Below are 56,007 nucleotides of genomic sequence, written 5' to 3' on the forward strand. Positions count from 1 at the left end.
ACCGATTCTGGTTTTATATTTGGTACTTCATTAAATCGCAAGTCCCTAAGTGAATATAGCTATATTTTTTAATTCATTGAAGTGCTGGGAAGTGTTGTCTCACTTCAGTAAACTGGTATTAAGTACCTCAGCATAATTAAAATCCCGATCTAAAGCCTGCGGCGCACGCTGCGCGAGCGCCGCAGGCTTTAGGGTTTTATATTTAATTAAGCCCACTTACTTAGCACAGCACTTTAAATTTAAGGCTTCAACACATTTGCAGGAAACTGCCCCATGACATTTCCCGCAGGACTGTACTGACAAACTACATAAAAGGCGTTATACCTAGTGCCATTAAGTGTTTTCGTTCCCTTAGATGCACCACAGCCTAGTTTGGTGCTGCCCTTCCATACCACCTGCGTAAAGTGACCAGTCGCTGAGGAAAATCCAGGAGCGGCATAGTTATAAAGTTTCACCTCGTTATACCAAGAGTCGATCGCATTCTTCGCAAGGGTATCTGAAGCGATCGAAGGAGCCGTGGTGTAGTAGACATACAGATTTTCCCCAGCCCCATTTCTCTGAGCGGAAGAACTATGGGCAAATGTTCCCGTAGCCGCTAGATTATCTGCCCAAGCTTGTGCTGTGCTGTTCACGGAGCTATTGAGAGACATCGCAGGGCTACGATGGATATTGCGATAGGTATTGTGTTTGGAGAGAGCCGTACTGCGTAAGGTATTTAAATTAACCGTTTGAGCCGATACGGAATCATGGTTAGTACCCAGCCCAATAGTTAAGCTGGTTAATGCTAAACCGATAAATAGCTGCTTGTTGATGAACATTTTATGAAAAACCTAAACCGATCGCTTAATATTTTAGTCTCCCAACGTTAAATCTAACTACTTGTGCAAAATAAATTACCTAAAGTTGTAAAGTTGCACCGAAGGGGGGCAACTTTACAACTTTGGATGTGTAATTAATTATGCTTAGCCACTTAAATGGGTAGGGATGGGCGGCGCGAAGCGCCGCCCATCCCTACCCATTTAGCAATATTCTGCATCAAAACCAGATAATATGTTAGGAGCCTTGCCAAATGAGGCTTTTAATATGTTTGTAATTTTTAATTCTTGTAAAATTCTTATAAATATTATTTGTAATTATTTGTAAATATCATGAGTACAGGGCTCCGAGTGGCTACAAAGTTGGAAGAAAAGGTTGTCTTAGTAGATATTAACGATCGCCAAATTGGGGTTGCAGAAAAATTACAGGCTCATCGTGACGGTTTATTACATCGAGCCTTTTCGGTCTTTGTGTTGAACTCTCAGGGACAACTTTTATTACAAAAACGCGCCCAACATAAATATCACTCAGGGGGACTCTGGACAAATACCTGTTGTAGTCACCCCCGCCATGAAGAGTCAACTTTGCTGGCGGCTCACCGACGCTTGCAAGAAGAAATGGGCTTTGATTGTGAGTTACGGGAAATATTCAGTTTTGTCTATCATGCTCAGCTAGACAATGACCTAATAGAGCATGAATTTGACCATGTGTTGGTCGGCTATAGCGATCGCGCACCAATTCTCAATCCAGAGGAAGCCGAAGACTGGAAATGGATAGATTTAAAAATTTTACAAGCCGATCTTCTCAAAAATCCCCAAGACTATACCTATTGGCTGCGCGACTGCTGCGATCGCTTTATTACTGCCATACAGTAAGCATTGGTGTTGCCAAGCATAGACAGGACAAATCAAAACGCCAAAGATGAGTGGCGGCACTTCGTGCCGCCACTCATCTTTGGCGTTTTATGTCCTAAGTAAACCTTGTTTTCGTTTAGCTACTTCAAGGGTGATTTAACTATAATGCTTAACTAAGTAGCTAGGCATAATTAAACTTAAAACCGAGAAGAGCATACCGCCCGCTGCGCGGGCGGTATGCTCTCTGGTTTTGGTTTTTAATTATGCCGAACTACTTATTAATGCTTAACTAATGTAATGGAGGTAATAGAAGAACCTATGGAAACTTATTCAGAAGAGCAAGTCGATCAGATTCTCCGCTATGCCCTAGCCAAAAGAACTAATGGTCAAAGTCTGACGAAACAGCAGGTATATGAGATTGCTTCTGATATGGGCATTAGTGAAGCCGATTTCTTAGCATCGGTGCAGGAATGGCAATCAACCCAAGTCGTCCGCCAAGAGTATGGAGAGTTTGATAAATATAAAAAGAAATCCTTTCAATCAAACCTCTTAAAATATGCGATCGTGAATTCCTTCTTAGTAGCATTAAATTTTTTCACATCAGGAAAAATTGGCTGGGCAATCTATCCGCTATTGTTTTGGGGCTTAGCGGTGGCATTAGATGCATGGGTAACCTATCAAACTGAAAGTGAAGAATACCAAAAACAATTCCAAAAGTGGCAGCAAAAACAAAAACGCGATCGCCTTACGGCACAAATTACGGGCAAATTAACCAATAGTCTCGAAGAATGGCTCAAGTAGGCTTAAAGAATTAGCACTGAACGCTACTTCTTTAACCGCAAAGTATAGCTGCCGCCAACTGTATCAGGGCATAATACCAATTCACGAAAGTGTTGTCACACTTTCGTGAATTAAAAACTAAACCCAGTAAGGTTTTGAGATTTCCAAAATGGCGTTGCCATTTTAGAAATTGGTATAAAAACCCAAAGAGAGTTGCCGCGCGGAGCGCGGCAACTCTCTTTGGGTTTTTGATCTTTTCCTCACAAAACTGGCGGCAGCTATAGAGCATGGCGGCAGCGCCGCCATGCTCTAGCTATATACAGCGACAGGGACTCGCTTAAAGGCTGGCGTGCCACAGCGCTCATCAATAGGAACGCTAAAAATTGTATTAACTTCGGGATAAAACATCAGTGCCGAGCCTTCACGGATTTGTCCGTAGATGACTTCTACCTGCTCCATTTTGCCAGCATTGCCCTTGACCGTAACTCGTTGATGTTCTTGAAAGCCTGCGCGATCGCCATCCATTGGATTCATCAAAATGCAATTGCGATGAGGCATTCCGCGATAGTAGTCACCATCTTTATAGACAACGGTGTTGTGTTGAGAATAGCTACGCCCCGTGCCGAGGACAAGAACGATCGCTTGAGCCGTATCCGTGGGAAGGTCAAAGCTGGCAATATCAGGTAATTCTAACTGGGGCAAAGGCGTTACAAACATTTTCGCCTTTCCCGATGGGGTCGGAAATTTAGGCGTATGGAAGATGCGATCGGGGATTGTAAATTCTTGATTGGTCGCGTCAATTTCTCCGATTTTTTCGTAGTTGGGAATTGTCTGGGCGATCAGTTGACGCACATATTGGGGATCTTGCAGCGATCGCCAGTTAATTGCATCGTTCCCATGGAGGCGATCGGCGAGTTCCGCCAGAAGCTCGACTTCTGAAATCAATTCGCTTCCTTCCTTTTGGCTGAGGTGGGATGTACCTTCGTCATTGAGCCGCACAAAATTATTTCCTGACTCGGTAGTAGTTTTATGGGGATTTTCAAAGCGAGCAAAGACAGGCAGGATTAACGTATCCTTTTGGGCGAGTCCGTGAAAATGTCCGAGATTGGGCTTGGTGGAGATATAAATAATCGTTTCGATCTTACCGAGGGCGCGTTGGGCTTGGGAGAGATTGGGATTTGCGGCGTAGATATTGCCGCCAAGACAGATCAAGGTGTCAATTTCCGAGCGATCGCTTGCCTCTATCAAAGCGCGAGTGTCGTAGCCCAGTTTTCGACTGAGCGATCGCTGTAGCAACTTCTCTAGGGCTTGCATAATCTCCTCTTTGAGCCGAATCGTTACGCCCATCGAGCCAAAGCCCTGCACGTTAGAATGTCCGCGAATTGGCATCGTCCCCGCCCCTTCTTTACCCACATGGCCTGTTAAAAGCGCCGTATTAGTGATGCTAAAAATATTATCTACGGCATTGGAATGCTGGGTGATTCCCATTGCCCAAGCAAAAACCACCCTTTGCGAAGTGCCAATCATTTCAGCGGCAATTTCCAATTCTTCGCGAGAGACTCCGCAGGTGCGAGTAATGTCCTCCCAAGCCAGCGATCGCACCTGTTCGATGACCTCTTCCCATTGCTCTGTATATTGACGCAGGAAATCATAATCAATCCAATTATTCTCCAGCAGAACCTTCTGAATTCCTAGAAAAACCGCCGTGTCGCTTCCCGATATCGGTTGAATATAATGGGAAGCAATGTCGGAACCCTTGAGCAAAGATTTAATCGGATAGGCGGGCGATGCGAATTTAACTAGCCCAATTTCGATCAGAGGATTGATGATAACGATCTTGCCACCGCGATCGCGGAGTTTAATCAATTCATTCATCAAGCGCGGATGGTTGGCAGGGGCATTGGAGCCAATTAATACAATGCAATCGCTCTGCTTTAAATCCGCAAGACTGACCATGGAAGTGCCAGAGCCAAATACCTGATTTAATCCCACCGTTGAGGGGGCATGACAAAGATCGGAGCAATCCGCAAGGTTATTAGAACCTAGCGATCGCATTAGCAGTTGCAATAGGTAAGCGGCTTCGTTAGACGATCGCCCTGAACTATAGGAAGCGAGACGCTCAGGTGATTTTTGAAAGGCACGGACAACGATCTCATAGACCTCATCCCATGCGATCCTTTCATAGCGATCGCTATGGGCACGTTTAATAACAGGAAAACTCAATCGACCGAGGCGATCGGCTTCCATGGAATTAAGATTTTGTAGTTCCGCTAGGGTAAACCTCTCAAAAAAATGGGGGGGAATGGCTTCCATTAATTCTGAAGCGATCGCTTCAACACTCTTGGCACAGCGCTGTAAATTTTCCTCATCCTCATTCTGAAATCCCCCCTTTTGTCCGCCCGTTCCCCAAGCGCAGGATAGACAAGCACTTTTATGTAACAGGGTTTTCCATAAGAGCCCCCCCTTCAGATCGAGGGTCTTCTCCGCCCAATAGCCAATCACGGGCAAACCGCCGCCCATGTCTGGTTTTGGGCTACCTAGGGAATTGGCGATCGCTGTTTCGGAGGATATCGAGTCAGCCATAATTTTCTATTGTCTAAAACATATTGTCTAAAGCATAACGGTTTGATTGCTTAGGGCGGACTTTTCGGCAGCATTGGCAATAGCCAGCGCATGGAGAATACTGTCATGGCTAGTATATAGCGGTGTCCCATCAAATAGATGGGAAAGAACATTTTCTGTATCTTTTTTAAACAATCCTCTGGTGGAGCCTGCATCAAGTTCCCTTTCTCCTGCCGCCGAAATTAACTTGCCCTTGTCTCCCGAAAAGATAATCGCGCCTTCGCTACCCTGTAATTCCATAATCCGCTCTGGCTGCCAGAAATTTTCGCCTTTGCTATAACTAACATCAGCAAGCACGCCATTCTCAAACTGAAGTTGAGCGTTACAAACACAGGATGTAAAATGATGGGGTAAACGATCGCCACTATAGCGTAACTGACAGGTGACAGCCTTGACCTTGCCAAAGAGAACGATGATTCGATTGAGACGCGATACGGCTGCTGTCAGGGGGAACCCAAACAGGTCGGGTTTATAGGTCCATTTGTCGGGTACGGGGTGCTGCGGGCTTTTGGTGGAATATCGCGCGTAAAAAGGATTGCCAATCTTTGCCAAATGCTCCACTACCAATTGATGTACACCACCCAGCAGCTCTATATGCTCGACATGTAACAACAAATTCTGCTGTTTTGCCAAATTGACTAATTCTTCTGCTTCTGCGAGATGAAAGGATAGAGGATATTCCACAATCACATGTTTGCCTGATCGCAAAGCCTGTCCGACTACAGCCCCATGATCGCGATTGACATTACAGATCACCACTAAGTCAAGATCGGGACGCATGACCAGTTCAGACCAATATTGATATATATGGGGAATCGCCAAATCCTGCGCGATCGCGCCTGCTTTCTCAGGCGTACCCGCGATCGCAGTTAGGGCAATGCGCGAATCTTGACTCAAGATTTCCGCGCGTAACCTAGCCACAAAGCCTGAGCCAACAATGCCCACCCGCAGAGGTTGAGGAATATTCTGATAAATAGAAGAAGAACTGGTCATGATTGAAGATTACACGGTATGGGCAGCTTGGAATTAGCCATCTTGAGCTTATAATGCAGTTTATTTCAGGCGATTGAGCTTAGAAGGAGGCAATAATTTGCGTTCTTGGACGACCTTCTGACGGGGCGATCGCACATAAAAGATTTTGCGTCCTGTGGTTTCATTTACCCATTTTGCAAAGCGGCTCCATACTTTTTCGGAGAGATACTTCTGAGCGACGATCGCTAAACCAATGACGATCGCAATGGGAAATACCGAATCAAAGGGATTGCCATCGCGACTACCTACAAATAACAGGACAACCGAGGTAATGAGCGCCGATATTAGTAAAAATTGAAATTTAGACATAGGTTTCCTACAGTTATGTTTTTTGCAAATAAGTAGCTAAGCATAAGTAAACTTAAAACCTAGAAGAACTTACCGCCCGCTACGCGGGCGGTACGCCCTCTGGTTTTGGTTTTTAATTATGCTTAACTGCTTAGCTAACAGCCAAACATCAATTAACGAGTTTTGAATGTTGTACCATCTTTAGCGATCGCTAGGCATTTAGTTTCGGAACTAACACCCATAGCTAACCATGCTTGTTGCATTGCTTGAGCTACTGACTCTATTGTACCCGTAGGTGCTAAAGAAAGTAGGGTTGGACCTGCGCCACTGATTACCATGCCATAGGCTCCTGCGGCGATCGCTGCGTCCTGTAACTCTGCCATGCCTTTAATTAAGTTTTGGCGATAGGGTTGGTGCAAGCGATCCTGAAGCCCAGCCCTGAGCCAATTATCTTTGCCTGTCTGAATTGCATGGGTCAGTAAGGCTAAGTGGGAGGCGTTAAAAATAGCATCATCCATGGAAAATTGTTTTGGCAACACCTTTCTTGCTTCGGCAGTTGACAACTCAAAGTCAGGTATGGCAACAGCGATCGCAATGTCCTCATGCCATGCGAGATGGCAAAACTCCCAGCCCCCAGCTTGATTGGATGCCATCAGTTGACAGCCGCCCAGCATTGCAGGCGCGACGTTATCAGGATGCCCCTCCATAGAAATCGCGAGATCTAGTAATGCACTGCGATCAAGCGGTGAGCCAGCCAATAGGTTCGCGCCAAATATACCGCCGACGATCGCAGTTGCCGAACTACCTAAGCCTCGCGACAATGGGATTGCGGTATCGGTGTGGAAAGCGATCGCGGGAATGGGGCGATCGATATGTTGATAAAACTTAGCTATGCCCTGATATACGAGGTTTTTCTCGTCCCGTTCTACCTTGTCTGCACCTTCACCTGAGGCTGTAATGGTTAAGCAATCTGCTAGGGAAAATTCAAAGCGGTTATACAGCGAGAGGGCAGCTCCAAGGCAGTCAAAACCTGGCCCCAAATTGCCAGTGGTAGCGGGAACGGAAACTTCAAAAATGGTCATAGGAATCTAAAATATGCTGAAGCTGAGGAATTGTCAGTCACTGCTAACGTAAGACATTATATAAGGTTACTTTGCCGCGCCGCACCTATACATACCAAGAAGAAGCGGCGCTTCTTCTTGGTATGGCGGTTAAGCATAATTAAAAAACAAAACCAGAGAGCGTACCACCCGCTGCGCGGGCGGTACGCTCCTCTAGGTTTTTAGCTACTTAGTAGGTACACAAAAGTAGGTACACAAAGGATTTAAATTTCTTCCAATACCTTAAAGCGAACGTGATTGAGCGCGAGTTCGCCAATGGAATAGGGTTGAGGTTGAATCGTTTCAAAGAAAATCCCTTTGCCAATTTCCACATGATACCAAGGCAAGCCCATAAACCAGCGAGTAGGATAGGGACGATAGCCCGTATCATCGGGATTGGATTCCATTGGCAACCAACCAATACTAGGAATATAGAATTCAATCCAAACGTGGTTGTAATACTGATGGAGAGGGATATTCATCACCTGATCGTTTTCATGGGGACATTTATAACGTCCCACGGTTCGGCAAGCAATTCCATTTAAGCGCGTTAGGGCTAGCAACAGACCCACATACTCCCCACAGGAGCCAGTTCCTCTAACAAGTACTTCTTCAGGTGACGCAATGTAGGGCGTGACGCGATAGGCGAGCTTATCGTAGACATAATCGCGAATCAGCAGCATCTTCCGTAAAATATTAGTTTCATTGCCCACGGCTTCTCTGGCGGCGGCTTGGATGAGCGGGTTATCCATACTCAAGCCATCATCATCGATCAGATACAGCTTCTTCATGTCCTCGGATAGTTCGGGGACAAACTCTACTTCACTATCCTTTAGCTCGTATTTAATTGCCCGTAATTCTAAAGTTGCTTTCCAGCCAAACATTCTCGCTTCCTCTGGCTTGAGGTTACCTAGCTTAAAAGCGGCGACCCGCTGACCATCGACAATTTCTTCTTCAAAAGGAATGCCAATCGGTTCGATCGCTAATAATTTTTGGCGATAGTTATCGGTAGGGTAGGCAACTCTCCATGTGAGGTTATAAACGGAAGTAGGCTCTTCCGAAGACAGCTCTTCAAGGTAGATCATCTCTACTTTGTAGCCATTGGTAAGCGTATAGTTTAGCTTGCCATCTTTGTACTGATTGAATTTGAGACGATGGATAAAGGTTTTTTCGCGGGCTGCCACCGAAAAGGGTTCATCTAGATCGTTGGGATTTTCGCGAATATAGTTTTCATCACCTGAGTAAACTACATATAATTCATTGTCCAAAAAACCTAAGCCTACAGGATTGGGGAAGGGGGTTAAACCTCGATGTAAAATTTCACCTGTTTTGGCATTCATACGATACACAGTTTCTTCCGTGCGATCGCTGACCCATAGTTCTTCGCCCACCAAGGCTAGGGCTTCAAAGCCTGCACCTGGAGCATCCATAATCCTGAGCAGGGTGCGAGTAGCCCGACCAAAGACAAATATTTTGCCAACTTCACTAGAACTTACATACACGCCACCTTCGGATACGGCAATGCCATCGATTTTGTTAGGCAGTTCCATAAATGGTTGCAGCTCGAAATCAACCATGTTGCAATAGTAAATGCCGTTGTTCTTGGTAATCCACAAGGTTTCCCCAGCGATCGCCAAACCCGTCGCATCACGAAACTCCGAGGCGGTGTAATTATTTAGTACCGTTGCGCCTTCTGACCACGGATCGATCTTAAGGAGGTGACCTTGATAGGCATCGACGCAAATTATGTAGGGCTTGTGATTACTGATATCAATGCTTACATCACTTACATCACTTACATTGCTTGGGGTTTGCCACACTAAACCGTGAAGGTTATAAGCGCCAATAGGATAAATCGTGCTTGGTAGGCTAGGCATAGGGTATTAGACAGGTGATTTATGCGGATAATTTAGAAAGATTTTGGACTTTCTGCCAGCTTTGATCTGACTTTAAAAGCAGTATTAGTTCCGTAGCGAAGGCAACAGAAAGAAATCGTTTCAGGGTTGGAGCTGCGCGGATTTATGATATCACCCCAATCTTATAGGTAGCTGGACATAATTAAAACCCAAAAGCATCTGGCGCAAGCCGTGCTTGTGCCAGATGCTTTTAATTATGTCCAGCTAGCAGTTTTCATACTCCCTTCCCAGTGAAAAATTAGATGTTGCGGCGCTTCGCGCCGCAACGCTAATTATTGGTTTTTGATGTCTATTTCTTTGGTGGGAAGGGAGTATGTTACTTTGGTTGATTGGGGCGGTTAATAAATACAGCCACAGCTCATTCGCTAAATTATGTTCTTCACACTCTGGATTGTAAATGAGGCAATATTCTCTACTCACAAGCATTTTGTATCTAATCGGCCCAATGCTGATTATCGTTAGCCATATCGGTTCATTACTTGTATTAGTAACTGGTTTGTCTTGGGGGGCGATCGCATGGATGGTACTGCTATATTTTGTGCGGATGCTGGCGACGACAGGTATTTATCATCGCTTACTCACCCATAAAAGCTATCAAGCCCCTGCCCCTCTCCTATGGGTGGGTTGTCTGATCGCCTCTTCCGCAGGACAGATGGGCCCAAGTTGGTGGAAGGCGCACCATCTGATGCATCATCAACATTCAGATCACGATCGCGATCCCCATTCTCCCTATTATCCCAATGGTGGAGTTAAAGGATTTTATTGGGCTCAGGGTGGATGGCTGCTATCTTCGCAGTTTTTTCCCTCCAAATTGCCCGTTGATGTAGAAAGCGATCGCGTTTTAAGAGCGATCGATCGCTTGCATTTTGTTCCTTTAGTCGCGCTTGGTGCGATTTCTTACTACATTGGCGGACTGGAATATCTGGGAGCATTCTTTTTGAGCACCACCTTGTTATTTCATGGTGTGCAAACTGTAAACTCCCTCAGCCATCTGATCGGCGATCGCCCATTTGTTACCGACGACCATAGTCGCAATAGTGCCTTCGTCGCCTTCTTGACTTTGGGTGAGGGTTGGCATAATCTCCACCATGCTTTCCAATTCTCAAGTCGTCATGGGATCACGATTTGTGATGATCGGGTTAGCTATTTGCCCGATCCGACTTTTAGCTTTATTAAGCTACTAGAGTTTTTTAAATTAGCCTCAAAGCTAAGACTTCCAAGTGAAAAAGAATTGTTAGCAAGATCTAGTCAGCGCAAATCGCAGGATTTAGAATTGGCGATCGCGCTAAAAACAACTGCTGATTCTTAATCGATTCTCTACTGTATCTCTGGAATCAAACCGCAAAAGATAAGTGGCGACGCGAAGCGTCGCCACTTATCTTTTGCGGTTTGATTTGTTTTATCCCAAAGCTCAAAATGGCGTAGCCATTTTGAGCTTTGGTATTAGCTATATTTAGCGAAAGCGTGATCGCCAGATTCTTTGGTATTCGCCATCATTTAACCCTCCCGAAGTATTGAAATTATTGGCTTGAATGGATTGGTTCAGTGCGGCAATGCGATCTTCAGTGGCAGGGTGAGTACTGAGAAAGGCAGGAACGTTACCACCTCCAGCACTAACTAGCTTTTGCATAAAGGCGGGCATGGCTCTCGCGGCGAAACCAGCTCTAGTAATATTTTGTAAGCCTCGGCGATCGGCTTCAAATTCTGCTTCGCGACTGTTGGGTAAACGTAGGGCTAAATCTACGCCAATCCCGACGATGCGATCGTCACCAACTCCCGCGATATTAGCAATACCTTGAGCGATCGCCATTTGCTTCATCTGTTCTAGAGAATGACGGGCTGAAATATGTCCCATTTCATGACCGATTACACTGGCTAGTTGGGCCACGTTATCTGCTGCGGCGATCGTCCCCGTATTAATGTAAACAAAGCCACCCATGGTGGCAAAAGCATTGAGATTTTTGTCATCAACCACACGAAATGTGTAGGGAATATTGGGGCGATCACTAGTGGGAATGAGGATTTGTCCGAGGCGATTCACTAGGGCATTTGCAGCCGGATCGCGACTGATCCTGACTTCTTGTTGGATTTGACCATCAATTTGTTTGCCTAAAGTAACTTCGTCATTATCCCCAATACTAGAAAGTTGAATAACTTGAATAGCCGAGGGCAAAATGCGAAACAAGTCAGAAAAGTCTAAGGCGTTGGCAATAAAAGGATTCAGAGTGACCGCTAACAGGATCGACATCACTAACGCGATCGCCAATTTCCCGTAACGTTGCAATTCTTGGTAAATCGATACTCCAAATTTTTGACTCTTAAATTTTTGACTCAATGAATTTGATAAATTAGCGATCGATCTCTTCATATCTATAATTACCTCAAACTTTCCTATCTTATCTATCTTAATATTTATACTTAAGGTAGCTAGGCATAATTACAATCCAGAAACAAAACCCGTAGCACAAGCGCAGCTTGCGCTACGGGTTTTGTTTTTTATATTTAATTGCACCTAGCTACTTATTCATACTTATCCGTTTTTCCTAAGATCTCAGGATTTATACCAATTCCCAAAAGTGTAGCCACATTTTTGGGAATTGAAAATCAAACCCAGTAAGGGTTTTAAAATCACAAAATGGCGTAGCCATTTTGTGATTTGGTATTACACCCCAGCGCCGTTCCAAAAGAATTAGCCAAAAGAATTAGCCAAAAGAATTAGCCCCAAAAGAATTAGCCTGAGAAATGCCAGACTTAGCCAACTTTGACGAAGAAAGCCTTGCCAAAGTTGCCGAAATTCAATCTCTTGCGCTCGATAGATATATTTTTGGTAATTTCTACTATAATCAAATGTATAGAATGAATTAAAATTAATATTATTTAGTGAGGCAAACTGTGTTTCTCACCGCCCCAAGTCCCGTAGGAATGAATGATCGGACTAGTAATGATGCTATCCCCATTGATCGCTTCCAAGCGATCGCCGATCTCAAAAAAGAACTCAATGCGGTAATTTTAGCCCACTATTACCAAGACCCCGATCTCCAAGATATTGCCGATTACATTGGGGATTCGCTAGGTTTATCGCAAGCAGCAGCCAATTGCCAAGCCGATGTCATCGTATTTCTCGGTGTGCATTTCATGGCTGAGACCGCCAAAATTCTCAACCCCAACAAATTGGTATTGCTTCCCGATCTAGATGCAGGCTGTTCGCTGGCGGATAGTTGTCCGCCCGATCGCTTTGCCGATTTTAAGCTAGCTCATCCAGATCATTTGGTGATTTCCTACATAAATTGCTCGGCAGATATCAAGGCAATGAGCGATATCATCTGTACGAGTGCCAATGCCGTCGCGATCGTCAACCAAATCCCCAAAGATCAGCCAATTATCTTTGCCCCCGATCGCAACCTCGGACGCTATGTGATGGAAAAAACAGGACGAGAGCTATTGCTATGGGATGGAGCTTGTATCGTCCACGAAATCTTTTCCGAGCGCAAATTAATTGAACTTAAGCTGCATCATCCTCAAGCAGCCATCATTGCCCATCCTGAATGCGAAGCGAACGTACTTCGTCATGCTGATTTTATTGGTTCAACGACAGGATTGTTAAAATATGTGCAAAATAGCGATCGCCAAGAATTTATCGTAGTTACGGAGTCTGGGGTAATCCATCAAATGCAAAAGGCGACCCCCTCCAAAAAATTTATACCCGCACCACCTAATAGCAACTGTGCCTGTAACGAATGCCCTTATATGCGCTTAAACACTTTAGATAAGGTGTATCTCGCGATGAAAAATCGCACCCCTGAAATAACGCTCCCTGAATCAACTCGTCTAGCGGCTCTCAAGCCCATGCAAAGAATGCTAGAAATGTCAGTCTAAAAAAATATAAAAGATGAGTGGCGGCGCGAAGCGCCGCCACTCATCTTTTATATTGCTATGTCTTGATGAGATTAGTTAGGATTCCCGATAGAGGCTGATATTTTCCTTGGTGGCAAAATACTTATATTGCTGATGATTGATCATCAATTCATCGAGCATCTTTTGGACTAAATTCCAGTCAGCAAAACCATGCTTAGTCTCAGCAATGATTTGTTGGCGGAGAGTTCTGACTCGTTCGAGGTTAGCGGATGTCATATTTTCGATTCTCGTCGTTTTGTCCCATTGATTATTAATTTACAGCTACTACCACCAAAAGTTCGGTATCACAGAGATCAAAAAACGATATTTAAGTCTTGAGGTTATGATATTTGGATTAAAAAATAATCCTACATCGAAATTACTTGGAAAATATTCTTTTGTTTTTTGTTTTTGGTGATTATTCCTAAATTGGTAAGGTTGAGTGGCGCATCGCGCCACTCAACCTTACCAATTAGGTTCTCTATACGGGATGCTCTACTAAACAAATCTCCCCTTGATTGCCGATGCAATGGCATACTGAGAGTTATAAGCAGGTATGCAAATTACTAAGGGCTCTCACCGAAACTTTTTCGCTAACCTATCTATCTTTATTTCTAGGCAGGACAACTTAATTAATGCTGATGTATACAGTTGAAATCACCCTCAAAAATAATCCGATCGCTTTGTCTGTACAGCGCAAGGAGCAGGAACATGCCGATGCACTTTATCGCGTAATTGCTAATGCGATCGCCGATGGCAATACCAAAATCTTGGAATTAACCTGTGAAAAGCAAGAAGGTAAAAAGATCTCTGTATTAACGAGCGAGATCTCGGCGGTGCAGGTTTCTGAAAAATCAGGAGCCTCGGCAAATATGGGTGCAGGCTTCATTCGTGGCTAACCATTAACCAACGGTGTCGCAAACTAACGGTGTTACTGGCTCTGTGCGCGACACCGTTATTTATATATCCTTCGTATATCTGTCACGCATCTGTCATATATCTGCTATATATCTGTAATTATCTGCAACTAACCTTGCAATTATCTGCAATTACCTGCAATTAATAATGCTAACCGATCGATCTATAACCACCGCCATCAGCGTTCGCGATCTTAACTTTGCATGGGCTTCAGGCGAACCTGTCCTCGATCGCTGTACGCTATCTGTACCCAAAGGGGAGTTTTGGATGCTGTTAGGTACTAATGGCAGCGGTAAATCGACCTTACTGAGGTTGCTAGCAGGCTTGCTGAAGCCTACGTCGGGTGATATTGAGATTGGCGATCGCCTTGGGTTTGTATTTCAGAATCCCGATCATCAGTTGGTAATGCCCACGGTGGGCGCTGATATTGCCTTTGGGCTAGTATCGGAAAATCTTTCCTTTCAAGAAACTCAGCAAAGGGTCGAAGAGTCTCTCAGCGCTGTAAATCTCCTGCAAATGATCCGTCGCCCGATCTATGCCTTAAGCGGAGGACAAAAGCAACGGATCGCGATCGCTGGGGCGATCGCTCGTCATGCTGAAGTTTTGTTACTTGATGAACCCACAGCCTTACTGGATGGCGAAAATCAAACGGAGTTGGTTGCCTCAGTACGAGAATTGGTGAAACAAAAAAATTTAACGGCCCTTTGGGTTACGCATCGGTTAAACGAACTCGATTACGCCGATGGTGCGTTTTTATTGGAACGCGGTAAAGTTGTGGATAAGGGCGATCCGATGCGGTTAAAGCAATTATTGCTAGAGCGCTCCTAAACCGATGGTGATTGATATTTACAGTCATAGAGTTGCGGCGTAATACCAATTCCCAAAAGTGTGGCTACACTTTTGGGAATTGAAAAACAAACCCAGTAAGGGTTTTAAAATCACAAAATGGCGTAGCCATTTTGTGATTTGGTATAACTCTATGACTGTAAATATCACCAATTTTTAACGGACGTGGCAAATGGAGATTATGGAAGAACAGCAAAATTTTCTTTACGAATACACTAAGTTTTGTCTGGAGCAAGCCCAGCATGGTGTTGATACGCTTGGCACCAAATTGGCGGGAGTAATGGAGATCAGCGCTCTCTTGCTGCTTGGGTTGCGAGTTACTTCCACATTTCAGATCTATGTCAAACCCGAACAGGAAAATCTCTATTTTATTTATCTGAGTCTGAAGCTTTCCGCCTGCGTTTCTCTGGCGATCGCGATCGCTTTTGCGGTACTCGGACTATATCCACGTAAGGTGGCGACTACAGGACTTTCGCCCGAAGTCTTGATGCAAAAGGATGGAAGTTTGCAGGCTGCGATCACAACTACATGGATGAAGCAAATTGAGGATTTACAAGCCTATAAAACCGAACGTACTGCTTTTTTGCGTAAGGCTATGATTTCCCTCGCGCTCGGTATTGCGATCGCTTCGCTTGCTACGGCCGATGCTTTTATGATGGCGGTTAGTATTGGGCAATAGGATGCTTTGTTGCTGGACTAAATTTATAGCTACAGTCACTTGAATTAGGACAAATCAAAAACCTAAGAATTAATTGGAGGCGCTTCGCGCATCCAATTAATTCTTAGGTTTTATTTCCTAGTACATTTGGGGACAGCTATATTACCAAATTCCTTATCAAATTCCTTACCAAATTACTTGCGAGATTAGCCAACAAGCCAATTAGCATCATGCGCTACATACTACATGATCGCCATGAGGCTATAAAATGTATTGCGAGTTACCTAAGAAATACAAGATTTTATGCCCCGCCGTAATGACATCCACAAGATTTTGTTGATTGGGGCTGGTCCGATCGTGATCGGGCAAGCCTGCGAATTTGACTATTCGGGAACCCAAGCCTGTAAAGTTTTACGGGACGAGGGCTATTACGTGATCCTAGTTAACTCCAATCCCGCTACGATCATGACCGATCCCGCCACAGCCGATCGCACCTATATCGAACCCATCACCCCTGAGGTTGTTGCTCAAATTATTGAGAAAGAGCGTCCCGATGCAATTTTGCCAACCATGGGTGGACAGACCGCATTAAACACAGCGGTTGCTCTTGCTAAAAGCGGTGTTTTAGAAAAATATGGCGTAGAGCTAATTGGGGCGAAACTGGATGCGATCGAGATGGCGGAGGATCGCAAACTGTTTAAAGAAGCGATGGAGCGGATTGGCGTTGCCATGTGTCCGTCGGGCTTGGGTACGACGATGGAAGAGTCCCGCGCGATCGCCCAAGAGATTGGTTCCTATCCGCTCATTATCCGTCCTGCCTTCACTATGGGCGGTACTGGTGGTGGGATCGCCTACAACCAAGAGGAATTTGAAGAAATTTGTGCCTCTGGCTTAGAAGCTAGTCCCGTATCGCAAATTCTGATCGAGCGATCGCTGATCGGCTGGAAAGAATACGAGCTAGAGGTAATGCGCGATCTTGCCGACAACGTGGTAATTATTTGCAGTATCGAAAATATCGATCCGATGGGTATCCATACGGGCGATTCGATTACCGTGGCTCCCGCCCAGACCTTGACCGACAAAGAATATCAACGCCTGCGGGACTACTCGATTAAGATCATTCGCGAAATTGGCGTAGAGACAGGTGGCTCGAATATTCAATTCTCGATCAATCCTGAAAATGGCGAAGTCGTCGTCATTGAGATGAATCCGCGCGTTTCCCGCAGCTCGGCGCTAGCCTCTAAGGCGACGGGTTTCCCGATCGCTAAATTTGCGGCGAAACTTGCCGTGGGCTATACCCTTGATGAAATTTCTAACGACATCACCAAGAAAACCCCAGCCAGCTTTGAGCCAACCATTGATTATGTCGTTACCAAAATTCCTCGCTTTGCCTTCGAGAAATTTCCGGGTTCGGAGCCAATTCTGACGACTCAGATGAAGTCGGTCGGTGAGGCGATGGCGATCGGGCGTACTTTCCAAGAATCTTTCCAAAAGGCATTGCGATCGCTAGAAGTTGGGCGGTTTGGCTTTGGTGGCGATCGCGAAGAAGTCCTACCTGACCTCGATAAAATTAAATATAGTTTGCGGACTCCCAATCCCGATCGCATCTTTTCGATTCGCGATGGCTTTTTGTCAGGGTTGTCAGTGCAGGCTATTTTTGAACTCACCAATATCGATCCTTGGTTCTTGCAAAAGATGCGTGAGATCACGGATGTCGAACTGGCGATCAAGGGCAGAAAACTGGATACCATTCTGAAGGATGAGTTGCTAGAGATTAAGCGGATGGGCTTTAGCGATCGCCAAATTGCCTATCTCACAGGTACCCATGAAGATACCGTGCGTACCTATCGCAAATCCCTAGGAGTCATTCCCTCTTACAAGACCGTTGACACCTGCGCTGCTGAATTTGAAGCCCTTACGCCCTATCACTATTCCACCTACGAAGAAGAATCGGAAATTCTCCCTTCCACAAAGCGGAAAGTAATGATCTTGGGCGGTGGGCCAAATCGCATTGGTCAGGGGATTGAATTTGACTATTGTTGTTGTCATGCTAGCTATGCTCTGCGGGCGGCAGGTTTTGAAACAATCATGGTTAACTCTAATCCTGAAACCGTTTCCACCGATTACGATACTAGCGATCGCTTGTATTTCGAGCCATTGACCCGCGAAGATGTACTGAATATCATTGAAGCCGAACAGCCCGAAGGTGTGATCATTCAGTTTGGCGGACAAACTCCCCTTAAGCTTTCGGTTCCACTATTACGATACCTAGAAGAGCATAACTCCACGACTAAAATTTGGGGAACCTCGCCTGATTCGATCGATATTGCGGAAGATCGGGAACGTTTCGAGGCAATTTGCCAAGAATTAGGAATTACCCAACCGCAAAATGGGCTTGCCCGTTCAGAAGATGAAGCCGTGGCGATCGCTCAGCGGGTTGGTTATCCCGTAGTCGTACGTCCTAGCTACGTTCTTGGTGGTCGAGGGATGGAGGTTGTTTACTCCGATGCCGAGCTAGAAGACTACATGCGTCGAGCGATTATCATCGAGCCAGAACATCCCGTACTGATCGATCATTTTCTCGAAGGCGCGATCGAAGTCGATGTCGATGCGATCGCTGATCAACTGGGTAATGTCACCATTGGCGGCATTATGGAACATATCGAAGAGGCAGGCATCCATTCAGGAGATTCGGCATGTTCGATCCCGACATTTTCCTTGCCCCCTGAGGTGCTGAGTACTATTCGCCAATGGACAATTAACCTCGCGAAATCCCTCAATGTAATTGGCTTGATGAATATTCAATATGCAGTGCAGTTGAATAACAACAATCTCAAAGAGAGTAAGGTTTTCATCCTTGAAGCGAATCCTCGCGCCTCGCGTACCGTTCCCTACGTCAGTAAAGCGATTAACGTTCCCCTCGTGAATTATGCTTCGAGAATTATGGCGGGCGCAACTCTTGCGGAGTTGGGCTTAACCGAAGAGGTCATTCCCAAGCATATTTCCATCAAAGAAGCCGTACTTCCCTTTGCTAAGTTTGCAGGAACCGATACGATTTTGGGCCCTGAAATGCGATCGACAGGTGAAGTCATGGGCATTGATACCGAGTTTGGTCGAGCCTTTGCCAAAGCTCAAATTGCCGCAGGAACCCACCTTCCCCTCGAAGGGACTGTGTTTCTCTCCGTAAACGATCGCGATAAAAGCGGTATCACCTCGATTGCTGAAGCCTTTATCGAACTGGGCTTCAAGATCGTGGCAACGGAGGGAACCTATAAAATTCTGCGCCGCAATAATATCGAATCCAAGCAAGTTCTCAAAGTCCATGAAGGTCGTCCGCATGTTGGCGATTCTATGAAAAATGGCAAAATTCAATTGATCGTCAATTCCCCTAGTGGTGAAGAGGCAAAAACCGATGGCAAGATGATTCGTCGTACGGCTCTTGCTTACAAGATCCCCGTAATTACCACTCTTGCGGGTGCAAAAGCAGCGATCGCCGCCATTCGTTCTCTTCAAACTGGAGCAATTTCTGTAACTGCACTTCAGGACTATAAATAATACCAAGTTAAGAAACCATTTAAGAATTCACTAGATCCCCCCAGCCCCCCTTAAAAAGGGGGGAGAATTTTAAATTCTTCCCCCTTTTTAAGGGGGATTGAGGGGGATCTCTTAGAGCTTTTGATCGCAGAAAGTAATTCTTAAATGGTTTTTAAGAAATGGCTACGTCATTGCTTAACTTGAAAACCCTTACTCGATTTAGCTTTTATAGCTATATTCACTTAAGTCAGGATATCAAACCGAATAGAGAGTTGCGGCGCGAAGCGCCGTAACTCTCTATTCGGTTTGATTTTTGTTCTATTTTAAAAGCCTAAAAGTAAAGGCTTTTACTTTTGGTCTTTGAGAAAGGGTTTGCTATGCAAACCCTTTCTCAAAGCTCGTTACGTTATTTAAACACCAGTTTGTCTTCCTCAACGGTGATGCTTATAGTCTGACCTTCGCTAAAGGTTCCTTCGATGATCTTAGTGGCGATCGGATTTTCGATTTCTCTCTGAATTGCTCGCTTGAGGGGACGCGCACCATAGGAAGGATCATAACCGACCGCAGCAATATAATCCTTTGCCTCTTCGCTCAATTTGAGAGAGAGCTTGCGCTCGCTAAGACGACTCTCGATGCGTTTGATTTGTAATGTGGCGATCGCGCGAATCTCACTGCGGCGGAGAGCATGGAAAATTACCGTTTCATCAATGCGATTGAGAAATTCGGGACGGAAGTGATTGCGCAGGACATCGATTACGCGATCGCGCATTTCGTCGTAACGGGAGTCCGCATCAATATCTTCTGCCAAATCCTTGGAAGTTTCGAGAATGCGATCGCTGCCAATGTTACTGGTCATGATGATGACAGTATTTTTACAATCAACTAAGCGACCCTGACTATCGGTAATTCTGCCATCATCAAGGACTTGCAAGAGAATATTAAATACATCGGGGTGAGCTTTTTCGACTTCATCGAATAGGACTACTGAGTAAGGATGGCGGCGCACTGCTTCTGAAAATTGTCCGCCTTCTTCATAGCCAACATATCCAGGCGGTGCACCGATGAGCCGTGATACGGAATGTTTCTCCATATATTCCGACATGTCGATACGCACCATCGAAGCATCGGAATCAAACAGAAACTCCGCAAGAGCGCGTGCGAGTTCGGTTTTACCAACCCCTGTTGGCCCTAAAAATAGGAACGAACCAAGGGGGCGATTGGGATCGTTCATACCCGCACGGGCGCGGCGAATTGCTGAGGCTACCGAGGTTACAGCTTCTTCTTGACCAATGACCCGTTCGTGAAGATGTTTCTCTAGGGTCAGTAGTTTTTGGCGTTCTGAAAGTAATAACTTCTTGAGGGGAATTCCCGTCCAACGCGCCACAATTTCCGCAATGTCATCTTCAGTCACTTGCTCACGGAATAAAATTGAACCATCGGCTCTCGCTCGATTCAACTCCAATTCCGCTTCATCAAGATTCTTCTCTAATTCTGTCAGTTTGCCATATTTCAACTCGGCAGCACGATTGAGATTAAATTCGCGCTCGGATTGCTCGATTTGCAGTTTGGTTTGATCGATCTGTTCTTTGAGTGATCGCAAATTATCTATCGTATCTTTTTCTTGCTGCCAGCGATCGTCGAGGCTGATTTGCCGATCGCGCAGTTCACTCATTTCTTTCTCAAGCCGATCGAGACGGTCTTGAACAGCTTTGCTGCTCCTAGTTTTATAGACGACCTTGCCTTCTGCCTCGACCCTTTCTATGGGTGTAAAGTCGCCCTCCTTTTGTAGGGATAGCCTTTCCATCTCTAATTGCATCAAGCGGCGATCGATTTCATCCAGCTCTAAAGGCTTAGAGGTGATCTCCATTTTTAACTTTGCCGCCGATTCATCCACCAGATCGATCGCCTTATCGGGTAAAAAGCGATCGGTAATATAGCGATTGGAAAGAGTTGCCGCCGCCACTAATGCTGAGTCGGAAATATTTACCCCATGATGGACTTCATAGCGTTCTTTTAAGCCCCGCAGAATCGAGATCGTATCCTCTACTGTCGGCTGATCGACGAGCACCTGTTGAAAGCGCCTTTCGAGAGCGGCATCCTTCTCAATATATTGCCGATATTCATCCAGAGTGGTCGCACCGATACACCGCAATTCTCCCCGCGCTAACATTGGTTTGAGAATATTGCCAGCATCCATTGCCCCCTGTTGTGTTGCCCCAGCTCCAACCACGGTATGCAGTTCGTCAATAAATAGGACGATCTTGCCATCGGAATTCAGAACTTCCTTAAGCACCGCCTTCAAGCGATCTTCAAATTCGCCGCGATACTTTGCCCCTGCAATCAACGAACCCATATCAAGGCTAATAATTGTACGGTCTTTCAGCGACTCGGGTACATCTCCACGGATAATTCTTTGGGCAAGCCCTTCGGCGATCGCCGTTTTGCCCACCCCCGGTTCGCCAATGAGAACGGGATTATTTTTTGTCCGTCTTGACAATACCTGAACTACGCGCCGAATTTCATCATCACGACCGATGACGGGATCGAGCTTTCCTTCCTTTGCCTGCTCGGTAAGGTCGCGACCGTATTTCTCTAGAGCCGCATATTTAGCCTCAGGATTTTGATCGGTAATGGTTTGACTGCCACGCACCGCCTTGATCGTTTCTTCTAATTTCTTGCGATCGATGCTGAGATCTCGATAGAGGCGCTTACCAAGGCGATCGTCATCGATCAAGCCAATCAGCATATGCTCGATCGCCATAAATTCATCGCCAAAGCTCTTGCGGCTCTCCTCAGCACGATCGAGCCATACTTCCAAATTGCGTCCTAAATACAATTGTTCTGGGCTTGCCACGCGGGGCTGTCGCCGTAAAAATTCTTCTACCTGTCGTCGCGCCCTTGCCATCGGCACTGACATGGCTGTAAATATGTTTGCGGTCAAGCCTTCTTCCTGCTCCAACAGTGCCATCAGCAAATGCTCGACTTCTAGTTGTTGGTGTTGCGATCGTCTTGCGACCTCTTGCGATTTGACGATCGCTTCCCATGCTTTTTCAGTAAATTTTTTCGGATCGGTTGGTTGCATTGACTTTGGTTTCAGCAGGAGCGCTTGTGATGACTAACGATAGTTAAAATAAGTTTACATTATCGTCAAAGCTCCTCAACTTAAAACCTCAGGGAGAGTGCCGCCCACGGGCGGCACTCTCTATTTAAGTAGCTAGGCATAATTAAAACCCAAAACCAGAGAGCGTACCGCCCGCGTAGCGGGCGGTACGCTCTTCTAGGTTTTAAGTTTACTTATGCCTATCAAAACCCAAGAATTAATTGGCGGCGCGAAGCGCCGCCAATTAATTCTTGGGTTTTATGTCCTAGTACAGCAGTACATTTGGCGACAGCTACATTAATGAACGATTAATGAACGAGTGGCAATACCAAGGTAATAAAGTAATACACCAGTGGGGCAGTGAACACATAACTGTCAGCACGATCAAGAATGCCACCATGACCTGGCATAATTTGCCCTGAGTCTTTGACTCCCGCATCCCTTTTCATCATTGATTCGGTCAGATCGCCCAGTAATCCAGCGATCCCAATTAATAGACCTAAAATTGCTCCAGATAACCACCACTGCGCCCATCCCAAACTAAAAGCCCAGATAATTGCGGTCACGCAGCAACAGATCAAACCTGCGATCGCTCCTTCTACGGTCTTCTTCGGACTAATGTCAGAAAGTCGGGTACGTCCGAAAACCTTGCCAAATATATAGGCTCCGACATCGGAAGCCCAGATACAGCAAAATGCCATTAACACGTAGATACAACCATCGGATACGGGAAAAGTAATCCTCAACCATGACAGTCCATCAAGGTCACGTAAATGGTTAAAAAAGTCAAACTGCTGGAGGCGATCGCTCACTATAAAGGTATTACCATCGCCAAGCCCTCTAATTCTGATCCAAAAACTTGGTAGATAGCCACCATAAAACAGCCCCAAAATCGATGCGGAAATATCGGAAATTGTGGCAATGCGAGGCTGAAACAACAAATAAAAGCAAATAAAAGTGCCTGCAATTGGGATCACCGCATCCGCAAGCTCTACTCTCAATTGCGAAACTATAAGCAATGCTAAACTGACAGAAATAGTAATTTTGCTGGCAGGAACGATCTCCTTGGCTCTTACCAATGCAAAATATTCCATCTCACCAAAAACAACCAGCAGTGTGAATGCTGCTGTAAATGCCCAACCACCGAAGGCGATCGCCGCCAGTACGAGGGGAATTACTAATAAAGCACTGATAATGCGAGTCCAAGGCATGAAAATAGCACAACTAAGAAAGTGAACATGGGCAATTTACACAAAGCTTGGCATTGTGCTACCTACAGAAGTAAATATACTCCCATGATTAGAGGAAGCATCAAAATCGTTATGCAAATTTGCGAATTTCGATAGGCAAGTTCTGTAAGGTGATTTTTTCTGCTTCTATAGCAACTCAAAAAGCCAAAGATGAGTGGCGGCGCTTCGCACCGCCACTCATAAATGTAAGTGCAGCTTTTTATAGCTGCCGCCAGTTTTGTTAGGACAAAATCAAAACCCCAAAGAGAGTTGCCGCGCTCCGCGCGGCAACTCTCTTTGGGGTTTTATGTCAGCTATAAAATAATTGCAACTTAAGATATAAGCAGATATAAGCGATATAAGTCCCAAAATCCTATTGACAAACTCGCAGCTTGCGCTATATCTAAAAACTATGTCCAAAACCTACTATGCAATCCTTGGCGTTAACCCTTGGGCGAGTGAGATCGATATTCGCCGCGCCTATCGCGATCTGAGTAAACTCTATCATCCCGATACAACTCAACTGCCAAAGGATGAGGCTATTGAGAGCTTTCGCCAGATCAATGAAGCCTATGCAACTCTTAGCAATGCCGATCGCCGCCAAAACTACGATCGCCGCATTCAATTCTCAAGATTTCAATACGCGACCATAAAAACCCAAGTATCGACCGATGCCACAGCCAGCAATGCTCAAAGCCGAACCCCAAAAAATCTGCAAACTATTGATGATGATGGTTTACCTAGCGAACGTCCATTATCTGGCGGCGAACTATTTGCACTCTTGTTAATTGGTGCTACGCTAGTTGCTTGTTTAGTGCTAGTTTTTTTAGTCGCTTTGCTGCGTGGAGATCGACTTTTCCCCGAAGCGATCGCGCCCCTATCAATTTTTTGGCTCTACCTACCATAATTTCCTATCCTCTCCTCGTCACCTATGGCGCTTCCCTCCCCCTCTACACCCCTTTACAACCATCCTTTGCCTGCCCTTGAAGCATGGTTAGACGAGCAAGGATGCTATCAAGATCAGTCGAACCCTAATGTCTGGCGAGTTACCCGCTCCTCATGGCAAGCAGAAATTGTGATGGATGTTGAAGATATTCGTGTGCGTTATATTCAAGACGCTTACGGGGGCAAAGAAATTCAACGGGCTTTTCCCTATTCGCTCAGTCGTCAAGATGTTGAAGATGCAATTTTTACTGGTCCCTAATCAAAAAAGTTCGCAATAGCTTGAAAGTTTGTTAGTATGTAATTACGCTACAAGTGAATGATGAAACTATACATAAGTCATTACACGGTTTTAGCAAAAGTTTCCCCTAATTTTGATGTTTTTATTTCGGAGGTTCATTGAGTAGAACATATAACGTTGCCATTCTCGGAGCAACAGGTGCAGTTGGTACAGAGCTTTTAGCATTGCTAGAAGAAAGAAATTTTCCCTTGGGCAAGTTAAAACTGTTAGCCTCAGAGCGATCGGCGGGTAAGTCAGTTAAGTTTGCTGACAGAGAATTAACGATCGAAGCTGTTACTGAGTCTTCCTTTGATGATGTCGATATTGTCCTTGCCTCCGCAGGCGGTAGCATATCCAAACAGTGGTTGCCAATAGCGGCTAAAGCAGGGGCAATATCCATTGATAACTCCAGTGCCTTTAGGATGCATCCCGATGTGCCCTTGATCGTTCCAGAAGTTAATCCTGAGACCGTGACTCAGCATAACGGCATTATTGCTAACCCTAACTGCACCACCATCCTGATGGCAGTGGCAATTTATCCTTTGCATCAAGTTCAACCCATCCAACGTATTGTCGCTGCGACTTACCAGTCAGCTAGTGGGGCAGGGGCAAGGGCAATGGAAGAAGTAAAAATACAGTCACAGGCCATTCTTAACGGAGAAACCGCTGTCCCCGAAGTTTTGCCCTATCCCTTGGCTTTTAACCTATTCCCCCATAATTCACCAATGACTGAAAATTCCTACTGTGAGGAAGAAATGAAAATGGTGAACGAGACTCGCAAAATATTTGGCGATCGCGAAATTCGGATTTCCGCAACCTGTGTACGGGTTCCCGTATTGCGAGCTCATTCCGAAGCAATTAATCTAGAGTTTTCTCATCCTTTTCATCCCGATAAAGCTAGGGAGATTCTGGCAGCAGCCGCAGGGGTAAGGTTAGTTGAAGACTTTAGTAAAAATTATTTCCCCATGCCGATCGATGCTAGTGGCAAAGATGACGTACTAGTAGGGCGAATTCGTCAGGATATCTCGCACCCTAATGGTTTGGAATTATGGTTGTGTGGCGATCAAATTCGTAAAGGAGCCGCGCTAAATGCCGTCCAAATCGCGGAACTCCTGATTAATAAGGATCTCCTCTAATTAAATCTACTTAAATATTGCATAGCGGTATATGCCATAGCGTTCCATAGCGATATTTATTTGGCTAGCAAGCTTCTATTTACTGAGTATGTATGAGTGAAATTGATTTCGGACGTTTACTAACGGCAATGATTACTCCCTTTGACTTAGAAGGGAATGTTGACTATGGGAAAGCCGAACAGCTTGCCTTACACCTAGTTGAGACGGGAACTGACACAATTGTGGTGTGCGGTACCACGGGAGAATCGCCAACATTAAGTTGGGATGAGGAGTACAAACTGTTTTCGGTGCTACAACAGGCGATCGCTGGCAAAGCGAAAATCATGGCTGGTACAGGATCGAATTCTACTTCTGAGGCAATATCTGCTACCCAAAAGGCTGCACATCTCGGATTAGATGGTACACTGCAAGTAACACCGTATTACAACAAGCCTCCGCAAGAGGGACTATATCAACATTTTCGAGCGATCGCTGAAGCTGCCCCCGAACTACCGATGCTTCTCTATAATGTTCCTAGTCGTACAGGTTGTAAATTAGAGCCTGAGACCGTTGCTAAGCTAGCTGAAATTCCCAGTATTATCGGAATTAAGGAAGCAACGGGTGATTTAGATCAAGCTAGTCAAATTCGCGCTCTCACACCAGCCGATTTTGCGATCTATTCGGGTGATGACTCTCTCACATTGCCATTGATGGCTGTGGGTGCAAAGGGAGTGGTCAGCGTGGCTTCACATCTAGTTGGCAAGCAACTACAAGCAATGATGGAATCCTTTGCCGTCGGTAAAGTTAACGAAGCATTGCAAATTCACCTTCAGCTTTTTCCTTTGTTTAAGGCTTTGTTTTTGACTAGCAATCCGATTCCCCTCAAGATCGCTTTGCGACTGATGGGATTAGATACGGGCGTGGTGCGATCGCCGCTAGTGATGGGTAATGCCGATCTCGAAGCCAAACTGAAGTCTGTATTAAAAGAGATTGGCATTCTTACCTAGTTGTAGGGGCTATTTATCTAATTGCTTTGACAAGATCATTCAAGTTTTATATCCAAAGACATATTCCAGCAGTCTGTATCGGGATTTTGACCAAAATATACATCGCAACTTACAGCGAACTTGTGGGGGAGATTACATCTTTCTGTAAATGTTCTGGTCGTTTTATCCAAAGACGTTAGCGCATCTCCGTTAGCGCATCCATCGACAAGAAGACAAGAACGGACAAGATCCTCAGTTTCCATTAAAGCAAAATGCTGAATTGTTTTCGCAATTCAAAATTGCCATTCTCGCCTACAACCTCTCTATAAATTTATTCACTTTATTTACCAAAAATCAACCTATGACTACATCTAACGCTCCAGCATTGAAAATTATCGCCCTTGGCGGACTTCATGAAATTGGCAAAAACACATGGGTGTTTGAATATAACGACGAAATTATGCTCCTTGATGGTGGGTTGTCATTCCCTGACAACATGATGCCTGGCGTGAATGTCGTATTGCCAGATATGACTTACTTGCGCGAAAACAAGCATAAGATCAAAGGCATGATTGTCACCCACGGGCATGAAGATCATATTGGGGCAATTTCTTTCCATTTGAAACAGTTTGAAATTCCCGTTATTTATGGTCCCCGTTTAGCCATGGCTTTGCTGGAAGACAAGCTGCGTGAAGCTGGCGTATTAAACCGTACAGAACTCCGCCGCGTGATGCCGCGTGATGTTGTGCGTGTGGGTACGAGCTTCTTTGTCGAATTCATTCGCAATACCCACTCGATCGCTGATAGTTTCTCGATCGCCATCAATACCCCTGCGGGTGTAGTCATCCATTCTGGGGATTTCAAAATCGACCATACTCCCGTTGATGGAGAATTCTTTGACCTGCATCGGTTAGCAGAGCATGGCGAAAAAGGTGTACTAGCTCTCATTAGCGATTCGACAAACGCCGAGCTTCCCGGCATTACTCCCTCCGAACGGGCTGTATATCCCAATCTCGAAAAATATATCATGATGGCTAAAGGACGGGTGATTATTACCACCTTCGCTTCTTCAGTCCATCGTGTGAACATGATTCTAGACATTGCTGATAAGCAAGGGCGTGTTGTTGGGGTCGTTGGGCGATCGATGTTAAATGTTATTGCCCATGCCCGTAATCTTGGCTATATCAAATGCCGTGACGATCTCTTCCAACCCCTCCAAAATTTGCGCCATTACCGCGACGATCAAATTTTGATTTTGACTACAGGTTCTCAGGGCGAACCGATGTCGGCGCTAACCCGCATGTCCAATAGCAGTCACAAACAATTGGAAGTCCGCCAAGGTGACACGATCATTTTCTCAGCCAATCCGATTCCCGGAAATACTATTCCTGTAGTACGCACCATCGATAGATTAATTGCTCTCGGTGCCGATGTAATTTACGGCAAGGACAAGGGCATTCACGTTTCAGGACATGGATCTCAAGAAGAGCATAAAATGATGTTAGCTCTAGTCCGTCCGAAGTTCTTCTTCCCCGCCCATGGTGAATTGAGAATGCTCAAGCAGCATGCCAAGATGGCAGAGAATATGGGAATTCCTAAAGAAAATATTGTGATCGCCGAAAATGGTGATGTGGTCGAGGTTTGCCAAGACTACATGAAGATTGTCGATAAGGTTCCTTCTGGTGTTGAACTGGTCGATTCTTCCCGTGATGGGATGGTGAAGGGTGATGTATTGCGCGATCGTCAGCAGTTGTCTGGAGATGGCATCTTCACGATCGCTGTATCCGTGGGCTTTGATGGCAAGCTGGCTACGACTCCCGATATTCAACTAAGCGGCGTAGTGTTACCAATGGAACGCTCGCAGATTATTGCGGCTGTTGCCAAGGCGATCGACAACTCCTTAGCTAATTGCTGGGGTAACTTTGCCCGAAACGTCGGTTCTCTCGAAGTTGATTGGACTGGTTTACGCGGTCAACTTGAACGCGATCTCACCCGCGTTCTCCGCCAGCAAATGCAAAGTAAGCCTATGATTGTCTTCCTATTGCAAACTCCTCCAAATTCTACTCAGGCAGCTCCTGCCCCAGCCGCTAAGCCTAATGCTCTGGGCGTAACCTTAAAATCAGGTGCTGTTAAGGTGATTCCGAAGGTTGAAAATGGAAGTAATGGTAATGGCACTGCCGCCAGTGCTCCTGAGGTGACAGCGGTTGCAACTACTACAAGTACGGGTAGACGCAAGCGCACTGCTGCTGCAACGGTTTAGGTCATCTGATCGATAATTGCTCTATGTGCTAAGTAGTTAAGTATAAGTAAACTTAAAACCTAGGAGAGTGTACCGCCCGCATAGCGGGCGGTACACTCTCTGGTTTTGATTTTTAGCTATATAGTAGTCCTAATCCCAAAACCTAGAAGAGCGTAAAGACCGCTATGCGGTCTTTACGCTCTTCTAGGTTTTAAGTTTACTTATGCCTAGCTACTTAGGATTGCTATAGTTGATTTAAGATCCTAATCTTGAGATCCTAATTTTGTTATTTGGTATTCCTACTTCATGCCATCTCGATCCGCTAATTCTTCGCCGTTACATTCCTACTGGCAGAAATTTGTACCTTGGCTTGAGTCCTGTGCGATCGCTGCTTGGGGGATCGTTCTACTTAAGCTTTGGCTTGCGGGACAATTATATCTTTTAGTCCATCCCAATTATATTCCCCTTACGGTAACTGCGGGATTAGCGCTTACTGTTGTTGGTGTTGCTGAGGCTTGGCGCGTAGCAAAACGGCGACGTTACATCGGGACGACAACCACACAGCAACATGTGACATTGATCAAACCATCCTTAAGTAGCAGCTTGCTTTTGATTGTGGCGATCGCTGCTTTATGCGTCAATCCTCGACCATTTACTAGTGAAAAAGCGATCCATCGGGGCGTAATTGAAAATATTGCCGATGCTAGAACGATTCCTAAATCCTTTCGAGCTAGCAATCGTCCCGAAGATCGGACTCTCGTAGAATGGGTACGCACCATTAGCACCTATCCCGAACCCGATGCTTATAAGGGACAAAAGGTGAAGATTACGGGATTTGTTGTCCATGCTCCCGATCGCCCTGACAATATCTTTTTATTGACGCGCTTTGTCATTACCTGCTGTGCTGCCGACGTTTATCCTGTCAGTCTACCTATTAAAACAACTGAAAGCCGCTCTAATTATCTCCCTGATCACTGGTTACAAATAGAAGGGCAAGCAGATGTGGAAACTACCGATGGCAAGCGGCAATTTGTAGTCGTTGCAAGTAATATTACGCCCATCCCAGAACCCAAAAATCCCTACGACTACTAAGAACTATAGCTATCGCTGTACTAGGACATAAACCCCAAGAATTGACTGGCGGCGCTTCGCGCCGCCAGTCAATTCTTATAGCTATAAACCCCCAAAAACTGTAGCGCAAGCTGCGCTTGCGCTACAGTTTTTGGGGGTTTATATGTAGTTGAGCTTAGCCACTTACCAACAATTCTTATTGCGCTTTAAGTTACAATTTAGGTCTAGTGGTTCGCTCGCAACAAATGTCAAACATTACCCAAGAAAAAGAAAAAATAGTTGTCGGACTATCTGGCGGAGTCGATAGCTCCGTGGCGGCAGCTCTCTTGCATCGCGCAGGCTATGATGTCACAGGTTTGACGCTGTGGTTAATGCGTGGCAAGGGACAATGCTGCTCTGAGGGGATGGTAGATGCAGCGAGATTATGCGAAGAATTAGGAATTCCCCATGAAATTGTAGATAGTCGTGATGTTTTTGAACAAAGCATTATTAATTATCTCGTCACAGGCTATGCGGCAGGTTCTACGCCCCTGCCCTGTTCGCGTTGCAATAAAGCCGTGAAGTTTACACCCATGATGGAATATGCCCGCGATAAGTTGGGTATCCATAAAATTGCCACAGGACATTATGCCAAGCTCAATTTCAATTTTGAATCGGGACGTTACGAGCTGCGTCGGGCGGTTGATGACAATAAGGATCAATCCTATTTTCTCTATGAAGTAGGACAAGAGGAATTAAGCTGCTGCGTTTTTCCTCTAGGTAGTACAACTAAGGTCGAAACTCGTAAAATTGCTGCCGAGTTTGGCTTAGCCACCGCCGAAAAACCCGAAAGTATGGATCTGTGCCTTGTTGAAGCTAATGGCTCCATGAAAGCATTTCTCGATAAATACCTCACGCCAATCCAAGGCAAAATCGTTGATACCAAAGGCAACGTACTTGGTGAGCATGATGGCACATATCACTACACGATCGGTCAACGGAAGGGGCTAGGTGTAGCCGCTGCAAATCCTTTGTATGTGATTGCCCTTGATCCTGTCAAAAATGAAGTGGTGGTGGGCGATCGCTCTGAGGCTCACGATCGCGAATGCACAATCAATCGAGTTAATTGGGTATCGATGGCTCCGACAGATATTCCTTTCCCTGCGGAGGTGCAAGTACGCTATCGGACTGCACCCGCACCTGCCACCGTGATTCCCCTTGCAGGCGATCGCGCGAGGATTGTTTTTGATGAGCCCCAATTTAGCATTACGCCAGGGCAAGCGGCGGTTTTTTATCGTGATGACTTGCTCCTCGGTGGCGGATTGATTGAGTCCAAGGTCTAAATAAAAAAGGAGACTGGCTCAGTCTCCTTTTTTATTTAGGGCTTTTATAGCTGCCGCCAGTTTTGTTAGGATAAAATCAAAACCCCAAAGAGAGTTGCCGCGCGGAGCGCGGCAACTCTCTTTGGGGTTTGATGTCCTGATACAGTTGGCGGCAGCTATAGATTTTGAGTGGCGGCGTGAAGCGTTGCCACTCATGGTTTTTATATTTATTTAGGCAGTTGTTACAACTTGCTTGCGTAAGGAATTTAAGCGACGATTAGCAGTTTCATTTTTGGTATCTAGTACCAATACCTGCTCGTACATTTCGATCGCTTGCGGCAGTAACTTTTTCTTTTCGTAGGCATGACCGAGATTGTTAATTGCCGTTACATAGCCTTCTTGCAAGGCGATCGCTTCTTTATAGTTTTTGATGGCAAGATCGTATTGCTCTTGAGAAAAGTAGGAAAATCCGAGGGCATTATAAACTTCGGGGATATTATCTCCACCTTCTTTGAGAGCCTTGTTAAACAGGGTAATAGCTTGAGCGTAGAGCTTTTTCCGCAAATAGACACTACCGAGCTGATAGTAGTCCTCAGGGGTACCTTTTTCCTTTTGGAGCTTGGGCTGGAGGTCAGAGATGACATTTTCTAAGCTCCGCGCTTTCAAAATCTGGCGGATAACTAACCAGCTAACCCCAGCTAGCAGCACAACTAAGGCCCCAAGGTATGCGATCGCTAATGTACTATCCATAAATATTTACTAATTTCAATCATTTTTTAACAGAGTTTTTCTATCATTGCACTCTAGCAATTTGTTTAGGGAGTTTAAAAAGTAATTTTTAACAAAGATCGTTGATTATTCTGAAAGCTAATACTAATTCACGAAAGTGTGACAACAGGGTTTTGAACTGAAGACCAGACCCAGTAAGGGTTTTCAAAGCTCAAAATGGCTATGCCATTTTGAGCTTTGGTACAATTAGCTAGGTGCAATTAAGATGATGAGATTGGTTCGACCAATTGCAAAAAACTTAACTTTTAGTGTAAGATAGTGAATCGTGAAATTGTTTGGGCTAGTAGCTCAGTTGTATAGAGCAATCGCCTTCTAAGCGATCGGTCGTGGGTTAGAGTCCCCCCTAGCCTGTTTTGTTTATATCAGAAGGTAGCCTTCATCAAATGAAGGCTACCTTCTGTACTTGTATAGCTGTCGCCAAGTGTATTAGGACATAAACCCCAAGAATTGAGTGGCGGAGCAAAGCTCCGCCACTCAATTCTTGGGAAGTGTTGGCTCACTTCAGTGAATTAAAAAATAAACCCAGTAAGGTTTTGAGATTCCCAAAATGGCAACGCCATTTTGGTAATTGGTATAACGTGAGTTTGGGATAATTTGAAACTGGCTTTGAAAAAGGGTTTGCTATGCAAACCCTTTTTCAAAGCCCAAAAGTAAAAGCCTTGCGTAGCAAGGCTTTTACTTTTGGGCTTTGAAAATTTGCCAGCTTTACCCGAACTGACGTTAATTTACACATTTAATTCACAAAAGCGTGACAACACTTTTGTGAATTGGTATTAGAGGGCAGTTACTATAAAATAAGTGATGGTCATTTGATGACTATTTGATGACCATTTGACGGTCAATTTTTGGTCATTGCATATTCGCTAGGATTTATTTTTAGGATTCAATATTTAAACATGGGCAGTACATTCGGGCATTTGTTTCGCGTCACGACATTTGGGGAATCTCACGGTGGGGGCGTGGGGGCGATCGTCGATGGATGTCCGCCACAGTTAGAACTGAGCGAAGCTGATATTCAAGTAGATCTCGATCGCCGCAAACCAGGACAGAGCAAAATTGTTACGCCGCGCCGCGAAGACGATCGCGCTCAGATCCTCTCTGGTGTATTTGAGGGCAAAACTCTGGGCACTCCCATTATGATCTTGGTGCAGAACAAAGATGCCCGTAGTCAAGACTATTCAGAAATGGCAGAAAAATTTCGCCCATCCCATGCCGATGCCACCTATCAAGCAAAATATGGCATTCGTAATTGGCAGGGTGGCGGTCGGTCTTCGGCAAGGGAAACCATTGGCAGAGTCGCCGCAGGGGCGATCGCCAAAAAAATCCTCAAACAAGCCGCAGGGATAGAAATCATTGCCTATGTCAAACAGGTCAAGGATTTGGTCGTACCCCACATCGATCCGAATACAGTCACGATGGAACAGGTGGAAAGCAATATTTTGCGCTGTCCCGATCCAGAAATGGCAGCAAAAATGATCGACTTCATCGACAAAATCCGCCGTGAGGGTAATTCGGTGGGTGGCATTGTGGAATGTGTGGCGCGAAATGTTCCGATCGGTTTAGGCGATCCCGTATTTGATAAGTTAGACGCAGATCTTGCCAAGGCAGTAATGTCACTGCCAGCAAGCAAGGGTTTTGAAATTGGATCGGGTTTTGACGGCGTTCACTTAACTGGGCGTGAACATAACGATGAGTTTTATATGGAAGGCGATCGCCTGCGTACGCGCACTAATAATTCGGGCGGTATTCAAGGCGGAATTTCCAATGGTGAAAATATTATTCTGCGTGTTGCCTTTAAACCAACCGCCACGATTTTATTAGAGCAAAAAACAGTGTCCGTGTCAGGGGAAGAAACTACTCTCACGGGGCGAGGTCGCCATGATCCCTGTGTATTGCCGAGAGCCGTACCGATGGTCGAGGCGATGGTGGCTCTAGTACTATGCGATCGCTATCTCGCACAAAAAGCAATTTCTCTCTAAATCCTTCTAATCATTTTGTTATCCTAAAGTACAGCGCCACAAACGCACCAACCAAGTTTTAATAGTAGCTAACTCATCTAACTCATCAGTCAACTCACCGCAATGACCACAACGCCGATCGCTCCAAAAACAACAGTACAACCAAAACTCATAAATCGCCCTGATGCATTGGGACGCTTTGGGATTTTTGGGGGCAAATATGTTCCTGAGACGCTCATGAGCGCTCTTACTGAGCTAGAGACTGCTTTTTATCATTACAAAAACGATCCAGACTTTAACAACGAACTCGATGGCTACTTGCGGGACTATGTGGGCAGACCCAGTCCCCTATACTTTGCGGAGAGATTGACACAACATTATGGGACGGCTCAGATTTACCTCAAGCGCGAAGATCTCAATCATACGGGCGCTCATAAAATTAATAATGCGTTAGCACAGGTACTCCTCGCTATCCGTATGGGCAAAAAACGGGTCATTGCCGAAACGGGTGCGGGTCAGCATGGTGTGGCGACAGCAACGGTTTGCGCTCGATTTGGTTTGGACTGTGTTATTTACATGGGCGTTCAGGATATGGAGCGTCAGTCCCTCAATGTATTTCGGATGAAATTGATGGGTGCGGAAGTGCGCCCCGTTGAGGCGGGTACTGGAACTCTCAAGGATGCCACCTCCGAAGCAATTCGTGACTGGGTCACAAATGTGGTCGATACCCATTATATTCTCGGTTCCGTAGCTGGTCCCCATCCCTATCCGATGATTGTGCGAGATTTTCATGCGGTAATTGGGAAAGAAAGCCGTCGTCAAAGCCAAGAGAAATGGGGTGGCTTGCCAGATATTTTATTAGCCTGTGTTGGTGGTGGTTCCAATGCGATGGGACTATTCCATGAATTTGTGGATGAGCCTTCTGTCCGCTTGATCGGTGTAGAGGCGGCAGGTAAGGGAACGAATACCGAATTCCATGCGGCAACCTTGACCCTCGGACGCGTTGGTGTCCTTCATGGAGCAATGAGCTATCTACTCCAAGATGAACAGGGACAGGTACAGGAAGCTCATTCCATTAGCGCTGGTTTGGATTATCCAGGGGTTGGACCAGAACATAGCTACCTCAAAGATTTAGGTCGGGCGGAATACTATAGTGTTACCGATCAAGAGGCTCTTGATGCATTTCAGCGTCTTTCTCGCTTAGAAGGGATTATTCCTGCCTTGGAAACATCCCATGCGATCGCCTATTTGGAAACCCTCTGTCCACAATTAACGCCCGATCAACGCATTATTATTAATTGTTCTGGTCGTGGCGATAAAGATGTAAATACCGTGATTCAACATTTACATCTCTAATAAAAAATTACTAAGTTAAAACCCAGAAGAGCATACCGCCCGCGCAGCGGGCGGTATGCTCTTCTGGGTTTAGGTTTTCGTGAATTGGTATTACCTATAGCTATATCCCAAAAAGAGAAGTGGGCTGTGCAAAGCACAGCCCACTTCTCTTATGCCTGAGCGGAAAGCCATCGCTCTGCTTCTAAAGCAGCCATACAGCCCGTGCCAGCGGCGGTGATGGCTTGGCGATATTCGTGATCTTGGACATCACCACAGGCATAGACCCCTGCGATATTTGTGGCAGTTGATTTCCCTTTCGTAATGATGTAGCCAGTTGGATCGAGTTCGAGCTGTCCCGCAAATAAATCAGTATTAGGGGTATGTCCGATCGCATAAAATAGTCCGCCCACAGCTAAATCTCGCTCTTCGTGAGTACGCGTATCCACGATCTTCACTCCTTTAACGATTTCTTCTCCATACACATCCAGAGGGAGAGAATGCCAATGGATGACTATTTTGGGGTGAGCGAAAACGCGCTCCTGCATGATTTTACTCGCTCTCATACGCTCTCCTCGCACGAGTAAATGCACCTTAGAGCCGTATTTTGTTAAGAAAATTGCCTCCTCAGCCGCCGTATCACCGCCCCCAACGACCGCTAACTCCACCCCCCGAAATATGGGAGCGGCTCCGTCACAGACTGCACAAGCAGAAATGCCCCGATTCCAATATCGCGTCTCACTGGGTAAATGGAGGCGTTTTGCGGTCGCACCTGTGGCGATGATCAGGCTATGGGCTTGTACTTGATGCGATGTGGAGGTAATTGTAAAAGGGCGATCGCTCAGATCGATAGCAACGACATCTTCCATAATCATTTCTGCCCCGCAATTTAACGCTTGCGCCCTCATATCATGCATCAATTGTGCGCCCATAACGCCATTAGGAAATCCAGGAAAGTTTTCGACTTCCGTTGTCGTCATCAATTGTCCCCCAGGAATTCCCCCCTTTTGAAATCCCTCAAATACCAGTGGATTCAGGTTGGCTCGTCCCGCATAAATCGCCGCTGTATGCCCTGCGGGTCCTGAACCAATGATCACTAAGTTTCTAATTGGGGAATTTGCGATCGCATCAGACTTCATTACTTTGCCTCTAAATTATGAAACTTCCATTAGTCATTATCATTAATTCTGATTAACTAGCTAAGCATTAGTAAACTTAAAATCGAGAAGAGAGTATCGCCCGCGACGAGGGCAGTACTCTCTCTGGTTTCTGATTTTTAATTATGCTGAACTACCTGCTAATTTTTATATGGTAATCAGAACCAAGATTTTTGATTTAGTAAATTGCTGTAGTATGCCCCACTTAACTATTTGTAAATACAAAATACTTGGGATTTTGAGTCTAATGTAAATTGATCATCCGTTAATAATTTTTGACACTAAACTTAAGAAAATATACTTTTTATACCAATTCCCAAAATGGCAACGCCATTTTGGGAATCTCAAAACCTTACTGGTTTTAGTTTTTAATTCACAAAAGTGTTGTCACACTTTTGTGAATTGGTATTACTAAGTAGCTGGGCGTAATTAAGATCCAGATTAAAAAACTGCGGCACTCGCGTAGCATCTGGGAAACTGCTCGTTATAAGTTAAGACATAAAACCCAGAAGAGTGTTGCGGCGCTTTGCGCCGCAACACTCTTCTGGGTTTTGTTTTTGTCCTAACATAACTGGCTACTGCTATACTACTCATCCAGAAAATAAATTTGTAAGTATATTTTCCTAATGGCTATTGATTTGGAAGAAATTAGTAAGTATATCTTCCTAATTCAAAAAAGAAGTCCGTGAGTATATCTTCCTAACGGCTATGGCGATCGCAATCCTAAATCGCAATCCTAAAGAGTTTATTAATAGTTTATGAATGCTTTATGGAAGCGTATCTCAAAGGTTCATGTTTCCATAAACTCAAAAATTGACAACACATTTAAGTAAATAGGCGCAATTAAATATAAAATCTAGAAACCTGTAGCGCACGCTGCACCTGTGCTACAGGTTTTAATTATGCCCAGCTATTTAGGATTGCTATTAGCAATTCATAATATGTGAGAGGCTTCGACTTCACTCAGTCAAAGTATACCGATCGCCGCAAGAAGTCGAAGCCCTATTTCTCTCATAAATGATTTAGGACTGCTATATATGACAAAATATATCGTCACGAAAGATTTTTTGTATGATAATGGGAGAATACTTAGAAAAATGAAGCTACATTACCTCTAAATCGATTTCTAGGTCGATAAAACTATGGATATCAAGCTCATCAATATCGGCTTTGGTAATATCGTGTCCGCAAACCGAGTTGTGGCGATCGTTAGTCCCGAATCTGCCCCTATCAAACGCATTATTAGTGATGCTCGCGAACATGGTAAGTTGGTCGATGCCACCTATGGTAGAAGGACAAGAGCCGTTATTGTCACCGATTCTAGTCATGTGGTTCTATCTGCTATTCAACCTGAAACTGTTGCTAATCGTTTTGTCATCAGTAAGGAAGGGACTACGGATTAAATTTATTAAATTTAAAGCAATTTAGAAATCCTTGCTCGTCAAGGATTTTTAAATGTAATAATTCTCAATATGATTTGGATTTGACGACCTTAAAAATCGCTACAAATCACTATCGGTTTTATTTACCAATTTATCTACCAATGTGTCTGCCAATTTAATTAGGGATTTACGAAGCTTTGAGTGAAGGTAAGTTAATTGTTGTTACGGGACCGAGTGGGGTCGGTAAAGGCACTCTACTCAAGAAATTGCTAGAACGGTATGCCGATCGCTTTCATTTCTCAATTTCCGCAACCACCCGATCGCCACGTACGGGGGAAGAGGATGGTCGAGAATATTTTTTTTGGAGCCGTGCTGAATTCGAGCAGCAACGCGATGCGGGGGGATTTCTGGAATGGGCAGAATATGCGGGAAATCTCTATGGTACTCCGATCGCGCCAATTCAACGCGCGATCGCCATGGGGCAGATTGTTCTGTTAGAAATCGAATTGGAGGGGGCAAGACAGGTAGCCACATCTTTCCCCAATGCTCAACGCATTTTTATTGCGCCGCCCTCGATGCAAGTCTTAGAAAGTCGTTTGCGCGATCGCAGCACCGATAGTGACGAGCAAATTCGCAAACGTCTCCACCATGCTGAACTTGAGGTAGCCGCCGCTAACGAATTTGATCTCACAATTGTCAACGATGATCTAGAAATTGCTCTACAACAACTCGAAAAAGCGATGTTTCACGATTAGAATACACGATTAGAATATCTGTGCTGGTGTCATCGCATATATATTCTAGTTTTAGTTCATTCTAGTTTTGGTTTACCTAATGACAATGTGGAGTCTAGTAGGCGCTTTGCTGTTATCAGTTTCGACCCAAGCCCTCAATGGTCGTGAGGTGGTAACCGTTCCTCGATCGCTAATGAGCTATGTTACTCGTCCTGTTTTAGTCTCGGAGGCTAGTGCCAAGGCGCTACCTAATCCAGTGGTGAATCAAGCGATCGCGATTATGCTCGACGAACTCAAGCAGGCCGGGTTAACTCATCCCGATCAAGGGGTATGGATTCAGTCCCACGATGGCGAAATTGCCTCAGGTCGATTATCTAGCCAACCTTTGCCAACGGCTTCACTTACTAAAATTGCGACCACCTTGGCTTCGCTGCAAACATGGGGTTCTAACTATCGCTTTATTACCAATATCTGGGGCACGGGCAATCTGGGGGGTGGAATTCTCAAAGGAGATCTGATTATTGAGGGTGGCGGCGATCCGTTTTTTGTGTGGGAAGAGGCGATCGCCCTTGGCAATAAACTCAATCAACTAGGTATTAAAAGAATTCAGGGTAATCTGATTGTCACGGGTAGATTTGCGATGAATTTTGAGGCTAATCCTCAGGAAGCAGCTAATTTACTTCGTTTAGCTCTAGATAGTAGCCGATGGGAGGGAGAGGTTGCCGAGCAGTATGCGACTATGCCTGCGGGAACAATGAAACCCCAAATTACCGTTCTTGGTAATGTCCGAACTGTCCCCAATCTCTCCCCAGCGAATATTTCCACAAGTAAATTATTGATTCGTCACGCTTCACTTCCCCTCTGGCAAATTCTGAAGCGGATGAATACCTTCAGTAATAATGAGATGGCCGAGATGCTTGCCTCGCAATTGGGCGGAGGCAGACAGGTGGCGGCGATCGCCTCTAATGCTACGGATATGCCTGCTTCAGAAATTAGATTGATTAATGGTTCGGGGCTAGGACAAGCCAATCAAATTTCTCCCCGTGCGGTTGTCGCAATTTTGATGGCAGTGCATAATCGCGCTCAGGTGGAAGGCTTAACCCTTGCCGATCTCTTCCCCAGTAGCGATTGTAACTGCGGTACTATTGAAGGGCGCAAAATGCCGAAAGGAACCATCCTTAAAACTGGTACGCTCTCGGATGTCAGTGCCCTAGCAGGAGTTGTCCAGACCCAGCAGCATGGGGCAATATGGTTTGCGATCGTCAATCGTGGCGATGGCGATATTGATGCGTTTCATCGATCGCAAGATCGCGTACTCCAATATTTAGTTACGAAATGGGGCTTACCCAAGTCACCGATTCCTAGTTTTGTCGAAACCCCTTGGCGCGATAGCGATCGCAATGAGATCGTCAAGCAATGATAATAGCAATGTAAGAAATGGCGTAGCCATTTCTTACATTGCTATTATCATTGCTGTAACTTGAAAGCGCAAAGCGCTGTAAGATTTTGGTGAGTCGTCTAAATTTCATTAATCAATTGCAATAATGCATCGGTAGTCACCTTGCCACTCATATCCGTGCCTTCCAGCAAACTATCGGCAAGATCGCGCTTTTGGTGGTGCAGATCGACGATTTTCTCCTCGATAGTTCCCTTGGCGACGAGTCGATAAATGGTGACGGGGCGTTTTTGACCGATACGATGGGCGCGATCGCTCGCTTGATCTTCTACCGCAGGATTCCACCAAGGATCCATATGGATTACATAGTCCGCCGCCGTGAGATTTAACCCCGTGCCACCCGCCTTAAGACTGATCAGGAAAACATCACCTTCGCCAGCTTGGAAAGCTTCGACACGCTTTTTGCGGTCTTTGGCGGGAGTACTGCCATCGAGATATTGATAGCTAATTTTTTGGGCATCTAGATAGTCGCGAATGAGATGGAGATGATCGACAAATTGACTAAATACTAGAGCTTTGTGTTTGTTATCTAGTAATTCGTTGAGCACCTCACCAAAAAGCTGCAATTTGGAACTGGGCAAGGGAATATCGGGGCGAACCAGTTTTGTATTGCAGCAAGCGCGACGTAACTTCATGATTTCCGCTAACACTTGCAGATGCTTTTGTCCAGCATTGGCTTCGGTGCTATTGAGTTTGGCGATCGCTTCACGACGGAGGGCTTCATAAAAGGCAAGTTCTTCTTTAGTAAGTTCTACCTGTAATGTGACTTCAGTACGCGATGGTAACTCCTGTAGGACTTGGTTTTTGGTGCGGCGGAGAATGAAGGGTTGGATTAATTTTTTCAGTTGATTGCGGGCTTCACGATCCTGCGATCGCTCGATGGGATTGGCATAATTGGTATTGAAATTATCGAGGGAACCTAATAGTCCTGGATTAATGAAACGGAAAAGATTCCAGAGCTCACCGAGATGATTCTCAATGGGAGTACCTGTCGTGATTAGCTTGAAACCACTTTGGAGATTCATCGCCGCCTGCGATCGCTTTGTGGCAGTGTTTTTAATCGCCTGTGCTTCATCGAGAACGACGGTTTGCCATTCTACTTTAGCGAGCTTTTCGGCAACCTCTTCCTGCTGGAGCAAACCGTAGCTACAAATCACAATATCTAACGGCTGGAGATTATCGAGAACTTTTTGGCGATCGCCCGAACCAAACACAATGACATTGAGCGTTGGCGCAAATTTGGCCGCTTCACTAATCCAGTTCATACATACGGAGGTGGGCGCAACAATCAATGTCGCCCCTTGGGGTGCACGGGTGAGAATCAAGGCTAGGGACTGGAGGGTCTTACCTAAACCCATGTCATCGGCTAAGCAAGCTCCCACGCCCCAATGGGCAAGCCTCGCCAACCATGCAAACCCTTCAACCTGATAATCCCGTAAATCCGCCTGCAAGGTAGATGGTAACTGCGGCTCAAACTTCCGCATTTCCTTGATTTTTTTGACATGAGCCTTCCAATGCTTATCAACTTTGAGATCGTCAATTTCATCGACAAAATCTTCCAGCGCTAAGGCAGCTAGGGGATGGAACCTTGTCTCTGAACCATGTTGTTCGGACAGTCGGCGAAACTCATCTAGACGTTTGCGAAATTGATGGGTCAGGGCAATAAATTGACCATCACCAATGGGAATAAATCGGCTAGGGGTTTTATCTAGCAGTTCCAAAAGATGCTGCATATTTAACACCTTATCATCGCCCAAATGTAATTCTCCTTCAGCGGCAAACCAATCGCGGCTCTGATTGATCGACATCCGAAAATTATTAAAGTCCGCCCGATGGCTAATTCGCATTTTTTCGCCCTCTGGCCATTCCAAAATAATGCGATCGCCTAAAGCCTGCAATTCCAGTAGTAATTCCAAGCAGAACTCGGGATCGTCAATTATCCATTCGCTTTCATTATCTTCGTAATTGCCCAAGGTCGGACAGGCGGCGATTACTTCATGGGCAAGCTTTTTTTCTTCCTTCAGATTGCGAGTCGTTTGCAAGCGCTTCCCGTCAATTTCCGCAAGTACGGTTGTGCCACCTGTTCCAGGACGATAATAGGCTCCCGCATTGGCGAAAGGACGGGCTAATATAGCCACTTTCAATCCATCGCCTGCGGGTAAAATATGGACATGGGGTTTGCTATCCGATGCTACTTCCTCCGCATCACTCACACCACCGCCAATATCTGAATGCACGGTAACGATGGAGGAGATGCCATGAATTGCCGCAAGGACACGATCTTTAGCGGCAACGGGAATTTCTAAGCGATTTTTTCTGCCGATAATTTCGGTGATGCGACGGTGGGATTCATTTACCTGTGTCACCTTCAATCTGGTGGGACTTTCCTTAACAACGACAAAATTTTGACCGTCTTTTAGTTGGGGTGAAAACTCTAAAAATAGGCGATCGCCTCGACCCGCTTTCACGAGAAGTTCTGGTTCTCCTTTGACAATATCGACCCTTGTAGTTGGCGAATCTTCCCAAAATACTAGGGGATGTCCTACAAGGGCACAAATGGTATCTTCATCAAATTCGTATTGACTCTGACCGTAATATCCATGATAGGAATAAGCTTGGATATGGGCACAAACGAGTATATCTTGCGGTGTCATGTAGGGAAACTCATGGATAGATTCCTTAAGCCTCTTGATGGCGATATTCCTTCCCGCACTCCATAATCCTTTAGCATTAATTTTTTGCTCCTTGGGCTGAACCGTACAGGTTCCCTTATTAAAAGTAATCAACCATACCAACCGTTGTGGTGAGACATTAGCTGATTTTGTTTGTTCCTGCGGAGCTTTGCCAAGATTTAACAAAGCATTCAAACTTAGTTCCCAAGTCTCTTGAGGTCGAATCAAGTTCACAATGGTGGCAATTTGATTGCTCTGCCTCAATTTTTGGGCGTGTTTTTGATGGATAGAATTAGGTACAAGCTCTCCTAGTAATTCAGCCGCTTCCATGGAGAACCAATGATATCCAGCATTGACAGCTTGTTTGAGCAATGGTTCTAGGATTTTGGGCGATTCAATTCTCGCCTTCTCTGGGTTGACCCAATAGAGACAGAGGGTACTAAAAAAGGCTTCTAAACAGTGGGTTTCCGTATGATTGTGAATGTATTCGCTGCTTAGAAGATCTTTTTGAGGGATATCTCCTAGTTGAAATTTTAAAACCTTTTGCAATCTGCTATAGGTTGCTTGCAACCAATGGTTAGTCTGCCTATTCATAATGCTGGCATAGCCTTCCGCTTCGCGCATAGCTTCCGCTGTGCCATCCTGAATCAGCGCCAGTATAAAAAACAGTCCAGGTTCGCCACTCAAGTAAACTTGACGCTTGCCCGTGGCTTTTCTAATCATCTTGAGTGACTGGCGAAACTTGGCGATCGCTAATTCGCGATCGCCTTTGAGGAAATATAACCAAGCGAGGAGTTCATCATTTGATTCTTTGAAAGAAATCGGTAGGCGATCGTAGGCAGCTTGCGCTGTCTGCAAATCGGCACGTAAGAGACTTTGTTCTACTAAAACAAGTAATAATGGATCTGTACAGCGATCGCTATTTCCCTTAAATTCCCTAAGTAATAGCTTATAGGCTTCTTCCGTGGGTTTTAGCCTGAGCATTCCATTATTCAAAATCGTGTCTAATCCGACCTCATAAAACTCTAGCTTTAAGGTCTGAAACCATTCATAGTCAAAGGGATTACTGCAAACTTGATATAAAACCGTTTCTAATGTGATTTTCTGTTGAGAATAGCCATAGCGGTAGAAGTCGGCGAACTGCTTGACCACAAAGTCCATATCTTGCCGATAGATTCCAATTCTGACTTCACGGATAAACTGAGATTCATTTCTGAAAGTACGTGCATCATTTCGACCGTAAGTTGGCACAGGGATTTGGGTTTCGACCACATTGACAATTTTCTCAAATTCACCTGTTTTAACTGCGTCTCGCATGACGATATCGACCAGACAACTATGGCATTGTGTGCCTTGAGTCCGATCCAATGTGAGTAGATTTAACTTTAAAAAGCGATCAATATGTCCTTTGACACTGGTGGCTGTGAAATGTTTATTGTCTTTATCCTTAAGTCCAAGGTGAATTAAGCAATCAAAGTACTCGTTGCGATTAATTGGGGCATAGGCGATCGCAAATATTTGAATCATCTGTCGTTCCAAAGATGACAACTTGAAATAAATTGCGCTCAAGTTCTCATAAAGTTTGGCAGAATCAACTTGGAGGTCAGGCATAGCAGAGCTTGTATGGTTACTACAGAAATTCGGAGTATTTGTAACAACGGAAACCTTAAATCTGTTGTTACGAATATTTCCAAGTAATAATTGTAACAAAGAACTAGATTTCATAACAGTTTGAAGCCTAGTTTGAAGCTTATTTATCGCGTTATTTATCGCGTTATATAGCTGCCGCCAACTTTATCAGGACATAAAACCCCAAAGAGAGTTGCCGCGCGGAGCGCGGCAACTCTCTTTGGGGTTTTGATTTTATCCTAACAAAACTGGCGGTAGCTATACCAAATAGAGAAGGGCGGCGCTTTGCGCCGCCCTTCTCTATATTGGGGTTATTGCAATGCAAGCAAGGATTTCAGCCTTTCACCCAAAAAGAATGAGGTAGCGTTTAGCACCACCTCATTCTTTTTGAGATATTTTGAGATATCTAGATTTACGCGCTAAAGATTTTAATCGGTTCTAGGGGCAGTTTAATGGTTACAATACTAGATCTAGTATTTAATCAAGCATTACAAGATTTCGACTCATGGAAGATAAGTTGATGTTAATGATCCCAGGACCAACACCTGTGCCTGAACAGGCTCTGTTGGCGCTGGCAAAAGCTCCCATCGGACACCGTAGCGGCGATTTTAGCAAGGTCATGGCAGATGTGACTGCCAAGCTCAAGTGGCTGCACCAAACTACCAATGATGTATTAATTCTCACCGTAAGTGGTACGGGTGCGATGGAAGCAGGCATCATTAATTTCTTAAGCAAAGGCGATCGCGTCCTTGTGGGAGACAACGGCAAATTCGGCGAACGTTGGGTAGAAGTCTGCCAAGCCTATGGTGTAAATGCTGAAGTTATTAAGGCGGAATGGGGCAAAGCCCTCGATCCTGAAGATTTTCGCGTTAAATTAGAAGCCGACACCAATAAGGAAATCAAAGCGGTTATCATTACCCACAGCGAAACCTCGACAGGTGTTCTTAACGATTTAGCGGCGATTAACCGTCACGTAAAAGCCCATGAAAAGGCGCTGATTATCGTTGATGCGGTGACCAGCTTGGGGGCGATGAATGTTGCCATTGATGAATTAGGATTAGATGTCGTTGGTTCTGGTTCGCAGAAAGGCTACATGATTCCTCCTGGATTGGGATTTGTCGCTGTCAGTCCTAAGGCATGGGAAGCTTATAAAACAGCCAACTTGCCAAGGTTCTATCTAGATCTAGGTAAAGCTCGTAAAGATGCAGCTAAAAATTCCACTCCTTTTACCACTTCGGTGAATATGGTGATGGCCTTACAAGCTTCGTTGGAAATCATGCAACGTGAAGGATTAGAAAATATTTTTGCGCGTCATCTTCGCCATCGCGATGCTACTCGTGCGGCGATCAAGGCTCTGAATTTGGGGCTACTAGCTCCCGATGATGCGGCGAGTGCTTCGATTACATCGGTTGTTCCCCCCGAAGGACTTGATGCCGAAAAAATTCGCGCCACAATCAAGAAGAAATTCGATATTGTCATGGCAGGCGGTCAAGATCATCTCAATGGCAAGATCTTCCGCATCGGACATCTTGGCTTTGTAGGCGATCGCGATATTCTAACGGCGATCAGTGCATTGGAAGCTTCCATCTCTGCCATCGGCTATAGTAACTTTACCTACGGCGCTGGTGTAAAAGCGGCGATCGAGGTACTGAACGGCTAGTGGCTATAGCGTAGCTAAGAACCCGTAAATTTGCGCCCCGTAGGGGCGTAAATTTACGGGTTCTTAGTTTGTAATTATAGCTACAGTCACTTGAATTAGGACAAATCAAAACCCAAGAATTAATTGGCGGCGCGAAGCGCCGCCAATTAATTCTTGGGTTTTATGTCCTAGTACACTTGGCGACAGCTATATTTACGGATCGATGAAAGTGTAATTATCTGGACATCGGTATCCTTCATCCTGATTTTGGGGCTTTGAGGCAATGGCTTTCGTTGTAAGATTGCTCTCGCACATTATTAATCGGGTAGCTTTTTGTCCATTTTCTCCAGAGATCGTATAGATAATTCCCGTATAGGCCTTCAACCCATCTTTTACAGGGATAGCGCTATGCTGTAGCATTAATTCAGAGCCTTCTGTGAATAGATTGACTTTGTATGTATAAAGGTCTGAGCTTAGCTGTAGTCCAGATTTGATTTGATTGATATCGGTTGAGAATTGTCCCTTTTCTTGAAATATTTGCTGTTGCGATCGCAGAATTGCGCGAATAGAAGCTTTACCTTCGTTCTCGCGGATCGCGGCTGTGGAACTAGCCAGATCTGCTGATTTAAGTATTTTAATATCGCTATCAATGGTCATGCGATCGGAAATCTTCGTTAACTGTTGTGGTTGCCAGCCTAAGTCATCGGGGCGAACTCGATCGGGAACTGCGTTAGCTATTTTTAATAATCCATTGCGATCAACTTCATAGATCGTTTGAGTCGTGAGATCGCCAAAAACGAAGTCGAGTTGTTGGGGATTCGTATGAGGATTCGCTTTAAATTTCCCAGCGATCGCGATTTTGCCCGACGATAAATCGTTAGAAAAAATATATACATTGCCATCGATATCATTTTGGGTTTCAAAAATCGCTGTACCTATTTTGCCTCCATCGGAATTTTTAAATTCCCAAGTTCCCGCTAACTTTTGGGTTGAGGCATCTCGAACGCGATCGCTTGGGGGATTGCAGCTAACCAGTAATCCTGAAACTAGCCCTGAGGTAAAAAAGACGAAGGCGATTGATTGATGAGCAAACGCTCTCTTAAAAAATATGTTGAACATGTGATACTTAAATTAGAAACGCCATATAATCTAGACTTACTTAGCAAAATATTACAAATTTTTAGGAACTAAGTTTGGTTATGAGAAGCAATCTTGAACAATTGTATTGCGAGCATTTAGGGGAAGACAGTTTTTTAGAGTTGTTACTTATTCCTGAAGGTAAGTTCATGATGGGAACTTCCTACAAACATGAAGGTTATAACAGTGAAAAACCGCAACAGCAAGTAAATATCTCTTCATTCTATCTAGGGAAATTTCCAGTTACGCAACGACAATGGCAGACGGTCGCTCGATTGCCTGAAGTTGGCAGTGCGCTCAATCCCGATGTTTCCCACTTTAAGAATGAATTTGCGCCTGTGGATAATGTCTCATGGGCAGATGCGATCGAGTTTTGTAAAAGGCTGCGTAAGCTGACCAAAAAAGCTTATCGCCTACCCAGTGAAGCAGAATGGGAATATGCTTGTCTGGGCGGGAAATCAACTCGCTATTCCTTTGGGGAGGAAATTAGTACGGATCTTGCCAATTATGATGGTAGTCTTCAGTATGATTCTAACGCAGTTATAAAATATCGCGAGGGAACTACCCCTGTTGGAACCTTTCCTGCCAATGATTTTGGGCTCTATGACATGCATGGCAATGTCTGGGAGTGGTGTGCCGATCCTTGGCATGAAGATTATCGGGGTAGACCTGCCAATGGCTCAGTTTGGGAATTGGGAGGAGATATGCAATATCGCGTACTTCGGGGCGGCTCTTGGAAACATGATCAATGGGAATGTAGAGCGGCCAATCGGCGCAAAGACCCCTTTGTGAATTGGTACAACTACTATGGATTTCGGCTTGCGCTCTCCGCAGACCAATGACAATTCATTGATAGCAGTCTTTTGGGGTTAACCAGAAAATAAGCGCAATTCAGAAGTAGGGGAGTTCAGAAATAAATTCGCTCTTTGGAGAACGGATGGTGATATTTGAATTTGCTTGAGAACCACTAATCCTTCATCTATAAAGGATTGGCATAGGGCGGCGTTGTTACCTTTATTAAAGGTTGTTTCATAATAAACTTCGCGAATGCCTGCCGATACCACCAACTTTAAACAGGAAATACAGGGTTCTAACGTGACGTAAATACTCGCGCCATCAGTAGGAATGCCATGCTTAGCTGCTTGGGCGATCGCATTGGCTTCAGCGTGAACGGCTCTAGAGGGAAATTCTTTGCTGGCATCGCAGGTCAGAACATTGGGATAGCAATAACCTTGGGTAGTGCAATGAACGGAGCCTGAGGGCGAGCCATTGTAGCCCGTAGCTAGCACCTGCTTATCCTTGACAATTACTGCCCCGACTGGAAAAGCCAGACAGGTCGATCGCATAGCCGCGAGTTTGGTCAGCAGCATAAAATACTCGTCCCATGTGGGTCGTTGTTGAAATGCTACCTTATCGATCGATTCGGTCATGGTTAATGCAGGGAGATAGGGTTTGCAAGATGGCGCAAAATAGTTTACCGCACAAGTTATCCCCAAGCTGAAAATGGCTACGCCATTTTCAGCTTGGAAAGCCCTGACTGGGTTTGGTTTTTAATTCACGAAAGTGTGACAACACTTTATATAGCTGTCGCCAAATGTACTAGGACATAAACCCCAAGAATTGACTGGCGGCGCTTCGCGCCGCCAGTCAATTCTTGGGGTTTGATTTGTCCTAATTCAAGTGAATGTAGCTATCAAACTGCAAATATTGTTGCCGCGCTCCGCGCGGCAACAATATTTGCAGTTTGATGTCCTGATATAGTTGGCGGCAGCTATACTTAATTTTGAATTTTGAATTTTGAAATTTTTTAGTTTTGAAATTTTTTTTCTAATTTTTGACTGGCTTGAGAAAGGGAAAAACAGAATATCCAATAGATTAGAGCGACAAATAGATAGACTTCAGCATAGCGTCCGATAAACTCTGGCTGGGACAATACAGTCCGCGATATACCCATGAGATCGACTAAACCAACGATCGCTACTAAGGAAGTGTCTTTAAACAATCCTATAAACTGTCCGACAATCGCAGGAATGGAAGCTTTAAGGGCTTGGGGTAAAATGATTAAAGCAATTGTCGAGGGGATACCGAGCCCCAATGCTCGCGCCGCCTCCGCTTGCCCTTTGGGAATAGACTGTAACCCTCCGCGCACATTTTCCGCCAAATAAGCCGCACTAAACAACACAAAGGCGGCGATCGCTCTTAAAACGCGATCGATTTCCAAACCTGCGGGTAAGAATAGGGGTAACATTACCTGCGCCATGAACAAAATGCCGATTAAGGGCAATCCCCGCACAATCTCAATATACAAGATACAAAATAATTTGATGAGAGGTAGGGTGCTTTGTCTGCCTAAAGCTAATAAAACTCCTAGGGGAAAGGAGAAGGTGATACCAGAGATGGCGACGATTAGAGTGAGGACTAATCCATTCCACATATTTACATCAACGGCTGATAATCCTAAATTCCCGCCCACTAACCACAGGGATATAGGAAAAGATGCAAACCAAGCGATCGCTAAAAGGAGAGAACTTTGGGTAAATCTTTTGCTCTGTTGTCCGATGACAAAGCCAATCGCGATCGTCCCACTGATTGCCAAGGTTAAACCCCTAAAGAGGAGATCAACTGGGAGGAGGATCGCAAGGGCGATGGACAAGGCTCCAATTGCGATCGCGACTGAGCGACTAAATCTCCCCCACAACCCCCAAGAAATGCCAGCAAGAGTGCCGACTAGCGCTAAAATGCCCCATAATCGCCAAAATTCGGTTACGGGATACAGCCCTACTAAAAATAGACGCAGGTTGCTACTGACCACTGACCACTGGGCTATGGTCGTTGCCCAAATCAATGCTCCGCCAACAACTTGGTAAAGCAACCAGAGACAAAAAATTGTCAGTAAACTATTAACCCAGTTACTAAATAGATTTTTTCTCATCCATTGCCAAGGACTTGGTGCTGCTATGGTTGGCTGTCCAGTTAGGTTTTGCGTCATAGAGAGGCATCTGTATGATTTTTTGCGTGATTTGATTTACTAAGTAGCTGGAACCCAGAATCAAAACCTGTAGCGCACGCTGCGCGTGCATTACAGGTTTTGGGATTTTATATTTAATTGCGCCTAGCTACTTAGTTGTCGCACTTAGTTTTCGTACTTAGTTGTCGCTAAGTATATCAGGACATAAAACCGAAAAGAGAATTACAACGCTGAGCGTTGCAATTCTCTTTTCGGTTTAGAAGGAATTTATTTGTTATTCTCGGAAGCGGGATCGCCCTTGTAGGGTTGGGCTCCTGTAGCAGGAAAATTGTCTTTACTAGGGCTGAAAATCCTCGCGATCGCATCGCTTAAATATTCCACCGTATTCATGAATGTTTGTTTTAAGCCGTTCATAACTATCACCTTTAAGGAATATCTAGAGAACTTTATTTAGGATTATTTTCATATCCATATATATGTTAATACCTATATTGTTAGGGATCGCTGATTTTAAGCTGCCGTAATAATTATTTGAGTTTCGACATATGTCGCTATGAAATTCATTAATACCAAATCACAAAATGGCTACGCCATTTTGTGATTTTAAAAACCTTACTGGGTTTGGTTTTCAATTCCCAAAAGTGTAGCCACACTTTTGGGAATTGGTATAATTCTACTGGAACTGCGAGTGTTCTGGGATACTCTACTGTGTTGCAAAATCATTGTAGGTTCAACTATCTGGAGCAACCAAGCTATAAGGATATATTGACGTAAACATGACTCTATTAGAATTTACGATTCGACTAGTAGCAGCTTTTGTCTTAGGCTCTCTACTGGGATTAGAAAGACAATGGCGGCAAAGAATGGCTGGACTGAGAACAAATACTCTTGTGGCAACTGGTGCAGCCATATTCGTAATGTTGTCAGCATCCACCACGGGTGATTCTAGTCCTACGCGCATTGCGGCTCAGGTGGTCTCAGGAATTGGCTTTTTAGCAGGTGGCGTAATTTTACGGGAGGGTTTGACTGTACGCGGACTGAATACTGCGGCAACTCTCTGGTGTGCGGCAGCGATCGGTGCAACTTCTGGGGCAGGATTATTGATGCACGCTGTCATTGGAACAGGTATGGTACTACTTGCCAATGTGGTATTAAGACCTATAGGATATCGCATTAATCAACAGCCCCTCAAAGGTACAGAGTTAGAACTTTGTTATCGCTGTGACGTGATCTGCCGTACCAATGATGAAGCACATGTTCGTGCTCTGTTATTACAGTCAATTGAAGGTAAAAAACTCAAGTTGCGATCTTTATTTAGTGAAGATATGGCTGAACAATCTGATCGTGTTAGTGTTGAAGCTGAAATGGTGACGCAGGAACGCAACGATTCACTATTAGAGCAGGTTGTTAGTCGCCTCAGTCTAGAACCAGGAGTGCTGTCTGTAAATTGGCGAATCATTGAGCAAGAATTTGGTTAAGCGATCGCAAATTGAGTAAAGCGATACCAATTATTAAAATTTGTTATTGTTATGGGACAGTTTTGAGGGAAAATATACCTGATTGAGTACAAATTTTCTTAAGCAATTGTAACTATGGTCGCTGCACCCTCGAAACCTCAAACTCTTGAGACACTCTGCATTAACTCCATCCGCTTTTTGTCGATCGATGCGGTCGAAAAAGCAAAATCTGGTCACCCCGGTCTGCCGATGGGCGCAGCACCAATGGCTTTTGTGCTGTTCGATCAGTTTTTAAAGTTTAATCCTAAGAATCCTAAGTGGGTAGATCGCGATCGCTTTGTCCTCTCCGCAGGACATGGTTGCATGTTGCAATACTCTTTGCTCCACTTGACTGGCTACGACAGCGTCACCATCGAAGATATCAAGCAATTCCGTCAGTGGGGCAGCTCCACTCCAGGACATCCTGAAAACTTTGAAACCGCTGGTGTAGAAGTTACCACAGGTCCTCTCGGTCAAGGTGTTGGTAATGCCGTTGGTTTAGCGATCGCCGAGGCACATTTGGCGGCTCGTTTCAACAAACCAGGGCACAATATCGTTGATCACTATACCTACGTCATCCTTGGCGATGGTTGTAACATGGAAGGGATCGCTTCCGAAGCTGCTTCCTTGGGTGGTCACCTCAAGCTCGGCAAGCTGATCATGCTGTATGACAGCAACAGCATTTCCATCGACGGCAGTACCGACCTCGCCTTTACTGAAGATGTAGGCAAGCGCTACGAAGCCTACGGTTGGCACGTTGTTAAAGTTGCTGATGGTAACGAAGATCTCGATGCGATCGCTAAGGCTCTGGCTGAAGCCAAATCTGTCACCGACAAGCCTAGCTTGATCGTGGTTACCACCACCATCGGTTATGGCTCTCCTAAGAAGGCTGGTACTGCTGGCGTTCACGGTGCGGCGCTCGGTGGTGATGAAGTTGCCGCGACCCGCGCTAATCTCGGATGGGAATACGAACCCTTTGACGTTCCTGCCGATGCACTTAGCCGTTTCCGTCAAGCGATCGATAAGGGTGCTAAGGCTGAAGCTGAGTGGAACGAACGCTTTGCTGCTTACGAAAAGGCATACCCTGCGGAAGCTGCCGAATTCAAGCGGATTATGGCTGGCGAACTTCCTGAAGGTTGGGAAAAGGCTCTCGAACCCGTTGCCCAAAAGGAAACCTCAACCCGTCTGCTTTCTGAAGCTTGCTTGAATGCATTGTCTCCCGTACTTCCTGAATTTTTGGGCGGTTCCGCTGACTTGGCTCACTCCAACATGACCTATGTTAAAGGGCTAGCTGATTTCCAATACGGTTCCTACGAAGGTCGTAACTTCCGCTTTGGCGTTCGCGAACATGGTATGGGCGCAATCATGAATGGGATGGCACTGCACGGCGGTACAATCCCCTACGGTGCGACCTTCCTCGTATTTGCTGACTATATGCGTGGCGCAATGCGTCTCTCGGCACTAGCAGAAATCGGTGCGTTGTATATCCTGACCCACGACTCCGTAATGCTCGGTGAAGATGGTCCCACCCACCAACCCGTAGAAACCATCGCTTCCTTGCGTGTAATTCCTAACTCCTTGACCATCCGTCCTGCGGATGCCAATGAAACTGTGGCGGCTTACCAAGTGGCGATCGCTAACCGTAAGCGTCCTAGCTTCCTAGCTTTCACCCGTCAGAATGTGAAGAACCTCGCTGGTACTTCCATCGAGGGCGCGAAGAAGGGTGGTTACATTGTCGTTGATGCCCCTAATCCCGAATTGATCATCATCGCTACTGGTTCCGAATTAGCTCTAGCTGTGAAAGCTGCGGAAATCTTGGCTGGCGAAGGTAAGGCTGTTCGAGTTGTGTCGATGCCTTCTCAAGAACTCTACAATGAGCAATCCGATGAGTATAAGGAATCGGTACTTCCTGCCTCTGTCAAGAAGCGCGTCAGTGTTGAAGCTGGTAGCACCTTTGGCTGGCACAAGTATGTTGGCTCTGAAGGCGCTGTGATCGGTATGGATACCTTCGGTGCTTCGGCTCCTGGACCAGTTGTTTACGAGAAGTTTGGCTTCACCGTTGATAACGTCGTAGCAACTGCTCGCAAGGTTCTCGGTTAATTAATAAAGAAGTATTTCTAAAAGAAATTCTTCTCAAACAAAAAAAGCGCACATAGTGCGCTTTTTTTGTTTTTGGGTTCGCGGACAAAATATCATGAGCAAATTAGAAAAAAGCGATATTTTTGACGATCTTGAGATTTACCATTAATATTTTAGATGTTTGCCGCTGTGTCGATTTCGGGCAAATGTTTTAAATTTATGACCCAGCCGCTAGATTTTTCTAATCAACTGTTAATTGGACGCTCTTTTAAAGGACAAAATCTGGCTGGTGCAGATTTTCGGAAGGCAGATATACGTTTATGTGATTTTCGCAATGCTAATTTAGAAGGTGCAGATTTCTCTGGTGCAAGAGCAGAAGAGTTCTATTCGTTAATATTTATTAGTAGTGTCATATTTCAAGTTGTTATTCTCAACTTTTTGGCATTAATTGGTATTTATCATTTAAATATTTTTACTGACGCAATTACAGTTCTGTTTATATCTATAGTATTTGTTGTACGAGGTGTACGAAAAGATATATCTACTGGATTAGGTACAGTTGTAAACCTATCATTAGGTTCTTGGATAGTAGTATTTGCAATTCTTCTTATCTTTTTTGATGGAGGAGCTATAACTACTTTTAATAAAGGGCTTGTTTGGAATGGAATAGGATTTTGCTTAGCAGCAGTTGTTTTATTATGGTTTGCATACACCTTTTATCGGAAAGTATTTAACCAAATTATTAACGCAACTGGAACCGATTTCATAGGAGCAAACCTTAGCAGTGCTAAATTCATGGGGGCTATATTAAAAAATTGTAATTTCACAAACAGCAACCTATTTCAAACTGATTGGACTCACGCATCTTTTAAGCGATGTAAATTTTCAAACAACCTAAATAATCAAAAAGTGCGAGAGTTATGTATTTCTCGAATCGGGATAAATCAAAATTTAAGTTACATCGATTTTTCAAACCTGAACTTAATGGGAATAAGTCTTCGTGGGGCAAATTTAACAGGTGCTAAATTCTATAGATCAAATCTTAGTCAAGCAGATCTAGAAGATACTCAACTCTGCAACGTTCAAGCAATTGGAACAGATTTTACAGGTGCAGATTTGACGGGAGCTAGTATTGAAAATTGGTCAATTAATTCTGAAACAGTTTTTAAGGATGTTGTTTGTAGTCATATATTCATTGATAGTGCAAAAACAGAACGTAATCCAGCAAGTGGACTTTTTGAACAAGGGGATTTTGAAAAGCTTGTAACTCAGTCTAAAAACACTTTGGACTTCCTATTCCGTAATGGCATTGATCCTCAAGCTTTCGATTTTGCCATGCAACAACTAAAGGAGAGACATCCTGAGTCAGAAATTTCTATCAGATCATTAGAAAATCTTGGAGATAAGGTTACAAACATTTCCTTGGATATACCTCCAAATCTTCCAAAGAATTCAACACACGCACAATTTAATCAAGACTATGAATTAATGCTCAAATACTTGGATGATGCAAGAGAGAAAATAAGAGAACTTGAGCAAAAGCTCTATCGCATTGATGTAGATAGTAAATTAGAAAGAAAAGAGCTAGAAAATCAAATAGCTGTACTAAAAGCACAGTTAGAGGAAAGACTGACATCTAAAGAGCTAATAAATTCGATTTGTGATTTACTTAGCTATGGCGGATCGAAAACATCCATTAATGTTTATAACTCGCAAATCAGTGAAATTATGACAAGTAAATCAATTCAATCAGGCGGCGGCGATGTTTTCTTTACTGGCAGAGACAACTTAGGCGTTAGCGGTAAAGATCAACAAGGCGTAGCTGGTCGCAACATTAGCGGCACTGTCACCAACACCATCCAACAACTCCGCGAAACCAACCAACCCGAAGCACCACAACTATCCGATCTCCTCGAACAACTCCAAAAAGCCGAGACTGTCAAGCATTTTGTGTAAAGTCTAGAAGCTAGATGTGGAGACGATCCTCAAAGAGGATAGCAAATCGATTAAGGGCGGGTTTCCAATCGCGAATGGGCATTGTCCATTTCTTAGAAATAT

The 56,007-nt window shown here is 44.9% G+C and carries 42 protein-coding genes, 1 tRNA gene and 1 pseudogene; 27 read left to right on the forward strand and 17 right to left on the reverse strand.

What is annotated here, in order from left to right; all coding sequences use genetic code 11:
• Positions 1-239: 239 nt before the first annotated feature.
• Complete coding sequence (locus PseudUWO310_RS12585; RefSeq protein WP_142601745.1) at positions 240-818, reverse strand: CAP family protein; 579 nt, start codon at positions 816-818, stop codon at positions 240-242.
• A 330-nt stretch (positions 819-1,148) separates the two neighbouring features.
• Between PseudUWO310_RS12585 and idi the strand changes: the two genes are divergently transcribed.
• Both idi and PseudUWO310_RS12595 read left to right on the forward strand, forming a co-directional pair.
• Positions 1,149-1,691 carry an isopentenyl-diphosphate Delta-isomerase gene (gene idi, locus PseudUWO310_RS12590; protein WP_142601747.1) on the forward strand — a complete coding sequence of 181 codons (543 nt, stop codon included), beginning with the start codon at positions 1,149-1,151 and terminating at the stop codon, positions 1,689-1,691.
• Between the two features lie 297 nt (positions 1,692-1,988).
• Positions 1,989-2,471, forward strand: coding sequence for a 2TM domain-containing protein (locus tag PseudUWO310_RS12595; RefSeq protein ID WP_100228891.1), 483 nt, complete (start codon positions 1,989-1,991; stop codon positions 2,469-2,471).
• Between the two features lie 288 nt (positions 2,472-2,759).
• On the opposite strand, the gene PseudUWO310_RS12600 is transcribed toward PseudUWO310_RS12595, so the two are convergent.
• From PseudUWO310_RS12600 to PseudUWO310_RS12620, 5 genes are all read right to left on the reverse strand, one after another.
• A complete protein-coding gene (locus tag PseudUWO310_RS12600) occupies positions 2,760-5,033 on the reverse strand; it encodes an FdhF/YdeP family oxidoreductase (RefSeq protein WP_142601753.1) in 2,274 nt (757 codons plus the stop codon).
• A gap of 27 nt (positions 5,034-5,060) precedes the next feature.
• The gene (locus PseudUWO310_RS12605) at positions 5,061-6,065 is read right to left on the reverse strand and encodes a Gfo/Idh/MocA family protein (RefSeq protein ID WP_142601755.1); all 1,005 of its coding nucleotides are present in this window, start codon (positions 6,063-6,065) and stop codon (positions 5,061-5,063) included.
• 60 nt (positions 6,066-6,125) lie between these two features.
• Complete coding sequence (locus PseudUWO310_RS12610; RefSeq protein WP_142601757.1) at positions 6,126-6,413, reverse strand: hypothetical protein; 288 nt, start codon at positions 6,411-6,413, stop codon at positions 6,126-6,128.
• A 152-nt stretch (positions 6,414-6,565) separates the two neighbouring features.
• The gene (gene thrB / locus PseudUWO310_RS12615) at positions 6,566-7,474 is read right to left on the reverse strand and encodes a homoserine kinase (protein ID WP_142601759.1); all 909 of its coding nucleotides are present in this window, start codon (positions 7,472-7,474) and stop codon (positions 6,566-6,568) included.
• Positions 7,475-7,716: 242 nt separating this feature from the next.
• Entirely contained in the window at positions 7,717-9,369 is a 1,653-nt protein-coding gene (locus PseudUWO310_RS12620) for a transglutaminase domain-containing protein (RefSeq protein ID WP_142601761.1), read from the reverse strand.
• 436 nt (positions 9,370-9,805) lie between these two features.
• Between PseudUWO310_RS12620 and PseudUWO310_RS12625 the strand changes: the two genes are divergently transcribed.
• The gene (locus PseudUWO310_RS12625; protein WP_142601763.1) at positions 9,806-10,717 is read left to right on the forward strand and encodes an acyl-CoA desaturase; all 912 of its coding nucleotides are present in this window, start codon (positions 9,806-9,808) and stop codon (positions 10,715-10,717) included.
• Positions 10,718-10,861: 144 nt separating this feature from the next.
• Here PseudUWO310_RS12625 and PseudUWO310_RS12630 read toward each other — a convergent pair whose 3' ends face one another.
• A complete protein-coding gene (locus PseudUWO310_RS12630; RefSeq protein ID WP_223805643.1) occupies positions 10,862-11,776 on the reverse strand; it encodes a M48 family metallopeptidase in 915 nt (304 codons plus the stop codon).
• A 374-nt stretch (positions 11,777-12,150) separates the two neighbouring features.
• Between PseudUWO310_RS12630 and PseudUWO310_RS23625 the strand changes: the two genes are divergently transcribed.
• Both PseudUWO310_RS23625 and nadA read left to right on the forward strand, forming a co-directional pair.
• A complete protein-coding gene (locus PseudUWO310_RS23625) occupies positions 12,151-12,273 on the forward strand; it encodes a hypothetical protein (protein ID WP_263363433.1) in 123 nt (40 codons plus the stop codon).
• 57 nt (positions 12,274-12,330) lie between these two features.
• Positions 12,331-13,284: a quinolinate synthase NadA gene (gene nadA / locus PseudUWO310_RS12635; protein ID WP_142601825.1), complete on the forward strand. Its 954-nt coding sequence runs from the start codon at positions 12,331-12,333 to the stop codon at positions 13,282-13,284.
• A 75-nt stretch (positions 13,285-13,359) separates the two neighbouring features.
• Here nadA and PseudUWO310_RS12640 read toward each other — a convergent pair whose 3' ends face one another.
• A complete protein-coding gene (locus PseudUWO310_RS12640) occupies positions 13,360-13,539 on the reverse strand; it encodes a hypothetical protein (RefSeq protein ID WP_142601767.1) in 180 nt (59 codons plus the stop codon).
• Between the two features lie 404 nt (positions 13,540-13,943).
• Between PseudUWO310_RS12640 and PseudUWO310_RS12645 the strand changes: the two genes are divergently transcribed.
• The 4 genes from PseudUWO310_RS12645 to carB all read left to right on the forward strand — a co-directional run bounded on the left by PseudUWO310_RS12645 (position 13,944) and on the right by carB (position 19,279).
• Positions 13,944-14,201, forward strand: coding sequence for a DUF3107 family protein (locus tag PseudUWO310_RS12645; RefSeq protein WP_040688277.1), 258 nt, complete (start codon positions 13,944-13,946; stop codon positions 14,199-14,201).
• A gap of 166 nt (positions 14,202-14,367) precedes the next feature.
• Positions 14,368-15,048 (forward strand): energy-coupling factor ABC transporter ATP-binding protein, encoded by a 681-nt coding sequence (locus tag PseudUWO310_RS12650; protein ID WP_142601770.1) that lies wholly within the window; start codon positions 14,368-14,370, stop codon positions 15,046-15,048.
• Positions 15,049-15,247: 199 nt separating this feature from the next.
• Entirely contained in the window at positions 15,248-15,745 is a 498-nt protein-coding gene (locus tag PseudUWO310_RS12655; RefSeq protein WP_142601772.1) for a hypothetical protein, read from the forward strand.
• 282 nt (positions 15,746-16,027) lie between these two features.
• Positions 16,028-19,279 carry a carbamoyl-phosphate synthase large subunit gene (gene carB / locus PseudUWO310_RS12660; protein ID WP_142601774.1) on the forward strand — a complete coding sequence of 1,084 codons (3,252 nt, stop codon included), beginning with the start codon at positions 16,028-16,030 and terminating at the stop codon, positions 19,277-19,279.
• Positions 19,280-19,664: 385 nt separating this feature from the next.
• On the opposite strand, the gene clpB is transcribed toward carB, so the two are convergent.
• Entirely contained in the window at positions 19,665-22,340 is a 2,676-nt protein-coding gene (clpB, locus tag PseudUWO310_RS12665; RefSeq protein WP_055075459.1) for an ATP-dependent chaperone ClpB, read from the reverse strand.
• Between the two features lie 326 nt (positions 22,341-22,666).
• A complete protein-coding gene (locus PseudUWO310_RS12670) occupies positions 22,667-23,569 on the reverse strand; it encodes a phosphatidate cytidylyltransferase (protein ID WP_142601777.1) in 903 nt (300 codons plus the stop codon).
• Between the two features lie 430 nt (positions 23,570-23,999).
• Between PseudUWO310_RS12670 and PseudUWO310_RS12675 the strand changes: the two genes are divergently transcribed.
• The 7 genes from PseudUWO310_RS12675 to mnmA all read left to right on the forward strand — a co-directional run bounded on the left by PseudUWO310_RS12675 (position 24,000) and on the right by mnmA (position 31,542).
• Positions 24,000-24,494: a J domain-containing protein gene (locus tag PseudUWO310_RS12675; protein ID WP_142601779.1), complete on the forward strand. Its 495-nt coding sequence runs from the start codon at positions 24,000-24,002 to the stop codon at positions 24,492-24,494.
• A 24-nt stretch (positions 24,495-24,518) separates the two neighbouring features.
• Complete coding sequence (locus PseudUWO310_RS12680) at positions 24,519-24,791, forward strand: DUF3143 domain-containing protein (protein WP_142601781.1); 273 nt, start codon at positions 24,519-24,521, stop codon at positions 24,789-24,791.
• A gap of 137 nt (positions 24,792-24,928) precedes the next feature.
• A complete protein-coding gene (locus PseudUWO310_RS12685; protein ID WP_142601783.1) occupies positions 24,929-25,945 on the forward strand; it encodes an aspartate-semialdehyde dehydrogenase in 1,017 nt (338 codons plus the stop codon).
• A 92-nt stretch (positions 25,946-26,037) separates the two neighbouring features.
• Complete coding sequence (gene dapA, locus PseudUWO310_RS12690; protein ID WP_055073805.1) at positions 26,038-26,931, forward strand: 4-hydroxy-tetrahydrodipicolinate synthase; 894 nt, start codon at positions 26,038-26,040, stop codon at positions 26,929-26,931.
• Positions 26,932-27,271: 340 nt separating this feature from the next.
• Positions 27,272-29,170 carry a ribonuclease J gene (locus PseudUWO310_RS12695; RefSeq protein ID WP_142601785.1) on the forward strand — a complete coding sequence of 633 codons (1,899 nt, stop codon included), beginning with the start codon at positions 27,272-27,274 and terminating at the stop codon, positions 29,168-29,170.
• 285 nt (positions 29,171-29,455) lie between these two features.
• Complete coding sequence (locus tag PseudUWO310_RS12700) at positions 29,456-30,241, forward strand: TIGR03943 family putative permease subunit (protein ID WP_142601788.1); 786 nt, start codon at positions 29,456-29,458, stop codon at positions 30,239-30,241.
• Between the two features lie 224 nt (positions 30,242-30,465).
• Positions 30,466-31,542, forward strand: coding sequence for a tRNA 2-thiouridine(34) synthase MnmA (gene mnmA, locus PseudUWO310_RS12705; RefSeq protein ID WP_142601790.1), 1,077 nt, complete (start codon positions 30,466-30,468; stop codon positions 31,540-31,542).
• Between the two features lie 210 nt (positions 31,543-31,752).
• Here the strand turns inward: mnmA and PseudUWO310_RS12710 are convergent, their stop codons facing one another.
• On the reverse strand, positions 31,753-32,271 hold the full coding sequence (locus PseudUWO310_RS12710) for a tetratricopeptide repeat protein (RefSeq protein ID WP_142601792.1): 519 nt from the start codon (positions 32,269-32,271) through the stop codon (positions 31,753-31,755).
• A 316-nt stretch (positions 32,272-32,587) separates the two neighbouring features.
• On the opposite strand from PseudUWO310_RS12710, the gene PseudUWO310_RS12715 reads away from it, so the two are divergent.
• The 3 genes from PseudUWO310_RS12715 (at position 32,588) to trpB (ending at position 35,624) form a co-directional block, all read left to right on the forward strand.
• Positions 32,588-32,661 (forward strand) — tRNA-Arg (locus tag PseudUWO310_RS12715).
• Positions 32,662-33,206: 545 nt separating this feature from the next.
• Entirely contained in the window at positions 33,207-34,289 is a 1,083-nt protein-coding gene (gene aroC, locus PseudUWO310_RS12720) for a chorismate synthase (protein ID WP_142601795.1), read from the forward strand.
• 102 nt (positions 34,290-34,391) lie between these two features.
• Complete coding sequence (gene trpB, locus PseudUWO310_RS12725; RefSeq protein WP_142601797.1) at positions 34,392-35,624, forward strand: tryptophan synthase subunit beta; 1,233 nt, start codon at positions 34,392-34,394, stop codon at positions 35,622-35,624.
• A gap of 158 nt (positions 35,625-35,782) precedes the next feature.
• Here trpB and trxB read toward each other — a convergent pair.
• Positions 35,783-36,739 (reverse strand): annotated as a pseudogene (gene trxB / locus PseudUWO310_RS12730) (thioredoxin-disulfide reductase); the annotation flags it as partial.
• 1,160 nt (positions 36,740-37,899) lie between these two features.
• Here trxB and remA point away from each other — a divergent pair.
• The 3 genes from remA (at position 37,900) to PseudUWO310_RS12745 (ending at position 40,293) form a co-directional block, all read left to right on the forward strand.
• Entirely contained in the window at positions 37,900-38,160 is a 261-nt protein-coding gene (gene remA / locus PseudUWO310_RS12735) for an extracellular matrix/biofilm regulator RemA (protein ID WP_142601802.1), read from the forward strand.
• A gap of 176 nt (positions 38,161-38,336) precedes the next feature.
• Entirely contained in the window at positions 38,337-38,894 is a 558-nt protein-coding gene (gmk, locus tag PseudUWO310_RS12740; RefSeq protein ID WP_223805644.1) for a guanylate kinase, read from the forward strand.
• Between the two features lie 85 nt (positions 38,895-38,979).
• Entirely contained in the window at positions 38,980-40,293 is a 1,314-nt protein-coding gene (locus PseudUWO310_RS12745; protein WP_223805645.1) for a D-alanyl-D-alanine carboxypeptidase, read from the forward strand.
• A 98-nt stretch (positions 40,294-40,391) separates the two neighbouring features.
• Here the strand turns inward: PseudUWO310_RS12745 and PseudUWO310_RS12750 are convergent, their stop codons facing one another.
• The gene (locus tag PseudUWO310_RS12750) at positions 40,392-44,726 is read right to left on the reverse strand and encodes a DEAD/DEAH box helicase (RefSeq protein WP_223805646.1); all 4,335 of its coding nucleotides are present in this window, start codon (positions 44,724-44,726) and stop codon (positions 40,392-40,394) included.
• Positions 44,727-45,135: 409 nt separating this feature from the next.
• On the opposite strand from PseudUWO310_RS12750, the gene PseudUWO310_RS12755 reads away from it, so the two are divergent.
• Positions 45,136-46,290 carry a pyridoxal-phosphate-dependent aminotransferase family protein gene (locus tag PseudUWO310_RS12755; RefSeq protein ID WP_142601810.1) on the forward strand — a complete coding sequence of 385 codons (1,155 nt, stop codon included), beginning with the start codon at positions 45,136-45,138 and terminating at the stop codon, positions 46,288-46,290.
• Positions 46,291-46,482: 192 nt separating this feature from the next.
• On the opposite strand, the gene PseudUWO310_RS12760 is transcribed toward PseudUWO310_RS12755, so the two are convergent.
• Entirely contained in the window at positions 46,483-47,388 is a 906-nt protein-coding gene (locus PseudUWO310_RS12760; RefSeq protein ID WP_142601812.1) for a type IV pilin-like G/H family protein, read from the reverse strand.
• 80 nt (positions 47,389-47,468) lie between these two features.
• Between PseudUWO310_RS12760 and PseudUWO310_RS12765 the strand changes: the two genes are divergently transcribed.
• Positions 47,469-48,248: a formylglycine-generating enzyme family protein gene (locus tag PseudUWO310_RS12765; protein ID WP_142601814.1), complete on the forward strand. Its 780-nt coding sequence runs from the start codon at positions 47,469-47,471 to the stop codon at positions 48,246-48,248.
• 27 nt (positions 48,249-48,275) lie between these two features.
• On the opposite strand, the gene PseudUWO310_RS12770 is transcribed toward PseudUWO310_RS12765, so the two are convergent.
• The 3 genes from PseudUWO310_RS12770 to PseudUWO310_RS22945 all read right to left on the reverse strand — a co-directional run bounded on the left by PseudUWO310_RS12770 (position 48,276) and on the right by PseudUWO310_RS22945 (position 50,788).
• Complete coding sequence (locus PseudUWO310_RS12770; protein ID WP_009627809.1) at positions 48,276-48,836, reverse strand: deoxycytidylate deaminase; 561 nt, start codon at positions 48,834-48,836, stop codon at positions 48,276-48,278.
• Between the two features lie 377 nt (positions 48,837-49,213).
• Positions 49,214-50,395, reverse strand: coding sequence for an amino acid ABC transporter permease (locus PseudUWO310_RS12775; protein WP_142601816.1), 1,182 nt, complete (start codon positions 50,393-50,395; stop codon positions 49,214-49,216).
• Between the two features lie 246 nt (positions 50,396-50,641).
• The gene (locus tag PseudUWO310_RS22945) at positions 50,642-50,788 is read right to left on the reverse strand and encodes a hypothetical protein (protein ID WP_009628431.1); all 147 of its coding nucleotides are present in this window, start codon (positions 50,786-50,788) and stop codon (positions 50,642-50,644) included.
• Between the two features lie 362 nt (positions 50,789-51,150).
• Between PseudUWO310_RS22945 and PseudUWO310_RS12780 the strand changes: the two genes are divergently transcribed.
• The 3 genes from PseudUWO310_RS12780 (at position 51,151) to PseudUWO310_RS12790 (ending at position 55,905) form a co-directional block, all read left to right on the forward strand.
• Positions 51,151-51,852, forward strand: coding sequence for an MgtC/SapB family protein (locus PseudUWO310_RS12780; RefSeq protein ID WP_142601818.1), 702 nt, complete (start codon positions 51,151-51,153; stop codon positions 51,850-51,852).
• A 114-nt stretch (positions 51,853-51,966) separates the two neighbouring features.
• Positions 51,967-53,970 carry a transketolase gene (gene tkt / locus PseudUWO310_RS12785; protein ID WP_142601820.1) on the forward strand — a complete coding sequence of 668 codons (2,004 nt, stop codon included), beginning with the start codon at positions 51,967-51,969 and terminating at the stop codon, positions 53,968-53,970.
• 198 nt (positions 53,971-54,168) lie between these two features.
• On the forward strand, positions 54,169-55,905 hold the full coding sequence (locus PseudUWO310_RS12790; RefSeq protein ID WP_190316009.1) for a pentapeptide repeat-containing protein: 1,737 nt from the start codon (positions 54,169-54,171) through the stop codon (positions 55,903-55,905).
• Positions 55,906-56,007: the final 102 nt, after the last annotated feature.

This window comes from Pseudanabaena sp. UWO310, assembly GCF_006861605.1.
Classification (GTDB): domain Bacteria; phylum Cyanobacteriota; class Cyanobacteriia; order Pseudanabaenales; family Pseudanabaenaceae; genus Pseudanabaena.

Excerpts from the sequence above, each read along its gene's own strand:
- PseudUWO310_RS12585 (WP_142601745.1), bottom strand. The coding sequence starts at position 818 with ATGTTCATCAACAAGCAGCTATTTATCGGTTTAGCATTAACCAGCTTA.
- idi (WP_142601747.1), top strand. The coding sequence starts at position 1,149 with ATGAGTACAGGGCTCCGAGTGGCTACAAAGTTGGAAGAAAAGGTTGTC.
- PseudUWO310_RS12595 (WP_100228891.1), top strand. The coding sequence starts at position 1,989 with ATGGAAACTTATTCAGAAGAGCAAGTCGATCAGATTCTCCGCTATGCC.
- PseudUWO310_RS12600 (WP_142601753.1), bottom strand. The coding sequence starts at position 5,033 with ATGGCTGACTCGATATCCTCCGAAACAGCGATCGCCAATTCCCTAGGT.
- PseudUWO310_RS12605 (WP_142601755.1), bottom strand. The coding sequence starts at position 6,065 with ATGACCAGTTCTTCTTCTATTTATCAGAATATTCCTCAACCTCTGCGG.
- PseudUWO310_RS12610 (WP_142601757.1), bottom strand. The coding sequence starts at position 6,413 with ATGTCTAAATTTCAATTTTTACTAATATCGGCGCTCATTACCTCGGTT.
- thrB (WP_142601759.1), bottom strand. The coding sequence starts at position 7,474 with ATGACCATTTTTGAAGTTTCCGTTCCCGCTACCACTGGCAATTTGGGG.
- PseudUWO310_RS12620 (WP_142601761.1), bottom strand. The coding sequence starts at position 9,369 with ATGCCTAGCCTACCAAGCACGATTTATCCTATTGGCGCTTATAACCTT.
- PseudUWO310_RS12625 (WP_142601763.1), top strand. The coding sequence starts at position 9,806 with ATGAGGCAATATTCTCTACTCACAAGCATTTTGTATCTAATCGGCCCA.
- PseudUWO310_RS12630 (WP_223805643.1), bottom strand. The coding sequence starts at position 11,776 with ATGAAGAGATCGATCGCTAATTTATCAAATTCATTGAGTCAAAAATTT.
- PseudUWO310_RS23625 (WP_263363433.1), top strand. The coding sequence starts at position 12,151 with ATGCCAGACTTAGCCAACTTTGACGAAGAAAGCCTTGCCAAAGTTGCC.
- nadA (WP_142601825.1), top strand. The coding sequence starts at position 12,331 with ATGAATGATCGGACTAGTAATGATGCTATCCCCATTGATCGCTTCCAA.
- PseudUWO310_RS12640 (WP_142601767.1), bottom strand. The coding sequence starts at position 13,539 with ATGACATCCGCTAACCTCGAACGAGTCAGAACTCTCCGCCAACAAATC.
- PseudUWO310_RS12645 (WP_040688277.1), top strand. The coding sequence starts at position 13,944 with ATGTATACAGTTGAAATCACCCTCAAAAATAATCCGATCGCTTTGTCT.
- PseudUWO310_RS12650 (WP_142601770.1), top strand. The coding sequence starts at position 14,368 with ATGCTAACCGATCGATCTATAACCACCGCCATCAGCGTTCGCGATCTT.
- PseudUWO310_RS12655 (WP_142601772.1), top strand. The coding sequence starts at position 15,248 with ATGGAAGAACAGCAAAATTTTCTTTACGAATACACTAAGTTTTGTCTG.
- carB (WP_142601774.1), top strand. The coding sequence starts at position 16,028 with ATGCCCCGCCGTAATGACATCCACAAGATTTTGTTGATTGGGGCTGGT.
- clpB (WP_055075459.1), bottom strand. The coding sequence starts at position 22,340 with ATGCAACCAACCGATCCGAAAAAATTTACTGAAAAAGCATGGGAAGCG.
- PseudUWO310_RS12670 (WP_142601777.1), bottom strand. The coding sequence starts at position 23,569 with ATGCCTTGGACTCGCATTATCAGTGCTTTATTAGTAATTCCCCTCGTA.
- PseudUWO310_RS12675 (WP_142601779.1), top strand. The coding sequence starts at position 24,000 with ATGTCCAAAACCTACTATGCAATCCTTGGCGTTAACCCTTGGGCGAGT.
- PseudUWO310_RS12680 (WP_142601781.1), top strand. The coding sequence starts at position 24,519 with ATGGCGCTTCCCTCCCCCTCTACACCCCTTTACAACCATCCTTTGCCT.
- dapA (WP_055073805.1), top strand. The coding sequence starts at position 26,038 with ATGAGTGAAATTGATTTCGGACGTTTACTAACGGCAATGATTACTCCC.
- PseudUWO310_RS12695 (WP_142601785.1), top strand. The coding sequence starts at position 27,272 with ATGACTACATCTAACGCTCCAGCATTGAAAATTATCGCCCTTGGCGGA.
- PseudUWO310_RS12700 (WP_142601788.1), top strand. The coding sequence starts at position 29,456 with ATGCCATCTCGATCCGCTAATTCTTCGCCGTTACATTCCTACTGGCAG.
- mnmA (WP_142601790.1), top strand. The coding sequence starts at position 30,466 with ATGTCAAACATTACCCAAGAAAAAGAAAAAATAGTTGTCGGACTATCT.
- PseudUWO310_RS12710 (WP_142601792.1), bottom strand. The coding sequence starts at position 32,271 with ATGGATAGTACATTAGCGATCGCATACCTTGGGGCCTTAGTTGTGCTG.
- aroC (WP_142601795.1), top strand. The coding sequence starts at position 33,207 with ATGGGCAGTACATTCGGGCATTTGTTTCGCGTCACGACATTTGGGGAA.
- trpB (WP_142601797.1), top strand. The coding sequence starts at position 34,392 with ATGACCACAACGCCGATCGCTCCAAAAACAACAGTACAACCAAAACTC.
- remA (WP_142601802.1), top strand. The coding sequence starts at position 37,900 with ATGGATATCAAGCTCATCAATATCGGCTTTGGTAATATCGTGTCCGCA.
- PseudUWO310_RS12745 (WP_223805645.1), top strand. The coding sequence starts at position 38,980 with ATGTGGAGTCTAGTAGGCGCTTTGCTGTTATCAGTTTCGACCCAAGCC.
- PseudUWO310_RS12750 (WP_223805646.1), bottom strand. The coding sequence starts at position 44,726 with ATGAAATCTAGTTCTTTGTTACAATTATTACTTGGAAATATTCGTAAC.
- PseudUWO310_RS12755 (WP_142601810.1), top strand. The coding sequence starts at position 45,136 with ATGGAAGATAAGTTGATGTTAATGATCCCAGGACCAACACCTGTGCCT.
- PseudUWO310_RS12760 (WP_142601812.1), bottom strand. The coding sequence starts at position 47,388 with ATGTTCAACATATTTTTTAAGAGAGCGTTTGCTCATCAATCAATCGCC.
- PseudUWO310_RS12765 (WP_142601814.1), top strand. The coding sequence starts at position 47,469 with ATGAGAAGCAATCTTGAACAATTGTATTGCGAGCATTTAGGGGAAGAC.
- PseudUWO310_RS12770 (WP_009627809.1), bottom strand. The coding sequence starts at position 48,836 with ATGACCGAATCGATCGATAAGGTAGCATTTCAACAACGACCCACATGG.
- PseudUWO310_RS12775 (WP_142601816.1), bottom strand. The coding sequence starts at position 50,395 with ATGACGCAAAACCTAACTGGACAGCCAACCATAGCAGCACCAAGTCCT.
- PseudUWO310_RS22945 (WP_009628431.1), bottom strand. The coding sequence starts at position 50,788 with ATGAACGGCTTAAAACAAACATTCATGAATACGGTGGAATATTTAAGC.
- PseudUWO310_RS12780 (WP_142601818.1), top strand. The coding sequence starts at position 51,151 with ATGACTCTATTAGAATTTACGATTCGACTAGTAGCAGCTTTTGTCTTA.
- tkt (WP_142601820.1), top strand. The coding sequence starts at position 51,967 with ATGGTCGCTGCACCCTCGAAACCTCAAACTCTTGAGACACTCTGCATT.
- PseudUWO310_RS12790 (WP_190316009.1), top strand. The coding sequence starts at position 54,169 with ATGACCCAGCCGCTAGATTTTTCTAATCAACTGTTAATTGGACGCTCT.